This window comes from Chryseobacterium sp. CBTAP 102 (genome assembly GCF_003201365.1).
In the GTDB taxonomy this organism is placed as follows: Bacteria; Bacteroidota; Bacteroidia; order Flavobacteriales; family Weeksellaceae; genus Chryseobacterium; species Chryseobacterium candidae.
The window spans coordinates 674,432-723,196 of sequence record NZ_QICX01000001.1 but is presented as its reverse complement, the minus strand read 5'-3'; the positions used below and the strand labels follow the sequence as shown (position 1 = coordinate 723,196).

The 48,765-nt window shown below is 35.0% G+C and carries 38 protein-coding genes (1 of these 38 running past the window's edge); 18 read left to right on the top strand and 20 right to left on the bottom strand.

Annotated elements, in window-relative coordinates; all coding sequences use genetic code 11:
* Positions 1-325: 325 nt before the first annotated feature.
* A complete protein-coding gene (locus tag C8D70_RS03280) occupies positions 326-811 on the bottom strand; it encodes a hypothetical protein (RefSeq protein ID WP_110366360.1) in 486 nt (161 codons plus the stop codon).
* 298 nt (positions 812-1,109) lie between these two features.
* Between C8D70_RS03280 and C8D70_RS03275 the strand changes: the two genes are divergently transcribed.
* Both C8D70_RS03275 and C8D70_RS03270 read left to right on the top strand, forming a co-directional pair.
* Positions 1,110-2,909: a hypothetical protein gene (locus C8D70_RS03275; RefSeq protein WP_110366359.1), complete on the top strand. Its 1,800-nt coding sequence runs from the start codon at positions 1,110-1,112 to the stop codon at positions 2,907-2,909.
* A gap of 209 nt (positions 2,910-3,118) precedes the next feature.
* Positions 3,119-3,688 carry a hypothetical protein gene (locus tag C8D70_RS03270; RefSeq protein WP_110366358.1) on the top strand — a complete coding sequence of 190 codons (570 nt, stop codon included), beginning with the start codon at positions 3,119-3,121 and terminating at the stop codon, positions 3,686-3,688.
* A gap of 258 nt (positions 3,689-3,946) precedes the next feature.
* On the opposite strand, the gene C8D70_RS03265 is transcribed toward C8D70_RS03270, so the two are convergent.
* The 3 genes from C8D70_RS03265 to C8D70_RS03255 form a co-directional block, all read right to left on the bottom strand.
* The gene (locus tag C8D70_RS03265) at positions 3,947-4,546 is read right to left on the bottom strand and encodes an outer membrane beta-barrel protein (protein WP_110366357.1); all 600 of its coding nucleotides are present in this window, start codon (positions 4,544-4,546) and stop codon (positions 3,947-3,949) included.
* 7 nt (positions 4,547-4,553) lie between these two features.
* Positions 4,554-5,786, bottom strand: coding sequence for a PKD domain-containing protein (locus C8D70_RS03260; protein WP_110366356.1), 1,233 nt, complete (start codon positions 5,784-5,786; stop codon positions 4,554-4,556).
* A gap of 329 nt (positions 5,787-6,115) precedes the next feature.
* Positions 6,116-9,115, bottom strand: coding sequence for a reprolysin-like metallopeptidase (locus C8D70_RS03255; protein ID WP_110366355.1), 3,000 nt, complete (start codon positions 9,113-9,115; stop codon positions 6,116-6,118).
* Positions 9,116-9,311: 196 nt separating this feature from the next.
* On the opposite strand from C8D70_RS03255, the gene C8D70_RS03250 reads away from it, so the two are divergent.
* Positions 9,312-10,751: a helix-turn-helix transcriptional regulator gene (locus tag C8D70_RS03250; protein ID WP_168802033.1), complete on the top strand. Its 1,440-nt coding sequence runs from the start codon at positions 9,312-9,314 to the stop codon at positions 10,749-10,751.
* A gap of 66 nt (positions 10,752-10,817) precedes the next feature.
* Here the strand turns inward: C8D70_RS03250 and C8D70_RS03245 are convergent, their stop codons facing one another.
* Together C8D70_RS03245 and C8D70_RS21235 are read right to left on the bottom strand one after the other, a co-directional pair.
* Positions 10,818-11,255, bottom strand: coding sequence for a hypothetical protein (locus C8D70_RS03245; RefSeq protein ID WP_110366353.1), 438 nt, complete (start codon positions 11,253-11,255; stop codon positions 10,818-10,820).
* Positions 11,256-11,305: 50 nt separating this feature from the next.
* Positions 11,306-14,128 (bottom strand): T9SS type B sorting domain-containing protein, encoded by a 2,823-nt coding sequence (locus C8D70_RS21235; RefSeq protein WP_110366352.1) that lies wholly within the window; start codon positions 14,126-14,128, stop codon positions 11,306-11,308.
* 682 nt (positions 14,129-14,810) lie between these two features.
* Between C8D70_RS21235 and C8D70_RS20990 the strand changes: the two genes are divergently transcribed.
* Positions 14,811-15,116: a hypothetical protein gene (locus C8D70_RS20990; protein WP_228407965.1), complete on the top strand. Its 306-nt coding sequence runs from the start codon at positions 14,811-14,813 to the stop codon at positions 15,114-15,116.
* Entirely contained in the window at positions 15,088-15,156 is a 69-nt protein-coding gene (locus C8D70_RS21290; RefSeq protein ID WP_410493702.1) for a hypothetical protein, read from the top strand. The genes C8D70_RS20990 and C8D70_RS21290 overlap by 29 nt, the downstream gene beginning before the upstream one ends.
* Positions 15,157-15,339: 183 nt before the next feature.
* Here the strand turns inward: C8D70_RS21290 and C8D70_RS03230 are convergent, their stop codons facing one another.
* Positions 15,340-15,699: a prevent-host-death protein gene (locus C8D70_RS03230; protein ID WP_076597899.1), complete on the bottom strand. Its 360-nt coding sequence runs from the start codon at positions 15,697-15,699 to the stop codon at positions 15,340-15,342.
* A gap of 252 nt (positions 15,700-15,951) precedes the next feature.
* Here C8D70_RS03230 and gndA point away from each other — a divergent pair, with 252 nt between their 5' ends.
* From gndA to C8D70_RS03205, 5 genes are all read left to right on the top strand, one after another.
* Positions 15,952-17,370, top strand: coding sequence for an NADP-dependent phosphogluconate dehydrogenase (gndA, locus tag C8D70_RS03225; protein WP_076597898.1), 1,419 nt, complete (start codon positions 15,952-15,954; stop codon positions 17,368-17,370).
* A 12-nt stretch (positions 17,371-17,382) separates the two neighbouring features.
* Entirely contained in the window at positions 17,383-18,864 is a 1,482-nt protein-coding gene (gene zwf / locus C8D70_RS03220; RefSeq protein ID WP_076597897.1) for a glucose-6-phosphate dehydrogenase, read from the top strand.
* A 28-nt stretch (positions 18,865-18,892) separates the two neighbouring features.
* A complete protein-coding gene (gene pgl / locus C8D70_RS03215) occupies positions 18,893-19,603 on the top strand; it encodes a 6-phosphogluconolactonase (protein ID WP_110366350.1) in 711 nt (236 codons plus the stop codon).
* A 707-nt stretch (positions 19,604-20,310) separates the two neighbouring features.
* On the top strand, positions 20,311-20,949 hold the full coding sequence (locus C8D70_RS03210; RefSeq protein ID WP_076597895.1) for a TetR/AcrR family transcriptional regulator: 639 nt from the start codon (positions 20,311-20,313) through the stop codon (positions 20,947-20,949).
* A gap of 717 nt (positions 20,950-21,666) precedes the next feature.
* Entirely contained in the window at positions 21,667-22,305 is a 639-nt protein-coding gene (locus tag C8D70_RS03205) for a TetR/AcrR family transcriptional regulator (RefSeq protein WP_076597894.1), read from the top strand.
* A gap of 81 nt (positions 22,306-22,386) precedes the next feature.
* Here the strand turns inward: C8D70_RS03205 and C8D70_RS03200 are convergent, their stop codons facing one another.
* From C8D70_RS03200 to C8D70_RS03185, 4 genes are read right to left on the bottom strand one after another with little or no spacing between them, the layout of a single operon-like run.
* A complete protein-coding gene (locus tag C8D70_RS03200; RefSeq protein WP_110366349.1) occupies positions 22,387-23,913 on the bottom strand; it encodes a peroxidase, FMP-type in 1,527 nt (508 codons plus the stop codon).
* Between the two features lie 18 nt (positions 23,914-23,931).
* The gene (locus C8D70_RS03195; protein ID WP_146212847.1) at positions 23,932-25,386 is read right to left on the bottom strand and encodes a ferritin-like domain-containing protein; all 1,455 of its coding nucleotides are present in this window, start codon (positions 25,384-25,386) and stop codon (positions 23,932-23,934) included.
* A gap of 4 nt (positions 25,387-25,390) precedes the next feature.
* Positions 25,391-27,466: a GMC oxidoreductase gene (locus C8D70_RS03190; protein ID WP_110366347.1), complete on the bottom strand. Its 2,076-nt coding sequence runs from the start codon at positions 27,464-27,466 to the stop codon at positions 25,391-25,393.
* Entirely contained in the window at positions 27,463-27,909 is a 447-nt protein-coding gene (locus tag C8D70_RS03185; protein WP_076597890.1) for a hypothetical protein, read from the bottom strand. Before C8D70_RS03185 ends, C8D70_RS03190 begins: the two co-directional genes overlap by 4 nt.
* A 464-nt stretch (positions 27,910-28,373) precedes the next feature.
* On the opposite strand from C8D70_RS03185, the gene C8D70_RS03180 reads away from it, so the two are divergent.
* Together C8D70_RS03180 and C8D70_RS03175 are read left to right on the top strand one after the other, a co-directional pair.
* Positions 28,374-28,730, top strand: coding sequence for a winged helix-turn-helix transcriptional regulator (locus C8D70_RS03180; protein WP_110366345.1), 357 nt, complete (start codon positions 28,374-28,376; stop codon positions 28,728-28,730).
* 111 nt (positions 28,731-28,841) lie between these two features.
* Entirely contained in the window at positions 28,842-29,438 is a 597-nt protein-coding gene (locus C8D70_RS03175) for a Crp/Fnr family transcriptional regulator (RefSeq protein WP_110366344.1), read from the top strand.
* Between the two features lie 29 nt (positions 29,439-29,467).
* Here the strand turns inward: C8D70_RS03175 and C8D70_RS03170 are convergent, their stop codons facing one another.
* From C8D70_RS03170 to C8D70_RS03150, 5 genes are all read right to left on the bottom strand, one after another.
* The gene (locus C8D70_RS03170) at positions 29,468-30,310 is read right to left on the bottom strand and encodes a universal stress protein (RefSeq protein WP_110366343.1); all 843 of its coding nucleotides are present in this window, start codon (positions 30,308-30,310) and stop codon (positions 29,468-29,470) included.
* 20 nt (positions 30,311-30,330) lie between these two features.
* On the bottom strand, positions 30,331-30,783 hold the full coding sequence (locus tag C8D70_RS03165) for a MarR family winged helix-turn-helix transcriptional regulator (RefSeq protein WP_110366342.1): 453 nt from the start codon (positions 30,781-30,783) through the stop codon (positions 30,331-30,333).
* Between the two features lie 240 nt (positions 30,784-31,023).
* Positions 31,024-32,229 (bottom strand): MFS transporter, encoded by a 1,206-nt coding sequence (locus tag C8D70_RS03160; protein WP_076597885.1) that lies wholly within the window; start codon positions 32,227-32,229, stop codon positions 31,024-31,026.
* Positions 32,230-32,317: 88 nt separating this feature from the next.
* Positions 32,318-33,232, bottom strand: coding sequence for a helix-turn-helix domain-containing protein (locus C8D70_RS03155; RefSeq protein WP_076597884.1), 915 nt, complete (start codon positions 33,230-33,232; stop codon positions 32,318-32,320).
* Positions 33,233-33,390: 158 nt separating this feature from the next.
* Positions 33,391-33,642, bottom strand: a complete 252-nt coding sequence (locus tag C8D70_RS03150) for a hypothetical protein (protein ID WP_136523061.1) — start codon at positions 33,640-33,642, stop codon at positions 33,391-33,393.
* 397 nt (positions 33,643-34,039) lie between these two features.
* On the opposite strand from C8D70_RS03150, the gene C8D70_RS03145 reads away from it, so the two are divergent.
* Both C8D70_RS03145 and C8D70_RS03140 read left to right on the top strand, forming a co-directional pair.
* Positions 34,040-34,216, top strand: a complete 177-nt coding sequence (locus C8D70_RS03145) for a histone H1 (RefSeq protein ID WP_076597882.1) — start codon at positions 34,040-34,042, stop codon at positions 34,214-34,216.
* Between the two features lie 276 nt (positions 34,217-34,492).
* Positions 34,493-36,064, top strand: a complete 1,572-nt coding sequence (locus C8D70_RS03140) for a M20/M25/M40 family metallo-hydrolase (protein ID WP_110366340.1) — start codon at positions 34,493-34,495, stop codon at positions 36,062-36,064.
* Between the two features lie 215 nt (positions 36,065-36,279).
* Here C8D70_RS03140 and C8D70_RS03135 read toward each other — a convergent pair whose 3' ends face one another.
* Both C8D70_RS03135 and C8D70_RS03130 read right to left on the bottom strand, forming a co-directional pair.
* A complete protein-coding gene (locus tag C8D70_RS03135; protein WP_076597510.1) occupies positions 36,280-36,618 on the bottom strand; it encodes a hypothetical protein in 339 nt (112 codons plus the stop codon).
* Between the two features lie 771 nt (positions 36,619-37,389).
* Positions 37,390-37,827, bottom strand: coding sequence for a transposase (locus C8D70_RS03130; RefSeq protein WP_076597511.1), 438 nt, complete (start codon positions 37,825-37,827; stop codon positions 37,390-37,392).
* A gap of 1,045 nt (positions 37,828-38,872) precedes the next feature.
* Here C8D70_RS03130 and C8D70_RS03125 point away from each other — a divergent pair.
* Positions 38,873-40,213 (top strand): LuxR C-terminal-related transcriptional regulator, encoded by a 1,341-nt coding sequence (locus C8D70_RS03125; protein WP_076597512.1) that lies wholly within the window; start codon positions 38,873-38,875, stop codon positions 40,211-40,213.
* Positions 40,214-40,289: 76 nt separating this feature from the next.
* On the opposite strand, the gene C8D70_RS03120 is transcribed toward C8D70_RS03125, so the two are convergent.
* Complete coding sequence (locus tag C8D70_RS03120; protein WP_076597513.1) at positions 40,290-40,940, bottom strand: HAD family hydrolase; 651 nt, start codon at positions 40,938-40,940, stop codon at positions 40,290-40,292.
* A gap of 44 nt (positions 40,941-40,984) precedes the next feature.
* On the bottom strand, positions 40,985-43,108 hold the full coding sequence (locus C8D70_RS03115) for a Tex family protein (protein WP_110366338.1): 2,124 nt from the start codon (positions 43,106-43,108) through the stop codon (positions 40,985-40,987).
* Positions 43,109-43,427: 319 nt separating this feature from the next.
* Here C8D70_RS03115 and cas9 point away from each other — a divergent pair, with 319 nt between their 5' ends.
* The 3 genes in view from cas9 to cas2 are tightly spaced (at most 51 nt apart) and all read left to right on the top strand, a layout consistent with a single transcriptional unit that may run on beyond the window.
* Positions 43,428-47,750, top strand: coding sequence for a type II CRISPR RNA-guided endonuclease Cas9 (gene cas9 / locus C8D70_RS03110; protein WP_110366337.1), 4,323 nt, complete (start codon positions 43,428-43,430; stop codon positions 47,748-47,750).
* 4 nt (positions 47,751-47,754) lie between these two features.
* Positions 47,755-48,648, top strand: coding sequence for a type II CRISPR-associated endonuclease Cas1 (gene cas1, locus C8D70_RS03105; RefSeq protein ID WP_110366336.1), 894 nt, complete (start codon positions 47,755-47,757; stop codon positions 48,646-48,648).
* A gap of 51 nt (positions 48,649-48,699) precedes the next feature.
* Positions 48,700-48,765: the 5' portion of a CRISPR-associated endonuclease Cas2 gene (gene cas2 / locus C8D70_RS03100; protein ID WP_007842732.1), read on the top strand. The gene runs 273 nt beyond the window's last position; the window shows 66 of its 339 coding nt (coding positions 1-66); it begins with the start codon at positions 48,700-48,702; its stop codon lies beyond the right edge, outside the window.

Below are 48,765 nucleotides of genomic sequence, written 5' to 3'. Positions count from 1 at the left end.
GGTTAAGTCTTCTCCATTTTTAAAGGACTTATAGAAATCCTTGTTGTTTAATAAGTCTTCTTTGTCTATCATAACTATGTAATGGTTAAAAATAATAAAAAGTTATTTCCGTAAAATTTTTTGAGCTATGAGGGCTCAAAATTTTCCAGAATAACTTTTTAACTTACACAGTTAGTGAGACACTACCACTTAGAATGAAATTTTTGATTTAAAGTTTTGCATCTTAATATATTATACTGTTTTCTTGAATAATAACTATTTTGGGCTTGTATTATAGAATAGTAAATTCTTTTTTTGCCGGTCAGCATTAGACTTTATCCTAAACCTATTTCTTAGCCTGTAGAGATAAGTTATCCATATAAACAGCCTGATGAACGCCATTCAGCAAGACTTTCAACCCTAAATGTGAATCTTTTTTCAAAGAAACTGTAAATGTTTTTTTCTCTCCTGTTATTTTGGAAGGTTTAGTGATCGAAATATAGGTCTTTATATCAGAAGGGTTATCTATTGAGAAAAGTTCTAAGGTAGTTTCTCCTCCATTATCAGAAAGGTCAAGAGACAGTGTATAGGTTCCGGCTTTAATTTCCGGGGTTACCAGATACATATTTTCTCTGGGATTGTTCATAGAATAAAATATAATTCTTTTTTCACTGGCATAAAGCATCGCTTTTCCGGATTGAACACTCCAGCATTTATTGATATCTTTCCAGGTATCAAAACTTTCTGCAATAGTGGTTACGGCTTTACACTGCGCATTGGCTGTTAGAAACCCTCCTATAAATGCTATTCCCGTAAGTACAATTTTTTTCATGTATTATTTTTATTTATAATGAGTAAAAATAAACAAAAAAAGGTTGTTGCGGTTGCTTTTATTTTATGATTTAAGTTAGTTTTGAGAATATGGATCTTTTTCTGGAAATAAAAGTGAAATAAAAAATGATTGTAAATTAGCGGTAATCTGACAGTAAAACAGAGGTGTTCTTCTATTTCTGTATGAAAATATTCAATAAAGTAAGTTGTATATAGAAAAAAATCCTAAATGTGGTAGGTGTTTAAGCCCTATTGGCGTATAAATTGATACAACAAACTGAATTGAATTTTGATGACTAATGACTAGAACGACTGTAACTCTGATTTTCTTTTTAAGTGGTTTTTTCTTTTTAAATGCACAGGAGAAGAAAGATTCACTTTATTATAAAATTGAAGAATTTTCTGATAAAAGAAAAGTTACCAAATTCATTCACCGCTTTATATTTCGTAGAGAACCGGATTCAACTTCTGTTAAGTCCAATACTGAAAAACTTTCGCAAAACACTTATAACAAAAGAATTATCAGAAATGTCAGGATAGAAACCATTGACCCTTTCGGATATGGCTCTAAAGACAGTAAGGAAATAGGCAAATGGTATGACTGGATAAAGGATCACCTTCATTCCAGTACCAGAAGATCTACAGTTAATAATTTTTTGCTTTTTAAAGAAGGAGAAGAGTACAACGCCCAAAAACTTTACGAATCTGAGCGTTTGCTCAGAACAATGCCTTTTATAAACAGAGTTAATATCAGTGTTTCTGATAGTATTTCCGGTAAAGACTCTATAGATGTTGTTGTAAGGGTTCTTGATTCCTGGAGTCTGAAGCCAAGAGTAAGCTATTCAGGAAGCAAGATTGGCCTGGGAGTTACTGAAGAGAATGTACTGGGACTGGGACACACCTTAGACTTTCTTTACAGAAATGACTCCAAAGAGAAGCAGGATTATCTTTTAGGAAGCTATACCACATATAATCTCTTTGGTACCTATATCAACGCCCAGATTCTTGGGGAACGGGATTTTTCGAGAAATGAAAGAATCAATTTCAGCCTCAGAAGAGACTTTTTCTCACCTTTAACGAAATGGGCGGGAGGTTTTACATTCGAATATTTTATGCGTAAAGTTTTGCTTCCGATAGAAACAGATACCACTTTTCCGGAAGTTCAGATTAAAGTGTACAGCGAAGATGTATGGGGTGGGTATCAGATTCCGGTTTCATCTAACCCCAGTGAAAAAATATCCAGTAATATTGCCATAATAGGAAGATTTCAGAACTATCAGTACAAAGACAGTCCGGGAATTGACAAGTACAAATATTTCAGTTCTTATAACAGTTTTCTGATGTCTGTTGGGTTTATTCAGAGAAACTTTTCAGTTCAGAAGAATATTTTCCAGTATGATTTACCGGAGGATGTAGCTTATGGTAATTCTGTGAACCTCATTGCCGGAGGCTTATCAAGAAATAAAGAAGTGAATCCATATGTGGGGATCTCTGCATCTTACGGTCGTTTTACAAAGTTGGGATATTTCACAGTGAAAGCACAGTTTGGAAGGTTTTTTAATGAAGACAGCCGGAACAGGGAATCTTTCCGTTTTGACGGAACTTATTTTACCAACCTGACGGACTGGAAATTTGCCAAAGCAAGACATTTCTTCTCTCCGACATTAGCCTTGGGAAATCCACAGCATAATTACTCTTATAGGGATAGGATCAACCTTTCTTCTGCAGACGAATTTCCTGTTTACAATTCAGATTATATCGGGACAAAAAAAATAGTATTAAGATATCAGCTTCAGTTGTTTATCAATAAAACCTGGAAGAATTTCCATTTCAGTCCTTATTTAACTACCGCAGTGGGCTGGCTGGGAATGCCTGATGATAAACTGCTGAAGACCAAAGTCAATACAAAAATCGGAATAGGTGTGTTAATTAATAATCCATATCTTGTTTTCAACAGGATTCAGATTTCTTTTATGTATTATCCACGCGTTCCCTTTGATAATAATTCTGTTTTTGATTTTAACAGTAACAGAAATAATCTTTTACCTTTGAACAGTTTTGCAACAGATGTTCCTCATTTTGTCAATTTTGGAAATTGATGATAGAAAATAAAACCGTAAACTTAGCAACCTGAAAACACATCGCTTTTCAGGTTATAAATTTTAAAATAGGGATAGGATATTACCCAAATGGGTAATTGACAGGTTATTATATAATTACAATATTTGTTATAAAATAAATTGTAGGCTGTAGAATATATTCAGATGCAATTTAACGCAAATCATTAACAACCTTTAAACTAATCCCGATGAAACCATTGAATTTTATTTTATTATTGACCACATTTTTTACATCTGTCGGATTTTTTGCAAAACAACCTTCTGCCACAACTTCTGTACCTACGATAACTCCTATAACAGATGCCGAAAAGTGGATTGCACTTTCTCCCATTTTGCTCTTTCTTTTAATTACATGTATTGTATTTTTTAAACTGAAAAATAGCAAGGTATCTTTAAAGGATCTTCTTTTGGATAAGGATGCTAATGTTCAGATAGAAGAAGAAAAAACAAAGCAAAAAGAAGCTTTTTTAGCCGCTTCGTTTGGAAGCCAGCAGGCAATGATGGATGCTGCGGCAGCACTTAACAGCACTTCAGATTCCAATACCGAAAAACCTAACACAAGTGTAAGCCGTTTTCTTGCATTTATAAGCGGGTTAGTGTCTGTAGGTCTGGCGTGTGTTCTCACCACCTTTGCCATCTGGAACTATTTTGATGTAAATAATTTTCCCAATCTGAATGACCTCGTTGGTGTTTTACTTACACTGGGAATAGGAGTAGTGCCTTATGCATTTAATAAAATTACTACGGCAGCTAAATAGACACACTTTTATATGCAAATTGTTTATTCAAAGAGAATACCCCGAGGCTCTGCCTCGGGGTATTCTCTTTGAATAAAGGTAAGTATTTAAAACTTTTGTGCCTTTTATGATTAAAATAATGATTATAAAAGTTTAAACAACCTCAACGATAAAAGAGCCGGAATCCCTACGGAAACATATTTTGTCGGTATTTAGCATAAATTGTGATGATTGTAAATAGCTGTTTTTAACTTGAAATAAGGAATACAAGGTTAATAATTAAAGCTGATAGCTGATCCCTAAATTAATTATACCTTTATATCCAAATCCTAATTCTGCGAATCCTGCAAGTTTTCCGCCTATTCTTACACCTGCTCCTATTACCTGAAAGTTGAAAGAACTGTTTTTTGAATACATACTTTGAACATCTGACTGATTAGGACTAAGCTTTTCATTTGAAAAAGTATATCCTAAACCAACCCCTGAGTACATTCTGAACTTAGGCTTTGAGATATAAGAATAAGTACTGTTTACGGCCAGTGTGTAAATATCATTCTTCTGGCTGGCAATAATATGGTTTTGATCTTTAACGGAAGCTGTATATCTTTCATACACAAGGTCTGTACCGATAGTCCAGTTATCTTTAATGGCATAATTGTAACCAATAAAAAGAGCTCCGGAATGTTTTTCATCAGTTGCTTTCGGTTCAGCGTAAGAAAATGGTGCAGTTATAATATCTGAAAAGACTTTGCCAATTTCGTTGGAAGACAGCACACCATATCCTATCTTTATCTCTGAAGTGCCTTTTTGCTGGGCATTCAGCATACATGCATTGAAAATTAAGGAGTAAATGAAGATTTTGTTTAATCTGTTTGTCATCACTATATTATTTAATTATTTTAATGATTTTTTGTTGATTGTTTTTGAAAATAATATTCACTATATACATTCCTTTCTGGTAGTGTGAAAAATTTATTTTATGATCAGCAATTTCTGTATCTGAGATGTTGGATACCCTTCTTCCTTCACTATTGTAAATGATTATTTCTTTTATCTTTTCCTTACTTGTGATATAGGCAAAGTCTTTCACAGGATTAGGGTAAAATATAAACTCAGGCTGTATATTAATATCCGAAGTTCCCAGAGAACCAATAGTAATTGCTTTACTGAAAGTTTCTGCACAGGAATTTTTGCTGACAGTAAGTGATACCGTATAATTTCCCGGAGCGGAATAGTGATGAATCGGATTCAATGTCGAATCGGTGGTGCCATCTCCAAAGTTCCATGATACAGAAGTATAATTTGCAGAATGATTGGTAAAACTTACAGTCGTACCATTAATTCCAGCTATAAAATCCGAATGAAGATGAAACGTGTTAATGTTCCATTGCGCCGGATTATTAAAAAAAACAAGATCTGCAATATTCTGAAAATTTTCAGCGGTATTTTGAGCCAGTCCGTTATAAAAAGTGGATGGAAAGACATGATCCTGAAAAATTGCAGAATACATAGAAGCCGCCACAAGATAGCTTCCTTTAGGCCCCGGATGAATATCGTTATAAGATCCGTGAAGAGCCAGATCCTGGGAAGAATTATAGTAATGTTTTGCAGATTCTCCCGCAGGTACCATTTCCACCTGCATCAGATTAGACATCTTTGTAATGGAATCCTTAATTTTCTGCTGAAAAGCAAAATAGGTGTTGTAATCATTGGCAGAGGGTACTCCATAAGGAATTTCATACAGGAATATTTTAGAACAAGGACTGTATTTACGAATAGAATCTCTTATTTTTCGCCCGCGTTCGGCTGTTACGGAAACAGGATAAGAATGACCTGCAGATTCACCAGTTCCGGGCTGCATGATAACATACTTATAATTTTTAGACCTTATTTTCTGATACAGTGAAGGATCATCCACATGATTCACAAATCCGGTTCCTCCGGGAGTATGTGTTGTTACAGACAGATTTTTCCCCTTTGAAGCTGCTATATTTTTGAAAATTTCAGGCATGTCATTAAAATAGGTCACACTGTTTCCGATAAACAGAACCTCATCGGATTGACAAAATGATAAAACTGAAAAGCCAGTACATATCAGAAAGAGTAGTTTTTTTATCATATAGATTTTTTTAAATTGTTATCTTAATAAAAGTACCTGCAGAAAACCACTTCTAATGCAGGTACAAAACACAAACGATGATTAAAAAATGTTTTATAAATATAATGTTATATCCCTGTTCAAGTATATTTTTTTAAAAGCACCTGCAGAAAACCCAATCTATACTGCAGGTACAACATTAAAAGGTGTTTAAATGAAAATGTATTTACTTTGCTGGATATTTTGATTTACTATGAGTTATTGATTGGGCTGTATTATTTTAAAAGATGTTGAGAAAAAGTACCTGCAGGTATCACGATTAACCTACAGGTACACGGTACTAATTATTACTATTTCTTAATTAATTTCGTATTGTAAGTAGTCTTGTCATCCTTTACAGTGATCACATACATTCCTTTAATCAATGAAGCTACATTGATTCTCTGGCCATCCAGTTTCCCTTCCTGAACAAGTCTTCCGTCCGCACTGTAGATTTTGTAATCGGCTTTGCCTTTCAGATTCTTCACTTCTACAAATGTATCTGCCGGATTAGGATAGATTTCAAGATCAGAAGATGACTGAACGGATTCCTTAACCCCAAGTGCCGCATTGATTTTTACAGAAAAATCCCATACCGAACCTCTTGAGAAAAGATCACCATTATCATTTAAAGATGGACTTGTACACGCATCAGCTGAAGCATTGAAAAAGCCGCTGGCTACTCTCATTCTTAATGTTTTGTCACCATTATAAGCATTGGCCGGAACTGCAAATGCAAAGCTTCCCTGATGTCTTTTATTGGCGTCCGGAGCAGCTCCGTTAATTCCTATTCTTTCCGAAGCCTCAAATACTCCGTTTCTGTTGTAATCAATCCATGCCTGTACCCAATCCTGAAAGTTTCCTCCTGCACGGTTAGCATACACAATATAGTTCATATTATATTGCGCACCCTGAGTAAGCTGAATCAGTTTCGCAGGGTCTTCCGAATAGTCTTTATAAGCGTGCTGAACGGTTGTCCCATTTCCAGCTAAATCCACATTGGCTAAAGTTACTCTCAAGATTCCGCTGAAATACGGACTGATTGTCGTATTTCCTCCCGTAGTCATCAGACAGTAATCATATCCTGTGCGTAATCCTTTAGTTTTAAAATTATAAACCGGTGAAAATTCTCCCGCAACATTATTAATCACGGACGAAACACGAACTTCATAAGAAGTTTCATCCTCAAGATTATTCAGCAATACAGAATTAATTGGGCTTACAGCATTAGACCAGTTTGCTGTTCCCATTTTTCTGTAATTCACAGAATAGGTTGCTCCCGGTACATGATTCCATGAAACGGTGGCTGAAGTTTTTAATATATCATTTTCAAAAGCAGCAAGCCCCGTTGGAGGATTATTTAATGAAGCAGGAGCACTTCCTACGGTAACTGAAGGTGAGACAGCATAAAATATATTTCCGACAGCTGAAATTCTCAGTTTAATGTTTCCCTGTAATGCAGCAGGCATCTGTATGTCAAGGCTGCCGTCATTAGGTGTTGAGGCTGCCAGTTCTGTCCATGCTGATCCGTTATTCAGATCAGTTGTATATTCAATCTTTACATTGGCAACATTATAGGGAGCCAGGTTTGTATTGGCAACATCCCAGGAAATAGTATTGGAAGCGTTATTATATAAGATAGTAGCTTCGCTTAATCCTTTGAATTTGAAAGGTCCGTCATTTCCTACAGTTACTGTATTTTCAGCAGAAATAGTTAAAGGCCTGTTCGGATTATTATCACGAACAGATACAGCATAATGTAAAACTCTGGGGATGTATGAAACTGTTTCCCAGGTGTTTTTGTTGGTCAATTTACCGCTCATCACAATAGGAAGGCTTGGGAAATATCTTCTTCCGGTAGCCACTGCAGGAAAAGAACGGGTAAGAGAACCTTCAGCATTGAAGCCCCATCCGCTATCTCCGGAGATTGAACTGGTTGAGCCCACGCTGTCATACTGTTCCCAGTTATAGGTAAACTGATCTCCGTTAGCATCAACTGCATTGGCATCCAGGTAATATGCTGTTCCTTTAGGAATATGATAAGAAATAAGCGGAGTAATGGCAGGAGCATTATTGGCAATATTTTCAGCTACACCACATCCAACTTTACTTTCAAGGTTGGTAAGGATTTGATTGATTGATGAATAATGAAAATACGCATCACTGTTCATCTGAACATTATTGGCAGTGATTCCCGCATACCCCATAATGGTTGTACCTCCTCCAGGTTCTACATTGACATCCGAACCTTCTGTAACTGTAGAAAATGTATGGTTGCCTCCAAGCTGATGTCCCATCTCGTGAGCTACATAATCAATATCAAATGTATCTCCCACAGGATTCTGGTTTTGGGTAAATGCAGACCCTTTACCCAATGGCTCTGCAGCCGTAGGATCAGTACAGATACAACCTATACATCCTGCATTTCCATCCCCTCCGGCTGCATTAAAGACATGTCCTATATCATAATTGGCATCACCTACCTGAGCGCTTAAAGTTTGTTGCAGCTCGCCGTTTAAATCATCCGTATAAGGATCATTGGCCGGATTGGCATAGATGATATTGGGGAAATTCTGTATCGTAAGATGAATTGCAAATTCTTTTTCAAAAACACCATTTACACGGGTCATAGTATTATTCATCTGGGCAAGTGCGCCCGCAACACCTCCAAAAAGTGTTGTATACTCGCCGGTTGCAGACAAAGCCAGCCTATAAGTTCTGTACATTGATGCAGCTGGTCTTCCGGTAATATTGATTCCGGCAAGTTTGTTTTTTCCTGAATTCTTTAAAGATTTGATATCCAGTTCTTTTTTGCCTTCCATGCTGCAGCTAAAACCATGTTCAGAATCTGTCCTCTTGGTTTTATAGAACACTCCATAGGTTTTTTTATCCGTTGTGATAGGTTCTATAAACTGAAAAACACCATCCTTGATAATCATAGACTGCATTTCTGTAGGTGATGTACTGAACCTGACATATTTGGACGGATCGTCAATTCCAATCCCTACATAAGATCCTAATCCATATTTTTCTGCCAGAGATTTTTCCATGACAGGATTGCTGTATACAGCAAACTTTTCTATGGTTCCCTCAGCAGTGGGCAGCTGGATTGTAACAGCTTGTGCATTAGCCCCTGTTTCTTCAGCATTTTTTAATAACTGTATTAATGTATTGATATCAGTTTTATAAGCAAATTTGATTGTAACCTCTCTTCTGATGTCAGATGTTTTCTGGGAAGCGGATTCCCATCTTTGGGCATTGGAAAGACAGAAGCCTGATATCAAAAATAGTGATAATAGAGTTTTTCTCATTTTAAAAATTAGGTATTTAAATAGTGGTAGTGTGAAGAATGAATATAATATTCGGTTATTCAAAAGTAATTGCTAATTTTGTATTATAAGTAATGTTATATTGTGATTTCTTTACATTGTGTATGTGATACGTATGTATTTTAGCCTATGTGGTGATAGTGTAGTATTAATATTGCATTTTTATATTGATAATATTATGATGAAAAAACTAACTGTTTTATTCTTTTTGATTTCTTCCTTTTTCTATTCACAGCAGACAGAACAAGAAATGAAGAATATTCTTTTTGATATTGAGTTTTCTACTGCCGGGCCAAAAGAAATTGAGAAAATAGACAGTCTTATTAAAGTATGTAAGCAAAATTCTTACAATGATTGTGTGGCATTAGGGTATCTGAAGATCGCCAATATTTATAACCGGAACAGTGATATGAAGAGGTCCTTTTATTACACAGATAAAGTGGAAAAAGAAAACCTCATCAATTCAGATACAGATTTTGAAGTCATATTTTATCTCCATCTTCAAAGATCGTTGCTATACCAGAAATTAGGAGAAAGAGTTACTTCTTTGAAACAATTGGATGAAATGTATGATAAAGTGATGCAAACCAATAATGCTTACTTTATTTATCTTATCAACTGGCAGTATGCAGGAATATATAATGAAATTAATAAAAAAGAATTAGCATTAAAACATTATAAAACAGCATACAAATACTCCAAAATTTACAGAGAAAATAAAGGTGAACTTTACAGAATAGATAAGAATAGATTGAGCAACAGCTATAAAACTTCACCTTATCTTGCCGGAATATATCTGGACCTCAATAAACCTGATTCTGCGAAAATATATATTGAGGAAGCCATTCAGAATGAAAAAAAAATAGATGAAATAGGGATACGATACATTACGTCGTATTATGCTGGTAGGTATTTTAAATCCATTAAGCAAATTCCTGAAGCTCAGCATCACTTATGGATCTGTAAAAATATCGCTAATAATTATTATAAAAGCGAAAATTATCAAAAGTCGGTGGCTATGGAGCTAAAGAGCTTGTATGAAAGTACGGGACAAAAAGACAGCATTGCCTATTACTCCAATTGGCTGTTGGAAATAGAGTCTTCAAACAAAAACCAAAACCAGCTATTGAATGACACCGTTGATAAACAAAACGAACTTGAAACCAATAAAATAAAAAAAGAAACAAAAAATCTCTTTTTTATATTATCAGTAAGTGTTGCTGTATGTATTCTTTTCATTTTTCTTTTCCTGTATTACTATAGAAAACATAAGAGCAAGAATCTGGATAAAATTGATATTCCTCATCAGCCATCTGTAGATGAAAGTGCTTTTAAAGAAATTATACAGCTTGCCAAAGAAAATAATCCTGAGTTTTTAACCCGTTTCAATGAATATTATCCACATTTTTCAGAAGAGCTGCTGAAAATTTCTCCTTTAAAAATATCGGAAATAAGGTTCTGTGCATATATCTATCTGAATTTTTCTACCAAAGAGATTGCTGAATATACTTTCACCTCAGTAAGAACGGTGCAGACCAAAAAGTATAATCTAAGGAAAAAAATGAATATTCCCGGCGATATGGATATCTATGTATGGTTTTCTAAATTATTGAAATAAAAAAGAGACTGTTTCCTTTCGAATTAGTCCCTGTATTAAAATTAATAGCATGATTAAAACCGGTCGTTAATTTTTTATGGTGGTAATATGTATGAATTGCTTTCCGTTGCTGTCTTTAAGGTCAATATTGCTGATCATATCGCTGTAAACCCGAGTAGTGGTATCATTAAACTGATAGCCTTCTATAAACACAGGTCTGTTTTTAGGAAGATTGCTCTGCTCATTAAGCATTTCCAGCGATAAACTATCAGGGTAACCTTCATTTTTTTTTAAGATGACCTCTATTAAACCGTTGTCAGCCAGGTAGTCAAACTTCTTTAAATGAGAAGGTAGACTGGCTTTGGTTTTAAAAATGTTTAATTTTTCAATACTGCTTTTATAAAGTTTAAACATGCTGGCAGTTCCGATGGCATCATTGTAAACCGCAAATTGTATGTTGCTGTTTTTCTGGGCGGGAAGTAATAATGAAGTAGTAATGAACAATATATATAATAACTTTTTCATAATAAAAAGAGAGGTTTAAATGTCGGATGCTTTACTGTGGAGGGTTGGTGTTAATTCTTGTTTTTTACTACAATCCATCCTGTATATTTTATTGGAGTTTGTTTCGTGTTGTTCTCATTCCAGCCCATTTCAAACCAGTAAGTTCCTGTAGGTTCTTTTTTTCCGTCCATGGTTCCGTCCCATTTGAATCCGTTTAATTTACTTCCTGTATGAATTTTACTTCCATATCTATCATAAATGCTGAATGTGAAATTACTTTTATAAGCTAAAGCAGAATAATCAAGTACGTCATTGATTCCGTCACCGTTAGGGGTGATGATGTTGATCAGATTAGGAACTGTAATTTCTACCTGCACAGGAACACAGTTATATGAATCCCTTACATAGAAAGTGTGGCTTCCGCGGGATATATTGGTAAATAGGTTTTCACTCTGCCAGTTGATATTATCCATCGAATATTGATAAGGCGCTGTACCTGCAATTACGTTTAAGGTAACCGTATTATTATTAATGTTAACATCTGAAATAACAGGGTTTTCAGAAGCATAAACCTTCACTGTTTGCCTGGTGGTACATTCTCTGGTTTTCAGATCTACCCAATAGGCTCCAACCCCTACATTTTTGATGGACTGTGTTGTTGCTCCCGTACTCCATTCATAAGAAGTATAGCCTGGTCCTGCATCTAGTGTGGTTGTATTTTCCATACAGATAATTTTATCCTTTAATACTTCTGAGTAGGTAGGAGAAATAACCGTAAGGGGTACTTCTGCGATTTTGTAACATCCGTTGGCATTGCTCACCTTAATGTAAACTACGCCGTTAGGAGCAATGTAATTGGCGGGAGTCAAAATTTCGTTTGTCCCGTTATGCGCATCAGTAGGAGATGGATAGTACTGCTTAGTAATTCCTGGTTGTACATTAACTCCTGCCGTTGTTAAATCAAATATCCCAAGCAACGGATTGGATGGCTGGAAACACGATCTTAAAGCTGCATCTTTTACAATTGGGCTTTCAGAAACAGTTAATGTTACAGTTACTCGTTCACAATCTGTAAAATCCGGGTTATTTCCGCAAAATTTATAAACAATAGTATCAGTACCCATATAACCGAAATTGGGAACATAATTAATTACTCCTGCTGCATCAATAGTAGCAGTACCGTTTGTTGGAGGAGTAATAATCGTTACCGTACTCGGAACATAAGTTTGGGTAGAATTGGTAAATTCTGGTTTGATAGTCAGGTGTCCTTCGCAAACAGTAATTGCTTTTGTAGATTCCTGAAGACATGTATATACTTTATATACAGGGGTGGTTGCCGGTGGACAAGTGCTTACTGCAATTTTCACTGTATAATTTCCTGCAGTCAGTGGAGTATAAGTATTGGTATTGGCTCCGCTAATAGGATTTCCGTTGAGAAACCATTGGTAGGTATCGTAGTTGTCATTTACTTCCAATACAATACCAGGAATGCAATCCCCGGTTTTTTTTGAAATCAGTGGGATAGAAGAGAAGCCCGCAAAATAACCTCCATATCCAGATGTACTGTAACCGCCATTAATACCTGCTGTTACAGCTTTATCAGAAACCACAGTTACATTTCCGGTGATAGATGGGATGGCATATGTTACCCAGCTGCTATTTCCTGTCAATGGGAAAGGTCCTTGTGCGGCGGGGGGAGTGATGCCGTTTACCGTCACATTAGCTCCGGTTTCCGTCAAAATATTCAGTTTTACAATAGTTCCGGTTGGAACAGTGCTTGTTGTTCCCGTTCCTGTTGGCATTTCATTGATTTTCCCTATTTCATCAATTTTTCTGGGTAAAAAACAGTTCAATGGCGGAATGTAGTTGAATCCACACGTTGCACTGCTGTTATTTACAGAGACCAACTGATATAAATAGACATTTTTTGAAGTCGTAATAAACATATTGAAATGTCCGGAATTTCCTTGCTGTACATAGTTATTTCCTGAAACTCTGTAAAATTCTCCACTGTTGATGGTAGCAACAGGAGTGTTGGAACCATTAATAAATATTTGTGTATTGTTTTCAGTTCCTACGATGATACCACCTTCAAGATCTGGATTTGTAGATCTTGTTCTCACCATGGCAAAAGTGCTCCCAAGTCTATCCGTAGGTACGGACTGATCAAGAACCGCATCAGATCCCATGCTGGTGTTATTTCCAAAGTTTCCATTGATGTTTCCGTTAGTAAGGGTAATAGGCTTATCAGAAACAATTTTAGCTCCAATAAAAGCTGATATGTTCTGACCTCCAACTCCAGGACCTCCGGCGAAAATAAAAGATTGTCCTTTGTTGAGAGTGATTGTTTGCGAATGCGTTGCAGGTGTTCCTCCAAAGAATGTTACATTTCCGTTCCATGTAGTAGTGATAACTGTATTATTCTCTGTTGCCAATATACCTGCTGTGAAGTTAAATATGTTTTGTGACGCAATAGTAGGAGTTGCGGCTACAAAAAACTCTTTGCCAATACCGGCTTTTCCTTTACTTGTAATAATTTCAGCGTGTACAGTACCGCTTACCATTCTTAATGAACAGTAAAATGGCTTGCTTCCCTGTACATGCAAACCTTTATTAATAGTTGTAAACGCTTTTGAAGCAACATTAGCGGCTATAATACTAGCCGGTACCATAAAAGTCTGAGGAGACCCTTTACTTATGGTTACGTTACCTATTGGAATATTATTGCTGTTAATTGTAACAACAAAAGGAGTTGCAGAATCGGTAGAAAGATAGAGTGCCTGTGTATAATTTACTGAGGCGTAATAAGGTGCAAACCAATGATCTGTGTCTCTTTGCGCCGAAAGAGGTGAACTGAATATAAGGAACAATAAACAAAATATAAAACTTTTCATGTATCGTTAAATTTTCGTTCTAAAAATTACGAATTCTTTTTTTTAAAATGATTATGATTTTATTATTAATTGTCATATTTCCATATGTTGTTTCTATTAACAATAGTAATCATTGGATTGTGTGAAAAATAGAAGAATACTAAGTAAAAGGAATTCTTTTCATAGGCATATGAATGCCGTTTGATACTTTAGATACAAAATCGTGCACTTAATGGTCTGATTATAACAAGGTAAGATTTATTTATTTTTTTATATTTTTTTCTTAGAGCAGTTTCCATTTTATTGCTTGGGTAAAAATAATTTAATAAAAATATAAACTGACTATACTTTTGTATAGTTTTAAATCAAATCTTGATGAATTAATTTGAAAGGAGCCTATGTTGAAACACTTCCAGTAAAGAGAATACTTGATTTTTATTTTAATGTTTTTTTTATCTTCAGCCTAATACCTGTTTTTATATGTGTATGATATTGAAAAATTTCATTTAATATTGAAAATGCAATGAAAGCAAGTGTTTTTTGTATTTAAAGCATTTTTTTTTCAATAGATTTAAGGCTGAATATAATTATACTAAGAAAAGTAAATACTTGCGGAATCAGATTTTTTGAATGCCTGTCACCCGAAGGAAAAAAATACACACTATTACCTACGATTTCCATCTTAAGTATACCAACAGTTTAGATGTGCTTGTTAACTATAGGATCACCCCTATATGATCATGGCGAAATTTCCAAAGTAGTCTGTGTGGTTTCTTATTCCCTGAAAAGGAAAGAAGGAAATATCAGGATTATATCCAATACTTCAGAAACCTACTTGAAATATAATCTCTTCACGGGAAAATGGACGGAAGAATCTAAAGTTGCCCTAAAATTGTGGGAGATCGGAATAGTCCGGCTTTTCCTTCAGGGGACTAAAAATAGAAGAAATTGCAGAACAGTTATTCGTGTTGCCAGGTACCATAAAATTTTGCAGGAGCAAATTGTTTGAAAGAATTGGAGTGAAAAATATCATCGAAGCAATATGCTAAGTAATAACGAATAATTTGATTTAAACTATATTTAAAAAAAATCAGCTCGAAACCGCTGAGAATCAAAATGGAATGCTCAGTATAACTTACAGTTTTTAATTAAAAAACCGATGGCTTTCTGTGTATTGTTTTCCTGAACATTCTCCCTCTGTAAAATTATAGAAGGAGAATATCCGGTACAGCTTAATTAAGCTGATAATTTGTAATTACTAAACTCAGGATGAAATGAACATAATTCTGTTCAACCTCTTTTCTGTTAATCAGTTTGTTTTTGTATTCATAGGAATTCAGGTCTCGGGATAATTTCTGATACGTTTCAAAATCATCACCCTTTACCTTTACTCTTACATGACCATCTTTTCTGTTGATAATGACATTATCCAAAGTTCTTACCTTAAATAAAACTTCACATAATGTAGGACGAGCCTTCATTGACCCGATATATCTTTCAACTATATTAATCTTGAACGAATCAAATATGATATTATTAAAAACGATTTTAGAATTAGGCTCCTGAGTGTTGAGTTCAAGTTTATAGTTCATTACTTTATAAATTTTGGCAAATATAAGTTTAATTATGCCAAAAAACAGACTGTTTTAATAGATCATTCCCATATTAATGATCGAATTTTATTCTGTAAAGACAAAATCATGTGAAAATGTGAATATTAGGGGCTTATAAATGAGGACGAAACAATTGTGAAGCAAACATTTTATGTCCTTTTATTTTTTTCATTATGGGCATTTGTGTAATTTTATTCACTGTATAATAAAATTCATATTAATACCAATATAATGGAAAGATATAGTTATGGAATGGTTGGCCTTGGAGTAATGGGGCGGAATCTGCTTTATAATATCGCTGATAATGGGTTCTCAATCGCAGGATTTGACCTTGATCAGGAAAAAGTGAAAGAATTAGAAAGCGGAGCTGCTTCAGAAATGAAGGTGAAAGGTACAGTTTCTTTAGAAGATTTTGTATCCGTTCTGGAAGTCCCAAGAAAAATTATTCTTATGGTTCCTGCCGGAAAACCTGTAGATGCTGTGCTGGAAAATATTACCCCACTTTTAAGCGAAGGCGATATCGTGATTGATGCAGGAAACTCTTATTTCGAAGATACCAACAGACGTGTTGCTGATCTGGCATCCAAAAAACTGCATTTTATGGGAATGGGAGTTTCAGGAGGTGAAAAAGGAGCCAGAAAAGGTCCCAGTATAATGCCGGGAGGTGATCCGGAGGCATTCAAACTTCTGAAGCCGATGCTGGAAGCCATTGCAGCCAAAGTAGACAACGAAGCATGTACAGCCTATATGGGAAAAGGATCTGCCGGAAACTATGTGAAAATGGTACACAACGGTATTGAATATGCAATTATGCAGCTGATCAGTGAAGCTTATGATCTTCTTAAAAGAGGAGCGGGTCTCAATAATGAACAGCTCTATCAGGTTTTCAAAGAATGGAATAATGGCGAAATGAACTCATTCCTTATTGAAATTACCAGAGATATTTTTACCCAGAAAGACTCATTAACAGATGGCTACCTTGTAGATCAGATTTTAGATAAAGCAGGAGCAAAAGGAACCGGAAAATGGACATCCGAACAGGCCATGGAAATCGGGGTTTCTATTCCCACTATTGACATTGCAGTAACTTCAAGAATTTTATCTGCCTATAAAAACGAACGAGTTCAGGCTTCAAAAATATATAGTGAAAGCGAAATTATTAAGCCTGAAAATACAGAATTGTTCATCAAAGAAGTGGGTGATGCTCTTTTCCTTTCTACATTAATCAGCTATGCACAAGGTCTGTCGTTACTCGTAAAAGCATCTGAAGAATATGGTTTCGAAATTCCTCTGAAAGATGTTGTGAAAATCTGGAGGGGAGGATGTATTATCCGTTCTGTATTGCTGGAAAAATTCTATTCAGCGTATACCCAAAATCCTAACCTTTCTAATATTCTTCTTGATCATGAGATTTCAGAACTGGTAAAATCAAAAATCAAAGCTTTAAGAAAAACAGCAGGATATGCCGTTGCCAACGGAATCTCAAGTTTAGGAATCCAGACGGCTTTGGGGTATTTTGATGCCTATACCACAGAATCTCTTCCCGTGAATCTGATCCAGGCTCAGCGTGATTATTTCGGAGCTCATACGTATCAGCGTATTGACAGAGAGGGAGTTTTCCATACTTCTTGGCAAAGTGCAAACAATTAAAATTCGGAAAAAATGAATCAAAATAGAATCTTGCAGCCAACAACTATCGTTATTTTTGGTGCTACAGGAGATCTGGCAAAAAGAAAACTTTTTCCGGCATTTTATAACTTATATATCGATGGAAGAATGCCCAAAGGCTTTAATATTGTAGCATTGGGAAGGGCAGAAAATACCAACGAAAATTTCAGAAATTATATCAAAGAAAACCTTGAGAGCTTCTCCAGAAAAAAAGTAACTTCCGAAGACTGGGCTGGTTTTCAGGCTCATATTACTTACTTTCAGCATCAGCTGGATGAAGAAAGCTCTTATCACAATTTACAGCAGAAATTACAGGATTTTGATTCCGTATATGGGGTAAGAGCAAACAGGTTGTTTTACTTATCTATAGGACCTAATTTTATTGCTACCATATCCAATCATATCAAAACGACTTCATTGGCCTCTGATCCTAAGAAAGATCGTATTATTATTGAAAAACCTTTTGGGCATAATAAACAGTCGGCTATTGAATTGAACAGCCTTTTGGCTAAAACTTTTGAAGAAGAACAGATTTATCGTATCGACCACTATCTGGGGAAAGAAACCGTACAGAATATATTAGCATTCAGATTTGGAAATTCTATTTTTGAACCTTTGTGGGATCATAAATACATAGAATCCGTACAGATTACCGTAGCGGAAGAAGTTGGGGTAGAGACGAGAGGAGCTTTTTACGAACAGACCGGAGCATTAAGGGATATGATTCAGAACCACCTGTTGCAAATCCTGTGTATGGTAGCTATGGAACCGCCGGCTTCATTACTGTCCGGCGAAATCAGAGACCGAAAAGTAGACGTTCTGAAATCAATTCGAAGAATATCTTCCGATCAGGTTGAACATTATGCAGTAAGAGGCCAGTATGGAAAAGGAACCATAAACGGAGTGGAAGTGAAAGGCTATCGTCAGGAAGATGGAATTGCTTCGGATTCCAATACAGAAACTTTTGCAGCGATTAAGTTTTATCTCGATAACGAAAGATGGCAGGATGTTCCTTTCTATGTCCGTACCGGAAAGAAAATGAAAGAAAAACATTCTTATATTACCATTCAGTTTAAACCGCTTCCTCACTCAACGTTCTCAGACAGTCCGCATCATTTATCGGCTAACAGACTGATTATTAATATTCAGCCCATGATGGATATCAGATTACAGTTCATGACCAAAAAACCGGGACTGACGCTGGATTTGAAACCTGCGGAAATGATTTTCGATAATTTTGCCTGTAAAGAAGATACTCCGGAAGCTTATGAAACTTTGCTGCAGGATGCTCTTTTAGGAGATCTTACTTTATTTATGCGTTCCGACCAGGTGGAAGAAGCATGGGATGTTGTCACAACCATACAGGAAGCATGGGAAAATGATAAAGATCTTTCTTTCCCCAATTACAAAGCGGGAAGCTGGGGGCCGGAAGACGTTAATGCTTTGGTAGAAAGACAGGGACACAGCTGGGTATAAAAACAATCTAAATTTAAACAAACAGAAAATGAATATTACAGTATTTGACGATCTGGAAAAACTGTACACCAGGGCAGCAGATGCATTTGTTGACCTTTCAAAAAAATCTATTCTGAAAAATGGCCGTTTTGTGGTGGCATTAAGTGGAGGATCTTCTCCCAAAGCCATTTTCAAACTTTTGGCAACACCGGAATATAAAGAACATATTGAATGGAATAAAGTCTACTTTTTTTGGGTTGACGAGCGCTGGGTTCCTTTAAATGATGATAAAAGCAACTTCCGGATGACGGAGGAGACGCTGCTCAGCCAGGTTCCGATAGATCAAAATCATATCTTTCCTATGTATGCTGAAGGCATAACTCCTGAAGATTATGCAAAAGCTTATGAGCAGCAGATCAGAACTATTCTTGGTGATGATGGAGTTTTTGATTTTATCCTGCTGGGAATGGGAGATGATGGCCATACAGCCTCATTATTTCCAGGGGAAGAAGTGCTAAATGAAAAAGAAAAATGGGTATCTGCCTATTATCTTAAGTCTCAGGAAATGTTCAGGATCACATTAACTGCACCAATAATCAATAATGCGGATAATATTCTGGCTATTGCATTTGGTGAATCCAAAAAACATGCACTGAATGAGGTATTGAATGGTGAATATAATCCTTCATTGTATCCAATGCAGCTTATTGAGAAGAAGGATGGATTTCAGTTTTTTACAGACGAAAAGGCCAGAGGTTAATACATTTCAATCTTTAAAAAATAAGAGACTGTCCCTGGACAGTCTCTCTTCATATCAACTATTCTGATACCGGATTCCCGGTACATACAATTTTCTGTAGATTAAAACGAAGATAAAGCATCCTAAATGAAAACAGCATCATTAGAAAATTCATGACGCTGTTGCATTTAGTGTTTTTACCTTAGTTGTTTTTTGTTCGAAACTTTTAATTTTTCCAACTCAAATAGTGTTTCTATATAAAATGGTTATTAGTTTGGAGCAAATATACAAAATAAGACACTTGGTAGTGTCTAAAGTTGAAAAAAAATAAAACTTTTTTGAAAATATTTTGAAAGGTGAATAAAATCCTTTCTAATAGGGCGTTGTAAGAGAATAGCAAAATTCTGAAAATTAGGTTTGGATAAATCTACAGCCAAGAAATAAAGTATTTACTTATATGTAATGGGTAAAAAAACATGCTTTATTAATAAAAGCAGCACCATTATATGATAATGATGCTGCCAGAGTAATGTTTTACCTCAGTAATGGAATATTAGAATATTTATACTGAGGGAACTAACGGTGCAATCTGATCTCTCTCAACCTCACAACTCTGATTGTCTGTTTATATAAAATGGTTATTAGTTTCTGCAAATATATAAATTTAGACACTAAAAAGTGTCTAAAATGAAAAAAAAATCATAAACTTGTAAGTTTGAAAGTTTATTATGGAAAGAAAGTCTGTTGCAGGAAGTATCAGGAACAAGGAACGCAGTAAAAAAAAGTTTTTGGATGCGGTTGGAAAAATACTGAGAACAAAAGGATATACTGCTTTGAAAGTGAATAGTATTGCTGCTACAGCCGGGGTGGATAAGAAAATGATTTATTCATATTTTGGAGGGATAGACGGCTTGATTGATGAGTATATCCTTTCACAGGATTTCTGGAGCAAAGTAACCATTCAGGAAACTGAGAAAATAAAACCTAAATTGTATGACAGAGGGAAATCTTTCATAGAAGAAATGCTTTTATCCCAATTTGACTATGTTTATTCAAGCAAAGAAGTGCAAAAGCTAATTCTCTGGCGCTTATCAGAACCCCGTAAATCTTTAAAAAAACTCACCGAAACCCAGGAACAAAACGGAGAATATATTTTCAAGCTTTTGATGGATTCCCATTTTAAAAATAATGCTGAACATGTACGCTCCATTATGGCCATTATGTTTTCGGGGCTTTATTACCTGAATATGTATGCGGCAATGAATGGAAGTATTTTCTGTGGAATAGATGTTGACAGCCCTAAAGGACGGGATAAGATCAGGAAAGCGATTTCTTTCATGTTACATCATACCTATAAAAGCCTGTAAAATTCTTATTTTTGAAAATTGAAACTGTTATAAAAAAACAAAACCATTAGAAATAAAGCTAATGGTCTGTCTATAAGTTGTGTTTCTTCCTTAGTTATTTCGTATTTGAAATTGTCTTAAAGTAAGGGAACCGAATAATACAATTTGGATTGTCTTATTTTTCAACCTAATAGTGTTTTAAAATATGCAGTTGGTTTTAGTTTATACAAATATATAAAATAAGACACTTCAAAGTGTGTAAAATTGTGAAATTTCTCTTATTTTTACTTAATATTTTGAAATTCAGCATGTTATTTTTCGTTGTCTATGTAAAAACTTCTCTTAAATGATACGATAGGCTCAGTTTAGGTTATAAAATACAACAGAAAACATTTCTAAGGTAAAGAGTGTCTTTAATAAAAAAATAGTGATAAAAAATATCTATAGGAAAGTATTTTATTTAATATCAGGCTGGTATTTTATATAAAAAAGCAGCATCACTATGGAAAAATGATGCTGCTGGTTGTGTTTTTACCTCAGTCGTTGATGTTCGAAATATTTTAAACTGAGGGAACTAACGATACAGTCTGAATAGTTTTTAATTTTTTAACTTCGGTAGTGTTTATATATATAATGGTTTTAGTTTGTACAAATATATACAAACAAATTAAATTAGACACTTGTTGGTGTCTAAAATGATAAAAAAAATTCTTAAACTTGTATATTGAATGTTTAATCATGGAAAGAAAGTCAGCATCAGGTAGTATTAGGAATAAGGAACGCAGCAAAAAGAAGTTTTTGGATGCTGTTGGAAAAATACTGAAAACGAAGGGACATGCGGGGTTGAAGATTAATGATATCGCTGCTACTGCCGGAGTGGATAAAAAAATGATCTATACCTATTTTGGAGGAATGGATGGCCTGATGGACGAATATGTCCGTACACAGGATTTCTGGGTAAAAGTAACCAGCGAGGAAGTGGAAAAAATGAAACCGAATCTTGAAGATGGAGGCAGAGAATTTATTGAGCATATGCTGCTTTCCCAGTTTGATTATGTGTATAACAATAAAGAAGCCCAGAAGCTTTTGTTATGGACCATCTCTGAGCCCAGAAAATCATTGAAGAAACTGATTGATACACAGGAAGAAAACGGAGAATTTATCTTTAAACTGTTGATGGAATCCCGTTTCAAAGATAAATTGGAAACATACCGTGCGATTATGGCGATCATGGTTTCAGGGCTTTATTACCTGAATATGTTTGCTTCTCTAAACGGAAGCATTTTCTGCGGCATCGATACTAACACTCCTGAAGGTCGCGAAAAGATTAAAAAAGCGATATCCTTTATGGTAGATCAGACCTATGATAACCTTTAATCCTTTAATAAAGATAAATTGTAAAGAACATAACAAGGGGCAAATCACTGCCCCTTATTTTTTATTTTATTGATGAGTATTCTATCCTTTATGATAAGGACAGCCTGAAGCTGTAACAGCATTTCCATCCGTAGTAAAGAACTGCTCTTCAATTACCTTTCTCTGCTCTTCAGGAATATCCTGTATCTTACGAAGGGTGTTTACCTGGATGTGAGGCCAGCTTGTAGTACCTCCATCATTTCCGAAATCAAATTCAAAGAATACAATCTGCTCATACTGAAGTTGAAGAATCTCTTTTCCATCTTCAATCACTGTCTCTATCCACATATCCATATCTACCTCAACGGTAGGAACAAAACGGTTGACAAAAGGAACATTCAAAACTCCTCCCTGTGCTCCGGTCTTCATTTTGGAAGACATTCTCACATGAACATAATTACTGACTTTCTGACCTCTTAATGTGTCCCTAAGTCTCAGATCAGGGCGCACAGAGTAAGGATATAAATCATCAGCCAGTATTCTCTGGGTATAAATCTTGTTTGAACCCGGATCATTCTTGTCGTCCAGTGTTTGGTGAACCCAATCCGGTGCAGGTTTATCAAGGTCAATGATTTCTTCTGGCGTTACTCCTGCATTTCCCATTGTACGTGAAATTGAAAGATGATTGGTTTCCCATGCTTCTTTACCATAAGGGAACTGAGGAGAACCTTCAATTAAATAGTACGTTGTGTTATCCTTATTTTGAGGAATAATATCTCCAAGCAAAGTAATGGTACTTCCATGAGGAATAACTCCGCTTCGGGAGATAGAGTAGTCCGGAATAAAATAAGGACCATCAAGCCCTGCTCCCGGCTTTATTTCCTGGGCCGGAATAATTTCATAATAAAGCTGTCCCGGTTGCAGCTGGCTTTGAAGAATATATTGGGGGTTGGCATCTTCGTCCGGTGTTATCCTTAGTAAAGGCTCATCCCTGTACTCGCCGGTATATCCATATTTGGCATCTTCTGTTGAAACGGCATGAATACCACGGTCTCTTTCAATAGATTCTTTCGTTGCTGCATGATTATAGACATCACTCAGCCATAGGTACATTCCGTTTTCTTCGTGGATGGGGGTATATTTCAGACCATCCTGTCCTGGTATAGCATTAACACTTTTAATGCTTTGTTCGTATTTAACTGCTCCGCAGAAAAGTTCACTGGCACCTCCACGGTTACGTACTCCTCCCGGAACGATGGAAAATGTCAGTTTCTCAATATATTCTTCACTGTCAAAAGCGAATTTTCCGGGTATTGTTCCTGAATTGGTTCCGGGGGAAGGCATAATGGTGGTATGTATTCCGCTTGCTAATGATGGTTTTGGAATATCTTTATTGTAATTGACATTATAGCTTACCCAGGTACCATCCAGTGCAGCCAGAACTCCATAATTTACATTATTTTCAATGGCCTGCAGATTGTCTTCTCTGAATGGTCTTACCGGATCATCAATAAGAAGTTTTGAATATCCATCCATTATTTCAGCCAGATTAATTTCATTCTGACCAGACATTTTGCGGAATAACTGTTCGCCTCCCGCTTCGGGACTTTCTTTTTTTCTTTTAAGCATGATATATCGTTTTTATGATTATAGATTGATGTATTCGAAAGTTGGCCCGGCATTAGTCTGCGCATCTAATGGTTGTTTCATCAGATTAACAGCCTGTTCTTTCAAAGCATACATGTACATAATAGATTTCTCCAGTTCTCTCTGATTTCCTTCTACGGCACTTTGTATGGCATCTAATAGACGTCGGTAAGTTTTATTAAACTCCACACCCTGGGCGTGTAATTCTTTGTTTCTGATATAATCTTCCAGTTTAGGATTAGGTTTCATAGGATAGGCTTCGTTCCAGTCTACCGGAAGATCTTTTCCTGTAGGTGGCGTTGTTACAGGCATCATCCCGTTTTCATCCATGAAAGGCTCATAGTTTCCTCCCAGATAGAAATGCTCATGGAAAACTTCTTTAAATCTGAAATAATGTGCCAGTTCAACCCCTTCTTCAAACTGAGATGGATCTACATCAAAAATAGAATCATCAGCACCTTCACCCTGGCCCTTAATTTCCTGGAAAACAGCAATGACTCCGGCTAAAGCTTCTACAGAATGTAATTTTCCGCCACTTCCATAATATTGCTCTGGACGGATCTGTTTTGCCGGGTTTCCGGTGAAAATTCCTCCGGTATTTAATTCCTCAAAATTTGTTGGAAATTTTCCATGCTCTTTGTAATAAGCAATGATTTGGAAAATAACTATATAGAAGAATAAGACATCATAATATTCACCAATGGTGTGTACATTTTCCATGATGAAACCTTTCATATTTTCAAGAGTCCAGAAGTTGTTTTCCTGTAATGCTGCCCTTTGAGAATATAATGCGGAAGAATCGGTTTCGTAATCATATTTGGGAGCTTTTACCAAAGGCTGGCTTGGACTTTCAATTGCAATAAATGTAGCAATACTGTTGCTTGAAAATGTTTCAAGCCCTACGTAGAAATCCACATTCATTGGTAATTTCATCGGATAGGTAGGGTAGTTCTCCTGTTTGTTTACAGAAGGCTGGATATCAATTGCATTCAGAACGTTACAAACCATAATCAGGTGAAGCATTTCTTCTACAGCAACACTTCTGATAATTTGTGAAGCCAGAGCGTTAGTTCCATCCTTGATTGAGTATAAAGCCGTAAGGTAAGGAGGAATGGTAGAATGTTCAATAAGAATGGCCGTTTGCAATAGGTCTTGTAAAACCGGTTTGTAATCAATTTCCGTTATCTCGTTTTTAAATTCCGGAGCTAATGCACCGAACTGAGCTTCCAGATAGGCATTAAAATCTTCAATCTGATCATTCAATAAAAGATTAGTCAGTGTTTTGCTTTGATGTTTTAATCCCTCTATCCAGTCTTCTTTGCTCAATGTTGAATCAAATAATAAAGAAGGTAATGAAATGGCTTCTGTAACTACGGCGCTTCTTGCGGCCATTCTTCCTGCTGCTAATAAGGTTTCCTGTGGCTGTGCTGTTTTATTGATAAGTCTTTGTCTCATGTTGTTATTTTTTAAGTAGAATTTCAAGATCAGCAAGGATAGATTCCACCGAACGGATCGTGAATGCTGATAATGTTAAAGTAGGGTTTGAAGTTCCCAGCGTAGTCATATTTCCTGCTCCTACGACGTATAAATTCGGATGATCCCAGGTTTTACAATAGCTGTTGGTTACAGAATCTTCAGCTTTAGAACCCATTCTGTGAGTTCCTACGATATGACCCGCTCCGTTGTAAGAATATCTTTTCTTATTGTATATCACAGAGTTTTTGTCTTTCTCTGTATATTTTGTGAAATCCTTAATGTTTAATTTTTTAAACATTTGATCCGAAGCATCTTTTGCCTGCTCCATAGCTTTCATTTCGTACTCTGTCAGTTCATAATGAATAACAGGACGTGGAATTCCAAGTACATCCAGATATTGATCGTTAATGGTAACCCTGTTATTGGGATTAGGCAACTGTTCTATTTCAAAATGGAATAAAACCTGTTTTGAAAGCCTGTTGGTAAGTTCTTTTCTTAATTCTGCACCGAAAAGACCTTTGCCGATAAATTCTCCGACATCGGATCCCGGAGAAAATGCCGGCCATCCCCATCCCCAATTGTCAAGCGGAGAAATCCATGCTGAAAATTCACTTCTGAAATCCCCGTCACGGAATGACGAAATGTTTGTGGTAGAACCGGGACCTCTGTAAGGATAAACAGGTTCAGGGAAAAGTCCCCATGTCAGCATTACCATATGATCCATAAGGTTTCTTCCTACCTGGTCACTGCTGTTAGCGGCCGTCTTTACAACGTTGTTAACGGTATATTTGGAGTTCAGTAGGATTTTTGGATTTTCAAAAGCGTTAGCAGCCAAAATTACAATAGCATCTGAGGTATCAACGGATTCTTCAATAAAATCTGTTTTCTCTTTTGAAGTATATTTTCTTAAATGAACCTTGGAGATTTTATCTTTATCATTTGGGTCAATGCTTAGCCTGTAAACCACACTCTGTGCCTGAATCTGCATGTATGGATTGCGCTTAAGATTTTCATTATCATTAAGTTTATACAAAGCTTTTTTTAATGTTTTTAAAGCATTGTATTTCGCCTGAACAGGACAGATCGGAACACAGGAAGCGTTTCCTTCACAGCGTTCTCCCATATAAGGATTCCACACAGAGCCAAGGGCTTTGTATTCTTCTTTTTCAGAGCTGTCTAATATCAGTTGATATCCTGAATCTTTCGGTTCAGCTTTGATGATCTTTGTTTTTCCGTATTTTGGATTTGGAATGGAGTTTCTTCCCTGTGGAGATGGTACCATCATTAAAGGAATCTCTCCGGAGCTTAGTTTCACGCTGGTGCCTTTAAGTCCCTCAATAATCTTATGATCCATATAACTCTGAGGAATTTCTTCCATCGGGAAGACATAGTTTCCATAATACTCTTCCATATTCTCATCAATAGGATATTCTTGTCTGGAAACATCCCCGGAAACTCCGATTTCAAATTCCGCCATCTCATAGTAGGGTCTTAATTCTTCATAGCTTATCGGCCAGTTGACAGGAGTTTTTTCATCAGAATCCGGCTTTGGAATAGTAATGCCGTATTTTTCAGTAAGCCTGAAATCGTTGGGAAGCATTCTTGGAGTCGTTCCCAGCCAGTGAAGCGTAGTTCCGCCTCCTACTCTTATCGCATCACTTGCGAATGGCATCGGCCCAAATTGTACCAGATAGCCTTTTTTATCGGGATACGGCTGAACAATATGTTCCATATCGAGAACATTTGGAGAAGGAGCTTGCTTTAAATTTGGATAAGGAGAATTGGGAACTTTGGCTTCCTCTTTGTAAAAAGTACGGATATATTCATTATAAGTGGTCATTGAGGATACGGAATCCAGTTCAATACCTGCTTCCAGCCCCGCTTCATACATGAGTATTGATATTTCTTTGACATTATCCGATTTTCCGGCATCTGCACGATGGATCATTTTTCCTTTGGTTACGTCAAATACATGATCGGACAATAGCTTTGCGATCAATGATCCCGCGATCCCCGTTCCTACGATGATCACATCTTTTTTGTTATTAGTCTGGCTCATGAGTGGGTGTTTACGGGTTTAATATTCCATGATTTATATCCTGGCTGTTTGGCTCCCGGAGGATGGGAGTGCATCAGATTCCAGACAAGACCTTCCTTATAAGAAAGATCATTGATATAGGCCCCTTCCCAGGTTCCCAGATACCACATGGTAATTACTTTTCCGGAAATGTCATTCATTCCCGGGTTGCTGATAATTTCAGATTGAATGGCTTTTTTTAATCCCTCTTCACCGGAAGAATTTTCAAGAATATTTTTAGAAACGGTAAGGAATTCCACGAAAGTTGCTGCTTCCAGACTTTTTAAAACATAGGTATAATAAGTTTCTGCAAGCCCTGTTGACTGAAGTTCGTTCACCGTAAACCCGGTAAGCGCTTCCGAGATAGACATAAACACGTCGAAATAATAATCGTCGACGTTGAGAATTTTGTTAATAATATTCATTTCGTAAAAAATTTGGGTTAGATATCTTCAACTCCTTTTATCAGGAGATGATCAAGCCTATTGATCTACAGCTGCTGATTTTTCAGATACCACCTCTTTTTCCGAAATGATTGAATGTATTTCAAGCGATCCATAGTTATCAATTTTGTTTATCCGAAATTAATCAGATCCCATCAGATACGATTCAGTATTTCTACGTAATTTGTTTTTATTTAGTTTTAATTTTTTGTAACAAAACCTTTACGTAAAGTAGTTTCAAGAGGTTTTGTTTTCACTTGGTTTAGAATTACTTTAAATAATGCGGCAGTGAATATAGAACTGGATTTTAATATCGGGAAATTAATATCCTTAAAAATAATAATAAATGGATGTTTTAAAATTATTTATATTTACTAATAAAAAGATAGTAGTTACTAAAAGGTTAGTAATAACATTTAGGTTAGTAATTAGTGAAAACAAAGACAATGGAAGAAGAAAAAATAGTGTATTCAAGGCCGCAATGCAGTACCCATCTGTCTGCTACAGAGGATGCTTTGTATGTCTTGGGAGGCAGATGGACCATCCGGGTAATGATTGCTATTCTGGGCGGGCATACACGCTTTAATGAACTGCAGAGAACCATCAGCGGAATTTCAGCAAGAGTATTATCCAGTGAATTGAAAAAGCTGGAGGTTAATCATTTGGTAGAAAGAACCGTTATTGCAGATCAGAAACCGGTTCTGGTAGAATATGTTCCCACGGAATATAGCGAGTCACTGAAAGATGTTATTGCAGCACTGGCAGATTGGGGAGCAAAGCATAAAAAGAAAATTACAGTCTGATATCAGGTCAGAAGAGTAGTGTTGACGTTAGAAAATACTGTTTGTTGGTATTTGATAAGTTACAGCATTGCTTACACTTTAAATATTTTTACTCAAATTAATAATAAGAAAATGGTCATAAGCGAAGAATTATTATTTTCCCACGGAGCCACTCTGGAAAGTTATGAGGCAGGAGATGCCATTTTTCAGGAAGGTGTAGCAGCAAAATATTATTTCCAGATCAGACAAGGTACAGTAAAACTGAATACGTTTTTGGAAGACGGAAAAGAATTTGTTCATGGACTTCCTTTTGATGGACATTGCATTGGTGAAAGCTATTTGTTTACCGATCATCATTATGCCATCAATGCTATTGCGGTTACCAGCTGTGAAATTATCAGAATTTCCGGAACCAAACTTCTCGAAATACTACTGGTAAATCCTGAATTACTACTTGAAATTAATAAATATATAGCGGACAGAATGCATTTCAGGTATATGATTTCCAGCTTTCTGGCAATTTCGGATCCTATTATAAAACTCATGAAGCTTTTTGATCATATTAAAAAATATTTCGGATTTGAAGAAGCCTATTCATTTCTGATTCCCTACACCAGGCAGCAAATAGCAACCTTAACCGGTCTTCGGGTGGAGACAGTGATCCGGTATGTCAAGAAAATGGAAGAGCAGAAAATGGTTAAAATTGAAAGCACAAAAATTTATTATTAGTTTTCGGTAATTTATTTTCAGTTTTCTGATTATTTTAAAATTAAAACAGGCTGGAAGGTATTTTGGTAAATTCCCTCGGAGATACTTCTGCTTGCCAGATAATACAAAAAGCTGTGTTTACCGGGAAGCGCAATAATAAGATCTGATTTGTCAGATGCCGCAAAGTTTAAGATACCTTGTATAATATTTTCATCATGAGAATAATGGATACTGCTTGGAATTTCCGTTAGATGTTCACGTATATAATCTTCCAGTTCTTTTTTCTGGTTCTTATCCTCTTTTTCGGAGGTATTGATATTTAAAAATGAAAGACGAACATCTTGTTTATGAATAACAGATTTGTGATGGAACAGTCTTTCTAATCTTTTAATACCCTTAATATCACAGGGAATAAATATATTCTTAATAGGCGAATAATGGTAACTGTTAGGAACAATTAATGTTTTCACAGGACTTGTTCTGGCAATACTGATAATATTCTCAGAAACAAAACTCTCAGTGAAAGAAGTCTGATCATCACTTCCCAGAATAATCAGGTCTACAGAAGGCTGGTTTTTTAAAAGCTCATTGATACTCCTTGTCAGTGTCCAATCACTCAATACCCTGGAAACCTTTATTTCAGTTGATTTTTCAGCGATGATATCCGCTAGCTGATCAAATAACAATTCAGTCCTTTGCAACAGGTTGTTCACACTTTCTTCATTCACAAATGAATGCCCTTCTGCGATGTGCAGATAATCAAACTCAGATTCTCCCGCTGTTTTGAGAAGGATAATATTTTGATATTCGTAGGTTTTTGCCCAGTCTGCGGCAACGCTTACTGCATTTTGCGTAGTTGATGTAAAATCAACAGGTACAAGGATTGTTCTCATTTTGTATCATCTTTTAATGCTTATTCTTCCAGGTTAGCTGTCATTTTTTTTACCAAAAGGAGTGCTTTGGTGACCTCTGCCTCGTCAATACCGTCAACAGCTTTTTTATAAAGATTCAATGCCCATGGATAAACTGTTTCTACAATCTGTTTACCCTTAGGAGTCAAAAAGATCTGTTTATTTCTCCTGTCATTCTTATCAGCTGTTCTTTCCACCAAATCTCTTTTTACAAGACTGTTGATGAGATACGTAATGCTTGATTTGTCTTTACTCACTTTATTTCCTATTTCCTGTTGATTGATTCCGTCATTTCGTGAAAGCAATCCCAGAATTTCGATCAGTTCAAAAGAAAGATCCGGATCATATTCATTAATACTGTTCCGGATTTTCTGCCGGAGACGGCTTTTCATTTCGCTCATTGCCAGACCAAGTTCCAGAGCCAGTTCTGATATGTTATTCTGTTTTGCAGACATTATATTTTGATAATAATGATTTAATAGGATAAGTTTTATCTTAACAGGTCTTGTAGTAAACTTATCCTATCAAATATACGGAAAATTAGTTTTAATTAAAACTAATTGAGGATGAAATATTCTGTCAAAAAGATAAAACAGTCAATTAAATCTATAGAAATCAGCATTGTAGGATGATGATGGAATGGAATAAGAAAAGGCATTGATGAATGGGTAAAACAGAAATAAAAAAAGCAGAGATTAATTCCCTGCTTTTTCTTTTTTTACAGCCTGATTCATAATAAGGATAATTCCCAAAAGAAAACATGCAATGATCAGATATCGCCAGGACAGCCCCATTTGATCAGTTACAGTGCCACTTACAGAAATGATAAAACTGGTTACCGAAGTGATCACATATACCAATCCACCCATTAAACCTCCGGCTGTTCCTGCATTTTTAGGAAAGTAAAGCATACTTGTCGTAAAAAAAGAGGTAAATAAAATTCCGGAACAGATATGAATGAAAAAGGCAAAAGGAATCATAATGAAAAGGCTTTCTGCAAAATAGCTGGTGGTGATCAACGCTGCAATCAGAATCAGCTGTAAAAGTATAGGCTGTAGAATTCTTGGTTTAAAATCCAAAGTCAGTCTGCGTTTTCCTATAAATCCTCCAATCATCCATGAGAATCCTAAGATCAGGGTACAGTAGCCAATCACTACCGGAGTAAAATGAAAAGTGTTTTCAATGATAAATGGTCCGGTAATATTGAATAACATTACGATAGAGTAGCTCAGTCCTAAAATGAAAATCCCCAACATGAAAATCCTGTTTTTCAACATCATTTTGTAAAGACTTATATTTTCTGAAAGATCCAGCTTCTTTTTCTGGGGAAGACTCTCTTCACTAAAAAACCACTCAAAAAGAAACAGAAATCCTGCATAAGCGGCCAAAAAATAAAAATTCGCATGCCAGTTAAAGATTTTCTCAAGATATCCTCCAAGGAAAGGAGCCAGAATAGGACCGCAGGACCATACAATGGTGAAGTAGCTCAGATAATGCTTTACCCTTTCCGCATCATAAATATCCACAAAGATAGCACGCGTAGCCACAACAAGTACTGAAACTGCAGCTCCCTGAAGAATACGAAGCAGACAGATCAGTAAAATACTGTTGGTCATTGTAATTAAAATACTGGTAAGTATTAAAAGGAATAAGGCTATCAGTTTGGGACGGTAGCGGCCAATGCTGTCAAGAATTCCCCCTACAAATAATTGGGAAATCCCGTAGCTCAGCAGATATGATGTCAGTGTAATCTGAATATCTTTTTCCGAAACCATCATCTCTTTTGCCATAGAAGGGAACGATGGTAAATAAATATCCGTGACAAAACCGGAAAGCGGGATAGACACGAAAGCCATAATGGTAATTAATCTGATTCGTTGTTCAGATGCTTCTCTCAACATATTCATTCATTTTTTACACTGCAAAAATAAGTCAGGAAATATAAAAATGAATTTTAAAAGACAAAGTAAAAATTGCAAAAATCAAATATTATGACAGGTTCTTAAATTTTAAGGGTGAAGTCCGTGCATGCTTTTTAAAGAAATTATTAAAATGGGCAGGCTGATCAAACCCCAGAGTATAACCTATCTGGGCAATATCCCAATTGGTATATTTCAGCAGGTTTTTAGACTCTTCAAACATCTTTTCTTTAATGATCTGTGTGGTTGTAAGGTTGGTTACAGATTTCACGGAAGAGTTCAGATGATTGACATGTACGTTCAGATGTGCGGCAAAATCAGAAGGTGTTTTTAAGGCCAGCGGATAAGCAGGAGAGTCCAGAGGAAACTGTTTGTTGAGCAATTCATCGAATAATTTATACAGACGTACATTGGCGGGAAGCTCATTAGGATTGATATCTTCCATACGGTTTTCCAGTGCCAGATGCATTACAGAGGCAAGATTGCTTTTGATACTGCTGCAACGGAAAGGATACGTAGAATTATTCATTCTGTAGATCTGATCAAAATACAAAGTGGCCAGCTGGGTCTGTTCTTCATTGAGAAAAACAACAGGTTTGCTCCATTCTTTGAACATGGAAGTTTTTTTAAACAGATTAAATTCTGAATTTCCATTAAAAAACTCCTGGTTGAACAAACAGAAATACCCTTCCTGAAAATCACTTTCGCACTCCCATGAATAAGGAATGCTTGGAGAAGGGAAGAATAAAGCTGGACCGTCTATAAACAACTGATGTGCGCCATAATGAATAGTCCCTTTTCCAATGATAAAGCTTATTTTATAATAATCACGACGGTTGTAAGGACTTTTAAAACTGCAGTATCTCCGCATGGAAATATTAAAATGGGATTTTCCGGTTTCAAAATCCTCAGAATCAAATATTTTGATCTGATCTTTACGGATGCGTCTGTAATAATCTTCTATCGTTTCCAGCTGATCACTCATAAGTAGAAATTATAAAAATCAAAGATAGGTAAAGTATTATTCATTCAAAATAATTTTAAATGAGATAATAGAAATTAGAATTATAGTCTTCCTCAATAGTTGCAAAACTAAAAAATGATATACCCTATTATATATGCAAATATCTAGAACATCTATGGTTAAAAAGTGGCTGGATTAACCTTTATTAATCTCCAGTTCCAAAATAATGAGACGGCAGTTGAAAAGGTCCGGTTTTTACATTCTTTTTGTAATGCATAAAGAGAAGAATCAATAATAGGTATAAGATCAGAAATTCCCTCTTCAGAACCTACTGTAAATTTTGAAATGATATCCACGGGATCTTTTTTATTTAAAATTATAAGGATTAATCCATTCAAAAAGGATACAGTTGGTGAAAATGCCACTGGCACAGAAATTATTTGTTTAAAATATCCTGTATCATTAAATTTTTAGTATAAAATACTGATAGAAATAGAATAGAGCTGCAATTTTAAAGCGCTAAGAGTTATAAAGTTATTAAGAAGAATTGTATAAAATCAAGTGATGTATATAAGAATATTGTAATGCAGAATTATCATAATTTTTATCGATTGATGTTGATTTTTAATGACTTACTTAGAACTGAACTCATGCATTGTATGAAATCCGATTACACGGCTTGTATTCTATAATAATTTGATTTTATTTTAAAAATTAAATTGAATTTGAAAAAGACAAAAAAAAATTATTTAATCCACTATTTTTTTTCGACACAATTAGGCTGGAATCACCATAAAACCTATATTTGCACCCTAAATTTTTAAATAAATGAAAGAACTAATTGAAAAAATCAACGTAGAATTTGAAGCGTTCACAACTGAGGCAAACCAACAAGCGGAAAAAGGAAACAAGGCAGCTGGTACAAGAGCTCGTAAAGCAGCTTTAGAACTTAGCAAACTGTTCAAAGAATTCAGAAAAGTTTCTGTAGAAGAAGCTAAGAAATAATTCACCATTAACCGGCTTTTGAAGCCGGTTTTTTTATGGACTGAATTCAATAGAGTTTTATTTGAAATCAGATATTCCCACAGAAAACGGATTACCATTTCAAAAGATCAAAAGGACTGTTGTATTGATGTTTTTTTTTATATTGTAGTTATTGATGAATTTTTATCATTTGTTTTTAATGAAAATATTGATAATATGATTTAAAAGTCTCTTTTCTCACTTAATTTTTCACTATCTCCTCAATTTCTTTTATCTTTAAACCAATCAATATATATTATGAGGATAAATAGATTTTTGGCAGTGCCTGCAGTAGTGCTGGCTGCTCAGTTTTCATGGGCTCAGGTAAAGGTTGACCCAAAAGAAAGGCTTAGCCCTGTCGTAAAAAGTTTTGTAGATGAAGTTAATCATAATTCTCAGCTGGAAAAGCTGGCATCTGAACTGTTGGATGGGATAGGTCCCCGCCTTGTAGGAACTCCTGAAATGCTTGCAGCAAACGAATGGAGTGCCAATAAGCTTCGCTCCTGGGGAGTAGATGCCAATCTTCAGCAATTCGGAACATGGAAAGGATGGCAGAGAGGAACTACTCATGTTGATATGACATATCCGCGCATAAAATCCCTTTCTGCAACACAGCTGGCCTGGAGTCCGGCTACAAAAAAAGCGATTGAGGCAGAAGTGATTATTCTTCCGAAAGTATCTTCTAAAGCTGAATTTGATCAATGGCTGCCATCGGTGAAAGGAAAAATTGTGCTGATGGCACAATACCAGAAAATCGGACGTTCTGATGAGCAGATCAAAGAATTTGCAACGCCAGAATTGTATGAAAAGCTTAAAGCTGAAAAAGATCAGGCTGCCAAAGATTTTGCAGCATATATAAAGAATATCGGGTATGATAATAACACGCTTCCCGAAGCATTGGAAAAAGCAGGGGCGGCAGGTATTGCCATTTCAAACTGGACTGGTATTATGGGAGCTAACAGAATATTTGGTGCGAAAACAACCAGAATTCCAATGATCGACATCGATTTGGAAGACTATGGAATGCTTTATAGAATGGCAGAAAATGGAACTCAGCCTAAAATTAAAATTGATGCTCAGTCAAAAGTACTTCCTGAGGCTAAAAGTTTCAATACAATTGGAATGATCAAAGGAAAAGAAAAGCCTGATGAATATGTGATTCTTTCCGCTCACCTTGACTCATGGGACGGAGCTCAGGGAGCTACAGATAACGGAACAGGAACGATCACTATGATGGAAGCCATGAGAATTCTGAAGAAATATTATCCTGATAACAAGAGAACAATTGTAATCGGACTTTGGGGAAGTGAGGAACAGGGACTCAATGGTTCGAGAGGTTTTGTGGCAGATAACCCTCAGATTATTAAAGGAGTGCAGGCTGCTTTTAATCAGGATAACGGAACAGGACGTGTTGTCAACATCAGCGGACAAGGATTTGTAAAAGCTTATGACTATGTAGGAAGATGGCTGGATGGGGTTCCAAAAGCGGTAAGAAGCCATATTAAAACTGATTTTCCAGGAATGCCTGGAGGTGGTGGCTCTGATCATGCTTCTTTCGTGGCAGCAGGAGTACCCGGAATATCTTTAGGTTCTCTGAACTGGGGCTATTTTGGATATACATGGCATACAACGAAAGATACTTATGACAAAATCGTTTTTGATGAGGTGAAAAATAATGTGATTTTAACCGCAGCATTAGCTTATATGGCATCCGAAGATCCTGAATTCAGCAACAGAGAAAAAAGAGTAATGCCTCAGGATGAAAAAGGAGAGACTGTAAAATGGCCTGAACTAAAAGAGCCCAGAAGAAGCTCTAAGGACTATAAATAGTTTTCTTGATTCGAAACAATAGAAGAACAGATGTGATATTCTGATATCTTATTTTTTGCCGTTATTGGCTAAACCAATTATTTATTAATTAAATAATATATGTTTAGCCAATAACGGCATTTTTAATTATGAATTTTCTAAGAATTAGAATGTTTCTCCTCCTCTGAAACTAAATAGGAAAGAGATAAAACTCTGTTATCCTGCATGTGAATTGATTAAACACTGAATAAACTTTTCCATTTTGCTACGGTATTACGGCTCAGCTTAAAATGTAAAGCAAGCCTTGTATTATTAAGGCAATTCTTTTTTTGATACTCGAGAATTTTGCAGATCGTTTCTTTATTGTAAGAACGATGAGACTGATTGACCTTAATGTTCTGGTTATAATTAAATATGATTCCATTAATTTCTATCACATCAAACGCTGACAGGTTTTTCTTGGCCAAAATCCTTGCACATTCATGCTTCTTTTCCGGATGTTTCAGATCGACAATATCACTGTAAATTTTTTTATAATCAGGTGTCATTGAGGGAGATTTTTTGTGATGATCCATTTGTAATATAATTGTAATATAATGATGTAGATTTTATCAGTTTATAGTTCTTTTTTAATGAACTGTATTTGAATGAAAATAAATACCAGAGTTTGTAAATTAATTCAGGAACGTTTCTCAACCGATCATAAGAATGCTTTCAATGCCTGAAGATAATAAACTAAACTGCCTTTGAACTTTACAACAGCTGTATCCTTTAATACCACTTACGGCTCTAGTACTTGACTTGGTCTTAATATCAACTAAACGATTGACTAGCTAATAAAAAGTATGTAGTTTGTGTTTTCATGTAAAAGTATATTTTCTATTCTATATACTCCAATGTTTTGGATACATCATGTATACAGCTTTTGTTGAATGGTAAAAAATACAGAAATCTGTTACCCGTATGGGTTAATTAGCTCCCAAAAGGCAAAACAGAGTTATTTACTTGAAAATACGTGTGTTTCATTGTGCTGTACATTTGATGTATATGTTATTGGGTGGATCGCAATGCTTATTTTTTCTTTAAAATCATCTCTGATGATTGGGCGGAGAATAATAAATCAGGGTAGGTGTAATCATTTCTTTGGAATAGATATCTTCCCAACTTGGAATTAACATCTCATTTCCTATAAAAAAGGCCAAAATAGCGGATTATAGTGTTCCATAGTTTTATTTTAGCTTCTAACTAAAAATACTCTATTTTTCACATATTTATTGAATATTATTTTAAAATAGAGTATTGCACAATAAAACTAATTATAACCATACAAAATATAAATTGATACCTCATCTATTTTTATCTGTATATTTTGCTATCCATTTATAGAGTGTAGTTTTTGGGATTTTATAATCATTTATTATTTCTAGCTTCGTTTTTTTTCCGGTTTCAATTTGTTCCAGGATAAATTCTATGATTTCCTTAGTGTAGATATTTTTCCTAAACTCGGGCAAGGAAGATCTTTTTTTATGAGAAGTATTAGCGGAAATATCCTTTTTCGGAGGAGAAAAGAGTATGAGGTGCTGTGAGTAGGCTCGGAAAAAATCATATTCTAACAGTTTGCTCCACCTCAATAATTTGTCCGTTGTAAGATCTTCTTCAAGGAACATTTGTTCAATTTCAGATTCGGTACATTTCATAAAATTACATACTCTCTGCATGTCTAATGCTTCTTCCTGAAACTTAGCTTTAATAGTACTACCAATATGTATTTTTTTAAAGTTCAAAATAAAAAGTATTATATGATTAAAATTTATTCTCGCAAAAAAAAGTAAAGTCTTGAGACTTATTTTCGTTTGGTTGATGACAAAAAAGCGTCTGAATTATAGTGAATGTTTTCACTACATAGCAAACAGATGATATTAATTCCTATTTGAGAAGAAATAATAACAAATAAAATTTTTTATCATTTTTGTTCAAATTTAGCACTGATTATTTTCTTCTACTAAAATCGTCATACAACATAAGTACATCACTTTATATCATACATGTAGGATCAAAAAAAATCCCGAAAAACGGGAGCCGCAAGTTTGATCACTAGTATAGATCCCTATAAAATCAAAAATGAAAACTGATTTTGTTATTAAAATATTAAAGGAATTTACTTTGTGGTAAGAGGTAAAGCTTAGTTAAAATCTCAATCCAATGACGTGCTTTTGTTTTAATATAGCAAATGAGTCAATAAACTTTATTAATTTGAATTTATATCTAATATTACAACCAGGTAAAATTATTTATACATCAAAAGTACATCATTGATTTTTAAATTTAATAACAGGACATCTGTGTAATGAAAATTTTTTTTGATTGAGAAACATTAGGTTTGTTAGGGTTCTATAGTACTTCAATGAATTTATTCCATATAAATGAAATTCTGTGATTTTTTAATCTGTTATTGTTTTGGAAATATTATTGGTGATGTTTTAATTGATTAATTGATTATTGTATTGTGTTTTCAGTGATAATGCTTTTTGGTTTAATTGGAATTAATGAAAATTTTCAATTATATCGGTGTTTTTTTATAATTTTATGGAAACAGAATTGTAATGTGTAGTTGGTTTGAAAAATTTATTATACATATCCTGTTAAGTTGTTTTTAAGTATTGATGTCACTTTTTGTCACTTTAGAAACTTATTATAAAATTTACTATGCAAACACTAAAGCTTAATCAATTTTCGAAAATATTGCTAAGCATCCTAATATGCCTGATATACCTGCCATTTTCTAATTTACTCTATTCTCAGACATATACTCCTCAATATATAGACAGTATGCTGATAAAAGTTAATGAGGATTTAAGGGTAAGCGGTAGAAAGAAAGAATTGATTAACCTTAATAATAAATTTTGCAATATCAGTAAAAAGCAGGATTATGTAAAAGGAGAAGTACTTTCATATATTAATTTGGGTAATATTTATGCTACCGTTGGAATGTATGAGAAAGCATTCCAATATCTGAATATTGCTGAAGAAAATCTCGAAGGAGTTGATGATTATTATCTGCATACAAAATTATATCAGGAGTACGGTCAGGCCAATTATGTGATAGGTCTTTATAAAAAAGCAATTAAGTATAATTCAAAATCAATTTATTATGGTAAACAAATAAAGAATAAGCGCGATCGAGAAATTTTATCAGTGGTTTATGCAAACAGGGCTGACTTTTTAAGAGAAACCAATTCAATTGATTCTTCGTTAATCTATTTACATAAAGCTTCAGAGATAAAACCTACGCCGGTGATCAATTCCACGATTGCTAATCACTATCTGCTTTTTGCTAAAAATGAGGATTCGGCACAAATGTATTTTAACAGAGCGTTTTCTCTTTTAAAACAAAGAGAGTACTGGGATCCTCAGAGAGCTCTTACTTATTTCTATTATGGGAATTTCTTATTTGAAAAACAGGATTATACTTCGGCATTAGACTATTATATTAAATCAGTAGAAATACTCAAAAAAACCCAAAGAATTTATCAGGTTCCCGTATTATACCAAGCTATTGCTAAGACCTATAAAGAATTAAACAACAGCTCAAAAGAAAAGTATTATCTGGAGAAATATACTAAATTAAATGATAGTCTGGAAAAGGTGTGGGATGAATCAATAAATACTTCTGTTGATAAGATGACTCAGGAAAAGGAGAAAGATGATATAGAAAAACAGCATTCCATCATTATATACAATGTAATCGTTTTTGCATTATTAGGTACTCTTGTAATTGTCTATTTTTTCTATCGTAAAAGAATTGCCAAAAAACACAGAATAATAGAGGAGAAAGAATTAGAGACAGAATTCTTAATAAAAAAAATGTCTGCTAATGATGAAAGGCTGATGTCCTTAGCCAAGAAAAATGATCCTTTATTTTTTAATGAATATCAAAGTTTTTATCCTGAGTTCGTTGAAAGGCTTTTTGAAATTAATTCAAATCTATCAATAAACGAACTTTCTTTTTGTGCCATGATACAATTGGGTTTATCTTCTAAAGAAATCGCTCAATATAGTTTTATGCAGCACAGATCGGTACAAACAAAGAAAAACAGATTACGGAAAAAATTAAATATTCCATCCGATGTGGATATTTACTTTTTTTTACAAGGTCTGAATTCCAAATAATATTTTGGAGATTTTGACAGGACTTTTAGACGAGACAGTTGTTTGAAAATAAAAAGCTTCCTTAAAGAGAAGCTTTTTATTTTGTAATGTCAGAAATTTGAAATTTCAGCTCTGAAAAGTTAGTAATTGTTAGTTCATACAAGGGTTTAGTGAGCTTTCCAAAACCATATTTACAGAAAATGAATGGCAGTCCATTGGAATTAGCTGAATCATAATCGGTTTGAGTATCACCAATGTATACTGAGTTTTCAGTGGATAATTGATTTCTTTCCATGAGAAGCCGTATGTTTTCAGATTTATTTTTTTGGGTTCGTCCGTGAGACTCAAAATCAACAAACAGATCATTGAATTGATAATACTCTAAAAATGATTCAATATAACCATCCTGACAGTTGCTTACGATGAAAAGGGAACAGGTGCTGGACAGACTCTTTAAAGTTTCTTCCACACCATCATATAAGATTCCGCCTTCCAGGTGAAGTGTTTTATTTTCTTCTGCTACAATTTCAGAAAGGATTTTCCTGGCTTGCAGATCCGAAATACCGGGAATAATATCTTTTACAATATCATGCGCTAATAATCCCATATACTGATTCATATCTTCGGGTTTCAGGGCTTTTTTGATCAGCTGATGTTTACCCAATATTTCATTCCATATTTTGATGATCGTAGCTCTGGAATCCCATAATGTTCCATCCAGATCGAAGATTAGATTCTTGGTTTTCAAAATGATAGTTGATTGGATTAATGTAAGTATATAAAGGTTAAAAACTATAAAATCATGCTCAGTTGTACTCTTTTTCTTGCTTCATCCACTTCTGTAACCTTTACGCGAACATGCTGATGAAGTTTTACCACTTCATTGACATCGGATACAAAACCGTCTTTTAGCTGGGAAATATGAACCAGTCCGCTTTCTTTGATTCCAAGATCTACAAAGCACCCAAAAGCGGTAATATTATTGACAATTCCCGGAAGGATCATTCCTGCTTTTAGATCTTTGATGCTTTTAACATTCGGATCGAACTCAAATACTTTTGCTGCCTTTCTTGGGTCCAGTCCCGGCTTCTCAAGTTCTTTTAAAATATCTTTAATTCCTAAAATTCCGATTTCGCCTGTAATGTAGTTTTCTGGTTTTACCAAGGCTATTTTTTCTTTGTTGGCTATCAGTTCATTGGTTTTAATACCTAAATCTTTTGCCATTTTCTCAACCACTCCATAAGCCTCGGGGTGTACAGCAGAGTTGTCCAACGGGTTTTGGGCATTAGATATTCTTACAAAAGCAGCGGCTTGCTGAAAGGCTTTTTCTCCAAGTCTTGGAACTTTTTTAAGCTGTTTTCTGTCTTCAAATGCGCCGTTTTCAGTACGGTAATTCACAATGTTCTCTGCCATTTTCTCTCCGATTCCTGAAACATAGCTTAAAAGTGACTTACTGGCGGTATTTAAATTAATTCCCACTGAGTTTACACATTTCATCACCGTAGAATCCAGCTCATTTTTCAGCTGAGTCTGATCTACATCATGCTGATATTGTCCGACACCAATAGATTTGGCGTCAATCTTTACTAATTCAGCCAGAGGATCAGAAAGTCTTCTTCCGATAGAAACTGCTCCGCGTACCGTTACGTCATACGAAGGAAACTCATCTCTTGCAATTTTACTTGCAGAATAGACTGATGCTCCAGCTTCTGAGACTACAAAAACCTGCAAAGGTTTATCAAATGCAATTTTTTTGATAAAGAATTCTGTTTCTCGGCTTGCTGTTCCGTTACCAATAGAAATAGCTTCAATATTATAAGCATTGACCATGGACCGGATTTTTTTCATAGCCATTCCGCTTTCATTCTGTGGAGCGTGGGGGTAGAGGGTTTCGTTGTGCAGTAAGTCTCCCTTTTCATCCAGGCACACTACCTTACATCCGCTGCGGTAGCCGGGATCTATTGCCAGGATTCTTTTTTCTCCTAAAGGTGGGGCAAGAAGGAGCTGGCTTAAGTTCTCAGAGAAAATTTCAATCGCTTTTTTGTCTGCTTTTTCTTTGGCTTCCTGCAGGGCTTCATTGGAAATCGCAGGTTCCAGAAGTCTCTTGTAGCTGTCTTTTATTGCCAGTGCAATCTGCTCCGAACTTTCGTTATTGGATTTGATTATCCCTTTTTCAATAAAATCAATCGCCTCTTCTTTGTCTATGCCTACATTTGTTTTTACAAAACCTTCTGCTTCTGCTCTCAGCATGGCGAGAAGTCTGTGAGAGGGTGTTCTGCCAAGGCTTTCTTCCCACTCAAAATATTGGGAGAATTTCTGTGCTTCTTCCTCGTCTTTTTTAGCTTTTACCACCTTGGAGGTAATTACTGCTTTGCGCTGAAATAGTCTGCGAAGGTTCTTGCGGACATACATGTTTTCATTGATCCATTCTGCCATAATGTCTCTCGCTCCCTGTAGTGCTTCTTCTTCTGAATTAACTTCATTGTTAATATATTTTGAGGCCAAAAACTGAATGTCATTGGTTTTCTGGCTCATAATAATTTTGGCTAAAGGTTCCAGCCCTTTTTCCTTGGCAGCATCCGCTTTGGTTTTCTTACGCTTCTTGAAAGGTAGATAAAGGTCTTCCAGCTCCTGAATCTCAAAGCTTTCTTCTATTCTCTGCTGAAGTTCAGGAGTTAATGCATTCTGTTCTTCTATTGATTTTAAAATAGATTCCTTTCTCTTAATAATTTCTTCAAATTGCTTACTGATCTTTGAGATCTGTTCAATCTGTATTTCATCAAGATTTCCGGTTTTGTCTTTTCGATAACGGGAAATAAAAGGAATAGTACAGTCTTCTGCTAATAATTGTAACGTATTGTTGATGCTCTTTTCTGAAATATTCAGCTGTCTCTGTATAAATTCTACGATCGTCATTGTTCTGTTTTCGGATAGCTAAAATAGGCTTTTAAAACGAAAAAAGACGAGTTGCCCCGCCTTGAATGTTTTAGTTCACTAATTTATTTATAATTATTTAAAGGGTGTTCACTGAAACATTTGGCATAAAAAAAGCCCCCTGATTATGGACAAGAGGCGACCCAAATGTTTTCACAACGGAATAATCCTTATTGTGAATTGCTTTCAAAATTATTGATACAAATATAGAAGAAAAATTCTTTGAACGGTTTACGGAAAACCATAATTTCGATAATTTTTTTATTTCTATTTTTATGTATTAAGAAAAACTAAGATAATTATGACTAAAAATATACTTGGATTAGACTTAGGAACCAACTCTATTGGATGGGCTTTGATAAAACAGGATTTTGAAAATAAACAAGGTGAAATTCTTGGAATGGGGAGCAGGATTATTCCGATGGGAGCAGAATTAAGTAAGTTTGAACAAGGACAGGCTCAAACTAAAAATGCTAACAGAAGAATAGCAAGAGGAACGAGGAAACTCAATAAAAGATATAAACAGAGAAGAAATAAACTGATTTATATTTTGCAAGAACTTGGAATGCTACCTGATCAAATTAAGCTGGTAAATGAATTTTCAGATCCAAATAAATTAGACAAAATTTCAATACTTCCAATTTCTAAAAATCAACATCAATTAACGGCTTTTGATTTACTGGAATTGCGTGTGAAAGCACTGACTGAAAAAATTGAATTGAAAGAACTAGGTAAAATTATTTATAAATACAATCAATTAAGAGGTTATTCTGGTGGAAATTCGGAGCCTGAAAAGGAAGAAAATAGTGATGAATCTGAGGAAAAAGAGAAAGGGAATGAAAGCTTTGTGATTTTTTCTAAAGTTCTGTCGTTAGGATTACCTGAAGAGATTACTTTTAAAGGTAAAAAACTAAATAAAAGAAAAATTTCGATTGAAACTGAAGAAGGAATCATTGAGGCTGAAACTTTTTTGGACAGCTTAAAAGAAAATGATTCTTTAGAGCTTCAGGTTAATATTCGTCGTGCGAAGTCAGGAGATACTATTACCATAAAACTTCCCAATAAAACAAGTTGGAGGAAGAAAATGGAAAATATCGAGAAACAATTAGCCGATAAATCAAAAGAAATTGGTCGTGAATATTTTATCTCAGAACTTTTATTCGATATTCTGAAAGAAAATAAATGGGCAAAAATCCGTAACAATGTGATTTTGCGTTCACGCTATGAATCGGAGTTTGAAGCAGTCTGGAATGAGCAAGCTAAATATTATCCGTTTCTTAATCATTTGGAAACAGGCAGATTACGAAAAATACTAGAATTTATATTTCCAGGACAAAAAGAAAGTCAGGAAAAACTACGGCAAGCAGGATTAGAAAAGGGACTAAAATATGTTATTAGAAATCAGGTTGTATTTTATCAGAGAGAACTAAAGGATCAAACAGACTTGATATCAAACTGTCGATATGAACCAACTGAAAAAGTAGTAGCTAAAAGTCATCCTGTTTTTCAGAAATACAAAATTTGGGAGCAGATAAATAAATTAGTCATAAATACAAAAATTGAAAATGGTGTAAACCGAAGAGGTGAAATCAGATACAAGTATATTGACAGACCAATTCCAACGGCTCTAAAAGAGTGGTTATATGAAGAATTGCAAAGCAAAAAAGAAATATCTTTTAGTCCAATACTTAATAAACTCAAAAAAGAATTTAACCTAAGAGAAAATGTAGATTTTCTTAACGGAATGAATGCCAAAGACAAGTTAAAAGGAAATGATACAAAAGCGATTCTGCAAAAAACTTTAGGGGAACTGTGGAATGTATTTCAATTGAATGATTTTAAAAGGCAAGTGGAACTTTGGGAAATCCTTTATAATGGTAAGGGAAATGAATATGATTTGACAAGTGACAGAACTTCTAAAATATTATCTTTTATCGAAAAATATTCACCTGACTTAGAAAATAAGGATGCTATCGCGATTAAGATGTCTAAAATAAAGTTCAGCAGAAACTATTCTAACCTTAGCCTAAAAGCAATTGAGAATATTTTACCATTGGTAAGAGCAGGAAAGTTTTTTGATCAAAATTTTTCTGATACATTAAAAGATAAAATCATTAAACTTCTGAATGAAAATGTTGAAGATCCATTTGAAAAGTCAGCTCAGGAATTTTTAGACAAAAATCAGGATGTTTTATCAGATGGAGGAATTGTAAATGCTATTGCGACCATATTGGTTTATGATAAACATACCGCTAAAGAATATTCTAAGGATGAACTAATTAAAGAATTTACCCAGATTTCAAGATTAAAACAAGGAGAACTAAGAAATCCTTTAGCGGAACAAATAATTAATGAAGCATTAATTATTGTAAGAGATATTTGGAAAAAATATGGTTTTAAACCAGATGAAATAAGAGTAGAACTGGCGAGGGAACTTAAAAATAATGCAGTTGAACGTGGCAAAATGTATTCTGCAAATTTAAAAAGTCAAAAGCATAATGCAGAAGTAAGAAATAAATTAATTGAGCTTAAACAGGAGATTTCCATTGCAAATATTGAAAAATATAAATTGTGGGTCTCTCAAGAAAACTTGCAGGAAGCATATCTTAAAAACTATAATGATCCGTCTAAATCTGAAATAGAAAAGTTAAAACTTTGGGAATCTCAAGGTCATATATCACCATATACAGGACAGCCAATTTCGCTTTCGGAGTTATTTAATCGTGAAAGATATGATGTTGATCACATCATCCCACAATCAAGATATTTTGATGATTCCCTTTCTAATAAAGTCATTTGTGAGAAATCTATAAATAATGAAAAAGGAAACAGAACTTCTATGGAGTATTTCGAGGTGGGTTCAGTGAATTATCAAATTTTTACAAAAGATCAGTTTATAGATCACGCAAACAAATATTTTTCAGGAAAAAAGAGAAGAAACCTTTTGGCAACTTCTATTCCAGAAGATCCTATCCAGAGACAGATAAAGGATACTCAATATATTTCTATCCGAATTCGTGAAGAATTGCACAAAGTTGTTGGGAACGAAAATGTAAAAACTACAACCGGAGGAGTTACAGATTATCTGAGAAATCATTGGGGATTGACCGATAAATTTAAAGTTTTACTGAAAGAAAGATATGAAACCGTATTGCCGAAGCTTGCTCAATTAGAATATGATAATTATAAGAAAGAAACGGAAAACAAGGTTAAAGAATATGAAAAAGCTGGTGTTGAGTTTAATGAACCTATTTTAGATGAAGAAATTTTTATTGAGAAATTTAAAAGAGAATTTATAAGAAAGAAAAACAATAAATTGATTATAAAAGGCTGGAGCAAAAGAATAGATCATAGACATCACGCAATGGATGCCCTCGTTATAGCTTGTACACAACCTGCGCATATCAAAAGACTAAATGATCTCAATCAGATTCTGAAAGAATGGTTAGATAAAAACAAAGAAAAATTCTTTCCCGGCTTTAATGGTACTAAAACAGAATTACTTGACGAAGTACTGAATTTAGAAGAAGAAAAAAGAAGAGAAATATTTAATCAGCTGGAGAAATTCAGAGCTATTGAAATGCCTTGGAATGGTTTCCCCGAAGAAGCAGAGCAAAAACTTAAAGAAATTATTATTTCACATAAGCCCAAAGATAAACTTTTGTTGCAATATGATATTCAAGGAAACAGACAAATAAAGTTAAGAGGACAGTTACACGAAGGAACTTTATACGGTCTCTCGAATGGAAAGGAAATATATAGGATTCCAATTAGTAAACTTGCAGGAAAGCAGTTTGCTACAGAAAAAACAATAGAAAAAATTGTAAATCCATTTTTAAAGAAAGTAATAGAAGAACATCTAAAATCTTATGGTAAAAAGGAAGAAGCATTTTCAGCAGAAGGAATTTTAGATTTAAACAAAAAACTCGCTGAACGAAAAGATGAACAAGGAAATCCAAAACCACATCCGCCTATTTCAACCATAAAAATTTATTATAAAGATCCGTCAAAATCTAAAAAGAAGAAAACGAATGATGAAGATGATATTTCATTGCAAAAGTTAGACAGACAAAAATCATTTAATGATTCTCTATATGTTAAAACGGGAGATAATTATCTATTTGCAGTGATGGAGAAAGAAGTATTTGACAAAAAGTTAAAAGAGAATAAAATGGAACGTCATTACGACTTGATTACTTTTTTTGATGCAGCTAATCTTTTAAAATCCGAATTCAATGCTTCGGAACACAAGAAAAATTTTAACAAAGAAGATTTATTTAGAAAATATTTTGAAAAAAGAAATAACGCACGATTACTTTTTACCTTGAAACAAGGAGATTTTGTATATCTCCCAGATGATAATGAAGAGGTTATCTTGGATGAATCAAGTTCTTTGTTTACAAATTACTGGAATAATATTTCGGAAAGAAGTAGTAATATTTATGTGGTACAAAAATTCAGTAAAAAACAAATCTATTTCTTAAAACATACTATTGCTGATTCGATTGTAAAAAAAATTGAATTTGGTTCACAAGATTGCTATGAAAAAATTGGAGAAAAGTCAATTAAAGAGTTTTGTTTCAAGATTAATTTTGACCGTTTAGGTAACATTTCAAAAGCGTAGCTTTATGATCACCCGCTCCATATACATCGGCAATCCCGCTTATCTCAAACTCAAAGACGAGCAGATGAAAATCCTCTGCCCGGAAACCAAAACGGAAAAGGGGAGTGTCCCTGTGGAAGATCTGGGATTATTGATGCTGGATCATTATCAGATTACTATTTCGCACCATCTGATTCAGAAAATGATGGGAAATAATGTGGTGGTGGTGAGTTGTGATGCCCATCATTTACCGCACGGAATAATGCTTCCGTTGTATGGTCATACCGAACATTCTGACAGAGTGAAGGATCAGCTTGAAGCGAGCGAACCGTTGAAGAAACAGCTTTGGAAGCAGACCGTGGAATGTAAGATCGAAAACCAGAAAAATGTTCTGGTGAAATTGGGGAACTATTACGAACCGATGATTGAATACCAAAGAAATGTAAAGTCTGGGGATGTAACCAATATGGAAGGTATTGCAGCGCAGCATTACTGGAAATATCTCATCAGTCTGGATTTTCTGAGACAGCGTTTTGGAGATTCACCCAATCAGTTCTTTAATTTCGGGTATGCGGTTCTCAGAAGCATTGTTGCAAGAGCCATCGTGGAAACAGGGTTATTGCCCGTTCTTGGTATTTTTCATAAAAATAAATACAATCCGTATTGCCTTGCAGACGATCTGATGGAACCTTACCGCCCGTTTATTGATTTACTGGTGATGCAGTGGCTGAAAATTCATCCTGATACGGAAGAACTGACAAAAGAATTTAAAGCGCATATTCTCCAGATTGCTACCAAAGATGTGCGTATTGATGATAAAACGAGACCACTGCTGGTTGCTGTTAAAACAACAGCTTCATCACTTTATAAATGCTATACAGGGGAAAAACGATTGATCTCTTATCCAGAATTAATGTGATGAATTAGGCTACATTTTACTTTTTAAATTGTACATTTTACAAATAAAAACATGAACGCCGAAAGGTTTAATGCATACCGAATTATGTGGGTTTTAGTATTATATGACCTCCCTACC

Bases quoted from the DNA above. Each gene is read 5' to 3' on its own strand.
- C8D70_RS03280 (WP_110366360.1), bottom strand. From the start codon at position 811: ATGAAAAAAATTGTACTTACGGGAATAGCATTTATAGGAGGGTTTCTA.
- C8D70_RS03275 (WP_110366359.1), top strand. From the start codon at position 1,110: ATGACTAGAACGACTGTAACTCTGATTTTCTTTTTAAGTGGTTTTTTC.
- C8D70_RS03270 (WP_110366358.1), top strand. From the start codon at position 3,119: ATGAAACCATTGAATTTTATTTTATTATTGACCACATTTTTTACATCT.
- C8D70_RS03265 (WP_110366357.1), bottom strand. From the start codon at position 4,546: ATGACAAACAGATTAAACAAAATCTTCATTTACTCCTTAATTTTCAAT.
- C8D70_RS03260 (WP_110366356.1), bottom strand. From the start codon at position 5,786: ATGATAAAAAAACTACTCTTTCTGATATGTACTGGCTTTTCAGTTTTA.
- C8D70_RS03255 (WP_110366355.1), bottom strand. From the start codon at position 9,115: ATGAGAAAAACTCTATTATCACTATTTTTGATATCAGGCTTCTGTCTT.
- C8D70_RS03250 (WP_168802033.1), top strand. From the start codon at position 9,312: ATGATGAAAAAACTAACTGTTTTATTCTTTTTGATTTCTTCCTTTTTC.
- C8D70_RS03245 (WP_110366353.1), bottom strand. From the start codon at position 11,255: ATGAAAAAGTTATTATATATATTGTTCATTACTACTTCATTATTACTT.
- C8D70_RS21235 (WP_110366352.1), bottom strand. From the start codon at position 14,128: ATGAAAAGTTTTATATTTTGTTTATTGTTCCTTATATTCAGTTCACCT.
- C8D70_RS20990 (WP_228407965.1), top strand. From the start codon at position 14,811: ATGTGCTTGTTAACTATAGGATCACCCCTATATGATCATGGCGAAATT.
- C8D70_RS03230 (WP_076597899.1), bottom strand. From the start codon at position 15,699: ATGAACTATAAACTTGAACTCAACACTCAGGAGCCTAATTCTAAAATC.
- gndA (WP_076597898.1), top strand. From the start codon at position 15,952: ATGGAAAGATATAGTTATGGAATGGTTGGCCTTGGAGTAATGGGGCGG.
- zwf (WP_076597897.1), top strand. From the start codon at position 17,383: ATGAATCAAAATAGAATCTTGCAGCCAACAACTATCGTTATTTTTGGT.
- pgl (WP_110366350.1), top strand. From the start codon at position 18,893: ATGAATATTACAGTATTTGACGATCTGGAAAAACTGTACACCAGGGCA.
- C8D70_RS03210 (WP_076597895.1), top strand. From the start codon at position 20,311: ATGGAAAGAAAGTCTGTTGCAGGAAGTATCAGGAACAAGGAACGCAGT.
- C8D70_RS03205 (WP_076597894.1), top strand. From the start codon at position 21,667: ATGGAAAGAAAGTCAGCATCAGGTAGTATTAGGAATAAGGAACGCAGC.
- C8D70_RS03200 (WP_110366349.1), bottom strand. From the start codon at position 23,913: ATGCTTAAAAGAAAAAAAGAAAGTCCCGAAGCGGGAGGCGAACAGTTA.
- C8D70_RS03195 (WP_146212847.1), bottom strand. From the start codon at position 25,386: ATGAGACAAAGACTTATCAATAAAACAGCACAGCCACAGGAAACCTTA.
- C8D70_RS03190 (WP_110366347.1), bottom strand. From the start codon at position 27,466: ATGAGCCAGACTAATAACAAAAAAGATGTGATCATCGTAGGAACGGGG.
- C8D70_RS03185 (WP_076597890.1), bottom strand. From the start codon at position 27,909: ATGAATATTATTAACAAAATTCTCAACGTCGACGATTATTATTTCGAC.
- C8D70_RS03180 (WP_110366345.1), top strand. From the start codon at position 28,374: ATGGAAGAAGAAAAAATAGTGTATTCAAGGCCGCAATGCAGTACCCAT.
- C8D70_RS03175 (WP_110366344.1), top strand. From the start codon at position 28,842: ATGGTCATAAGCGAAGAATTATTATTTTCCCACGGAGCCACTCTGGAA.
- C8D70_RS03170 (WP_110366343.1), bottom strand. From the start codon at position 30,310: ATGAGAACAATCCTTGTACCTGTTGATTTTACATCAACTACGCAAAAT.
- C8D70_RS03165 (WP_110366342.1), bottom strand. From the start codon at position 30,783: ATGTCTGCAAAACAGAATAACATATCAGAACTGGCTCTGGAACTTGGT.
- C8D70_RS03160 (WP_076597885.1), bottom strand. From the start codon at position 32,229: ATGTTGAGAGAAGCATCTGAACAACGAATCAGATTAATTACCATTATG.
- C8D70_RS03155 (WP_076597884.1), bottom strand. From the start codon at position 33,232: ATGAGTGATCAGCTGGAAACGATAGAAGATTATTACAGACGCATCCGT.
- C8D70_RS03145 (WP_076597882.1), top strand. From the start codon at position 34,040: ATGAAAGAACTAATTGAAAAAATCAACGTAGAATTTGAAGCGTTCACA.
- C8D70_RS03140 (WP_110366340.1), top strand. From the start codon at position 34,493: ATGAGGATAAATAGATTTTTGGCAGTGCCTGCAGTAGTGCTGGCTGCT.
- C8D70_RS03135 (WP_076597510.1), bottom strand. From the start codon at position 36,618: ATGGATCATCACAAAAAATCTCCCTCAATGACACCTGATTATAAAAAA.
- C8D70_RS03125 (WP_076597512.1), top strand. From the start codon at position 38,873: ATGCTGATAAAAGTTAATGAGGATTTAAGGGTAAGCGGTAGAAAGAAA.
- C8D70_RS03115 (WP_110366338.1), bottom strand. From the start codon at position 43,108: ATGACGATCGTAGAATTTATACAGAGACAGCTGAATATTTCAGAAAAG.
- cas9 (WP_110366337.1), top strand. From the start codon at position 43,428: ATGACTAAAAATATACTTGGATTAGACTTAGGAACCAACTCTATTGGA.
- cas1 (WP_110366336.1), top strand. From the start codon at position 47,755: ATGATCACCCGCTCCATATACATCGGCAATCCCGCTTATCTCAAACTC.